Raw genomic sequence first — 57,671 nt, forward strand, 5'->3', positions numbered from 1 at the left:
AAACCGCCAGTAAGTACAAGCTGCAATAGTGCCCCCGCAGAGGCTTTAATACGCAGGTTTAAATCTACATCGTTAAACCAGTGCATAATAGCAACTGCAAGCGTTGGCGGGGTATTTGGCCCCAAAATAAGAGGCATCTCTACACTTGCACTGGCATAAGCCAATACGGCTAAAATGGGTAGGCGCAGCAATGGGTAAAGGCTTGGCAGTATCACTTTAAAAAAAGCAGTCATAGGGCAGTAGCCTAAATTAAGCGCGACTTTATGTTGCTGGCGCAGCTTTTTGCCAAGCTCAGGTTGGGCAAGCACACCTAGCGCCATTAACAGTAAAAAAGGCAACTCTTTAAGCGTTAAGCCTAAAATTATACTAATACCAAACGCGTCATGCGGAAACATGCCATTAGGCGCAAGTTCCCACCCACTAAGCCAAGGCGATACTAAGCGCGAGATCATGCCCGAAGGAGCAATTAAAAAACCAACCGCTATAGCTGCTGCTGCGTGGGGTATTACGAGTATTGGGCTGAGTAAACGCTGAATACGGTTAAGCCACGGGCTATTAAAAAATGCCGCTAAAATCATTAACGTTATGATAAAGGCAAGTAAGGTACTTATTAATCCGCTGCCAACACTTAGCATAACCATGTGTGTTAGGCCGGGTGTTTGCATGAGCATAGTAAAGCCATGTAGGCCAAGTGTTGTGTGCTCAAGTACCGGCGCATAGCCAAAAGCGGGTAATAGCACGCTAATTAAGCCCCCTATTACCGGCAAAATTAGTAATGCCAGTAAAAAGCGTGGACTTAATTTAACTAATTTACTAAACATATCGGCGCTTTTATGTGGTTTAAGCGTTGGGCTTGCTGCTAACTTATTTGAAACAACACTCATTGGCTTATTCCAAAACGTGTTTGCCAACCTTGCATAATAGCGTTTACCCAGCTTGGGTGTGGCTCACTTAGCGTGCGTTTAATACTATTCAAAGGCAGCGCGCTTGGATGCGGCTGAGTTGTTTTAAATAAGGCTTGTTGCTGTGGTGTTAGCGTTGACTGAATAAGTACACTCTTATCGCCCCATATAGGCGCTTTTTGTTTTTGAGCTTGCGCCTTTGGGCTTAATAAAAAATTAGCCACTAACTGCGCACTTTGCTGGTGGCTTGCATTATAAGGTATGGCTACAAAGTGGGTGTTACTTAAACTGCCATCTTGCATTGCATAACTGCGCATACTTTTTGGTAAATCATAACGTTTAACAGCGGCGGGCACTTCGGGTGCTGAAAACGTAAACGCTATGCTTAGCTCTGTGTCGCCGACTAAGCGGCGCATTTGTGCACCACTTTGCATAAAGTGTTTACCGCCGCGCCAAAGCGTTGGGTGCAGCTTATTTAAAAAGTCCCATAATGGGTTTAATACTTGGGCTGTGTTTTGTGCAGTAGCTGGCTGATTTAACTGCGCTTTAAGTGTATCATCACTTTGTTGATGTAGCATAACAAGCGCGTATTTTAAAAAGCTCATGCCTAAAAAATCAGGGGGCTTTGGGTAGCTAAATCGCCCTGGGTTTTGTGCGCTCCAGCTAAGTAATTGGTTAAGAGTTGTTGGTAGTGTGTTATTTGCAGTGCCGTCAATTGCTAAACTGTCGTAGTAAAAGGTGAGTGAAGCTTGGCCCCAAGGAGCTTCCATCCCGTTGGTGGGTATTCCAAAATCAAAATTAACAGCGGGGTTATTGCTAGGGTCGGTGTAGCTATAATTAGGCAGCTTATTAGCCCATTGTTTAAGTAATAACGAGTGCTCGCTCATGGTGGCAAAGTTAGCACCGTTTATCCAAATTAAATCTACGCTGCCTTTATCGTTATTGTTTGCTGCTTTTTCGGCAAGTACGCGGCTTACCGCTTCGCTGGTATCACTTAGTTTAACGTGTACTAAGTTAATGTTGTATTTGGTTTTTACTTGCTGTGCAGCCCATTGAATATACGCATTTATTTGCGCATCGCCACCCCATGCATAAAAATATACGCTTTGGTCTTTGCCTAAGCTTTCAACTTGCTGCCAACGGCTTTGTAATTGTGTACTTGCTAGGCTTTTAAAGCTAATAACAAGGCAAATGCAAAACGCGACACAGCAAAAGCTGTATCGCGATAATGTTTGCCAAAATTTATTGGCGAGCATTTAAATCCCAGTTGTAGTCTAAAAACTTAACTTTCATGTCATTATTTTTAAGCGCTTTTTGCTGAGCGAGTATCAGTTTTAGTGCTTTAGGGTATTGCATAAAAAACTGTTGCAGCGAGTTTGCGCCTTTAAAGCCTTGTTCAAAATCATCGCCGTACCACTTAAATATTGAAGACACGCTTAGCGTGTTATCTTGCGCTATATTGCGGGTCATGTCTGATAAAAAACGTACCGTTTGCGCTTGCAATTGGCTTTCTAAATCAGTGGCTGTGTAGGCTTCTTCACGTAGTGCTGGGCAGCCAATACTTGCGCAATTTACAGCAAAGTGAATACGTGGGTCGTTGTATTTACCACTGCCACGTATTAAACCATGTTCTATATCATCAAGGCTGCGAGTTTTACCAAGTAATGGCACAAACTCTTTGCTCCATGGTGAGCTAAAAAAGCTGCCTAAATCTTTAATTGACTTAAGATCTGGGTATTTTGTTAATATAAGCTCAACAGTAAAGGCGTTATATGCGTTAATTAAAAACGCCAGCTGCTTAGGTTTTTCCCATGTATCAAACTCATTTTGCGTAACAGCCGATAGCGAATCTAAATAGGTTTTAAGCTCGCTGTGCTTAGCTTTTATTGCTGCGTAATCAACCTCAGTGCTGTGGCCATGGTTTATAGCCACAACATGGTTGTTTAATAATGTATTCCAGCCCTCGTGCATATTTTGAGCTTTGCTTGCAAACGATGTTGCAAGCAAAGCAGACCCTAACAATAGCGCTTTTAAAGGTGTTTTAAACATATTAGCCTCTGCGCCATGTGTGGTATTTTTCAAGCATGTTAAGTACTTTTTCAGGTGCGTGAGCGCGTTTCCACTCGCCTGCTGCGTACTTGTTACCTTCAGCCCAAGTAGGGTAGCTGTGAATAGTACCCAGTATTTTGTTAAGGCCTAAACCGTGTTTCATTGCCAGTACAAACTCAGCTATTAAATCGCCAGCGTGCTCAGATACCACTGTGACACCGAGTATTTTGTCTTTGCCTTTTGGTGTAATTACTTTAATAAAGCCTTTGGTGGCGCTGTCGGTAATGGCGCGGTCTAGCTCTTCAAATTCAAAGCGAGTGATTTCATAGTCAATGCCTTTATCAATAGCGTCTTGCTCGTTTAAGCCAACACGTGCTACTTCTGGGTCAATAAACGTAGTCCACGGAATAACACGGTAATCGACTTTAAACTTTTTAAGATTACCAAATAAGCCATTTACTGCTGCGTACCAGCCCTGATGAGCGGCTACGTGCGTAAATTGATAAGGGCCTACAATATCGCCAGCGGCAAAAATGTTAGGGTAAAGCGTTTCAAGGTATTCGTTAGTGACTACAGTGCGGTTAGTTTCTATGCCAAGCTCTTCAAGGCCGTAACCTTTAAGGCGAGCGCTTCGGCCCACAGCACATAGTAGCTCATCGTATTCAATATCGATTTCGGTATCGTTATGTTTTACCACAATGAACTTTTTACCGTCGCGCGCTTCACAGCGTAGTGCCTGATGCGAGGTTAAAATGTTTACGCCGCTCTCAATAAGCGCTTCGTGAGCAAAGGTAGACACCTCTAGGTCTTCTTTGATCATGATGCGTTCGCTCATTTCAATTTGCGTAACGCTTGATCCTAAGCGTGCAAAACTTTGTGCAAGTTCGCACCCAATTGGACCACCACCAAGTACAACAAGCTTTTTAGGGGCTTCTTCAAGCTCTGCAAATTTAGTCCATAATGTATCGCTTGTTACATAGCCAGTTTCTTCAATACCAGGTAATGGCGGTACAAATGGGCGTGCGCCAGTGGCAATAACAATAGTACGGGCTGTTAATGTTTGTGTGCCGCCATCGTTAAGCTTAATTTCTACAGTCCACGGGTCTAATAATTTACCGTAGCCTTTAACTACATCTACACCAAGGTTTGTGTAACGTTCAACGCTGTCGTGTGGTGCTATATCGGCAATTACTTTATGTACACGTGCCATTACTTTTTTAAACGAAAACTGCGGTGTGGCGTTTTCTAAGCCGTAGTGTTCACCGTGGCGAATTTGCTCGGCAATTTTAGCGCTTTTAATAACGGCCTTACTTGGTACACAGCCGTAGTTTAAACAGTCGCCGCCCATTTCGCCGGCTTCAATTAGGGTTACTTTGGCTTTAACCGCAGCTGCAATATAGCTTGTCACTAAGCCGCCAGCACCTGCGCCAATAACAATCATGTTACGGTCGAACTTTTTAGGTTTAGTGTAATTTTTGTATACGCGACGTTTTTTAAACACGTTTAGGATTCCTTTAGCAATAAAAGGGAACACACCCAATAAAGCGAATGATAAAATAAGATCGAGCGATAAAATGCCAGATAAGCTCTCGATTTGCGCAAGTTGCGTACCCGCGTTTACAAATACAAAAGTACCTGCGAGCATACCTACCTGACTTACCCAGTAGAAGGTCCACGATTTAATTGCAGTAACACCCATTAGTAAGTTAATTAAAAAGAACGGGAATACGGGTACTAAACGAAGGGTAAATAAGTAAAACCCACCTTCTTTTTCAACGCCTGCGTCAATAGCGTCTAAGCGCTCAGGAAAACGTTGTTTAATTGTATCGCGTAGTAAGTAACGCGATACTAAAAAGGCAAGCGTAGCACCTACCGTAGAGGCAAACGAGGCAACCAATAAGCCTTCAACTAAGCCAAATAATGCACCTGCGGCCAGTGTTAATATAGCAGCACCCGGTAAAGAGAGAGCCGTTACTACCACATAAAGCAAAAAGAAGCCGCCAATAACAAGCAACGGCGACTGTGCTTTGTACTGATCAAATTGATCCATTGACCCTTTTAAGCCATCAAGTGTTAGTAACTGGTGTAAATTAAAATGAAAGAACGCGCCAATAGCAGCGGCGGCAATCACTATTAATAATAATTTTTTTATCATGTTCTCTCTCTTAATTAGGGCCTATTAACCTTTTTGGATTGCACTAGGTAAATCCTTTGGGCTGAACCTGTTTAGCATTAATTTTACTTTAACGCCTATGAGGAATAACCACACCACATAGGCTTTACCTCGCTTTATAAGAAGCAAATTTATGTATATTTAAGCTTTAAAGCTAAATATTCATAAATATTAAAACTTATGAGTCAGAGTCAGCTTGGCATTTATTGGCAATTCAGGGAATGCCAAGGTTGCGCCAAAGTAGCCGCCTTCAAAAACAGGACGCCAATTTTTTTGGTTTGTGATGTTATTTACATCTAAACGTAACTTGGTACTAGGCGTAAATGCATAGCTAGTATTTACGTTTAGCGTGTATTGATCACGAATTTTAACTGTTTGTAAAAAGTCTAATGGGTAACTCTTTGTATATAGACCTGAAAAACCAGTTTGCCATTTCGAGGTAATTGAATAATTACCATTAAAACTAAACGATTGCTCTGGAATACCTTGTACTTGACTGTTTGACGGTGCAAATGGTGTAAAGCTTGGCGCGCCAACGCCCGTACCAGCAATAATGTCTGGGCGTGAGTTATCAAACGCATCAGCGACTTGAGCTGAATCTTGGCTGCTTGCAGAGTTATCGTAGCGGGCATCTATGTAGCTGTAGCCCGCACTTAGCCAATAAGGGTAAGCATCATAAAATACTTGGCTTTCAAAACCTGTGGTACGAATACCTGTATTGCTGCCATCGCGATTACGTAAACTACGGCGCTGGCTAAATACCGCGCCATCAGCGTACCAGTCGCTGTCGGTTGGAGCGTATTTTAAACCAAATTCTACGAGTGTGTTTTCTGTTGCAAAGTTTTGTGCACTAATCACGTTGCCGCCACCCAGCACATTACCGCCAGCCATACTATTTGATGTGGCCTCGTTATAACTTGCAGCACCGTAGCCTGTGAAATCAGCATTTAGTTTGTAATTAAAGCTTACCTGACCTGACTGAAGTGTGTCGTTAATGCTATCACTTGCTGCAGTTTGGCCTTGTGGTGCAATAGGATCACGTGCTTCTACATCATAATAATCTACCCGGTAACCTACGCTTGTATGAAGTTTATCTGTCCAATCCGAGTCTTGCTGAATAGCAAAACCTGTTTGCCATGAACGAGAGTCAGTGGTGTCTGATAGGTTAAAGTCGCCGCTACCGTCGTTATCTATATCGTACTGTGCACCAGGTGATACGAACACACCCGGGCGAAGCTCAACCAAACGTGCCTTTTGTGCGTCTGTTAAAGGAATGCGGCGATTTGATAATGGGCCAGTTAAATCAATAGGTAAGTCGGCCTCTGTGGTGAACTGGCTGTAGCCAAGCACTTTGTTATAGCGTACGTCAAAAGCAAAAATAGTTTGTTGTTCGTCGTTCCAACTATACGTTAGTTCTGTTCGATTTTGCGCCGTGTCGGCACCGTCAATAATTTCAACAAAGCTATTTTGGGCAATCTCTTCACGCTGTAAATGTTGAAAGTAGGTGATGTTTTTAAGTGAGGCATTTTCACTTAGCTCACGTTTATAAATACTGTGAATTAAATAGGTTGTAGCTTCGTTTTGGTTATCAGGGTCTGTAAGTACAGTGCTGCGATCAATGTTTACTTGCCCAGTAGGCGACACAATCGAACCCGCCGCCGGTACTGTACTGCCATTTGCTTGCACGCCTTGGCCAGTAATATAAAGGCCATCATCAATTAAAGCTTGGGTAGGGCGGTTAATACCGGCGTTGTCGGTAAATTCGACTTGGTATAGCTCAAAGTTAATATCCCAAGTGCTTTTATCGTCTGGCAAAATGCGTAGTGCTGCAAATAAACTGTCGCTTTTAGTACCTGAATAATCGTAATAGCTGCCATGGTCAAGGTGTTCATAGCTTACTCTAAACCCGACTTTGTCTTTAATAATTGGCGCAGTGTAATCTATTTGCGCACTGTATTGGTCCCAACGACCGGCCGATAAACTCGCTTTGCCTTTACTTTCGTCCGTTGACGCTACTTTTGACTGTAAGTTAACAAATCCACCGTTGCGTTGGCTTGAACCAAACAAAACCGGCGGTGCGCCTTTTACTACATCTATTTGTTCGACAGAATTGAACGATAACGGCACGCCAAACCCATTGTTACCTGCTTGACGACGTGTACCATCTTGAAAAAGCTCACCCAATTGACCGCGAATAGTAGGTAAACTTGGCGCGCCAAAGCCACTTGCAGAGTATGTGTTTGGGCTTACTGCTAATACATCTTGTAAAGTAGTAATGTTAAGCTGTTCTATAAGTTCGCTTGAAATAGGCGTAACTGAGCGTGCTATGTCTTGAAGTGCTAAGTTATCACCAAAAGGACCGTCAATTGTTTCATTTTTAACAGAAAGACCTTGAGACTTTATAACTTGACCAGCCACCTCTATGTGTTCAATCGAATCTTTTACTTGCGTATTTTCAGCTGCAAAAGCAACAAGGGGAGTGTTTAATATGGTGGCTAACGTTAGTGCTAAGTATGCGTGTTTCAAGGGTTGTCTCTCTAGTGTAATTAGTTATTGGCGATAAAGACCGAAAGGAATAAAAATATCTTTCAATTAAAGTATAACTTTTTAATTTTTAGAATGGATGCGTGCAAATTATTCTTATTATAGTCTTAAGCTTTAAATGTTGTTGAATACCTACTTGGATTAAATCTAAATAGTTTGAAATTAATCATACCTTATACGGTCTTGTTCTGTTCTTGGTTTATTTATATATTTTTAAAGGAAATTTTATGACGGATTCTTTAAGTAGTGATGTTCAAAATCGTTTGCAGTGGTCACTTTTATCTTTGCGTGTAGGTGTGTTTATTGTAATGGTTATGTGGACGTTCGATAAGTTTGTTAACCCTGCACATAGCGCACGTATTTTTGAGCATTTTTATGGGATTAGTGGCTCTACAGATATGGTGGCTTACATTATTGGTGCGGTGCAGCTAGTACTTGTTTTAGCGTTTTTAGCAGGTATTAAAAAACGTATAACTTACGGTATTATTTTCATAATGCACGGCTTATCAACGCTTTCATCTTACAATCAGTACATTGATGGCTTTAATAACTTATTATTTTTTACTGCGTGGCCAATGTGGGCAGCGTGTTTTGCACTTTATTTATTACGGGATCAAGACGTAAAATATACTGTTAAATAAAACAGCCAAACAAAAAAATGGTTATAAGCCAATTAGCTTATAACCAAAAGTACACAGGGAGGTGTATGAATTCTTACTTGTACGATTAATGCATTGCGTCGTTGTATTTGTCGCCTAAGCGCTCTTTTTGCCCTTCAGACAGCGCTTTACCTGCTAGTTGAAATACTTCATGTTCTTCTTCATCTAAGTGATGATGCACTAAATGGTGTAGTTTTTTAGCTTCTACTAACCATGCTGATGAGCTCATTTCGGTGTCTTCAAGTTGTTCAATTAGTTCATCAATTTCATGATGCTCTGCAACACTGTGGCGTGCTTTTTCTTGCGTTAGATCTTCGCAAATTAATGGATTATAAAAGTAGCGCTCTTCAAATTTTGCATGTTCTTCTAGCTCTGTTTTTAGCTCATCCATTAAGCTATGACGTTTTTTTGTGTCGCCCTTGGTTTGAATAAGCGCGTCAACTAGTTTGCGTTGTTTGTCATGATCATTACGTAGTGCTTCAAAAATATTCATAAATCATCCTAATCAATTACGTTGCTTAATAACTATTAAGCAAACGCAGTGCCAGATTTCAAGTTATTGAAAATAATGAGTTTATATATTTTAGGCTATATTTTTGGATTGTTTGTGTATTTTTTACAGACGAGAGGATGAAATAATTTCTTACTTTTAATACGAGCTAATACTTCACGTGCAGCTATTTACAATTAGCTTGTTAAAAACATATTTGGGGGCATGTGCTTGTTAAAAACATATTTGGGGGCATGTGCTTGTTAAGCTTTAATACGCCTAGGGCTGCTCAACATTAACCTGATTACGGCCACTTTGTTTAGCCTTATAAAGAAGCTCATCAGCATGAATGATCAGTTTTTCAAGTGAGCGGTTAGAAGAGGAGCTAATTGCTGCACCTGCGCTAAACGTAATGGTTTCAGTATTATTTAAACCTTCTATTTCGCTACAAATATCTATCAGTGTATTGGCAATAGAATCGAACGTTGTTTTAACGCTTTGTTTATCAACAGTGTTTAAAATAAATAACCATTCCTCACCACCATAGCGGCCAAATTGGTCGTCATCAGCAAGTGTATTTTGTGCTGCACGAGCAAAAGCTTTAAGAACGGAGTCACCCACATCGTGGCCGTAAGTGTCGTTAATGTGCTTAAACAAATCTAGATCGACAATGGCAATTGTAGCATTGCTTTGCTTAAGTTTTTGAGCCGCTTTTTGCATAATACCGCGTCGATTTAAACTGCTAGTTAAGTAGTCAGTCAGCGCAATGTTATAATATTTTTTACGTTGTAGTACTTGTTTATAAATAAGTAATAACGACATAATAACTAAAATAAACGCAATTGTTGCGCTTAACCGCCAAATTATTTTTTGTTGATACTCTTCTTTGGCGAGTAATTCGTTAATGTTTTTGTCGTATTCTAGTTGGAGTATTTTTTCTTCTTTTTCTTTTACTTCAAATTTTATTTGCAGCGTTTTAATGTTTGTTTCGCTGGTGGCTTCGTAATGCTTTTTCATAAATGTAAGCATTTGCTCCATTGCGTCAAATGCATCGTCTGTTTTGTTGAGGCTTCGTTTTAAATGGTATCGCTTTTGAAGGTAATCGGCTTTATAAATGCTGCGGCTAAAATCATCGAGCATCGAAAATACTTCGTCATTCATTTTATCGGCTTTTTCAAGTAAACCTTGTTTTTTATAAATATCTAGCATCAATATCATCGATGCGAGTTTCATATCACCTATTCCGGCTAGGTGGGCAACCTCAATATTTTTTGTGGCTAAGGCGAGCGCATCTTCGTAGTTTTCTTGTTTGTATAAAATATTAGCAATTGAATACTGAGCAAAAGACAGTCCTTTTTGCATGTTAACAGATTCAAAGTAAGAGAGTGCTTTGTCTAAATAAATGAGGGATTCGTTTGGTTTGTTTATTTCAAGTAATACATTGCCCAAGCTCCAGTAAGCTTTAGCTGTATATAAACCATCTTGAGTTTGCTGATATGCGATCAGCGCTTTTTTAGCGTATGTTATTGCTTTTTCTTTGTTTTCTAAATAATTATACGCATCGGCTATCTTCCTGTAAAAATAGCCTTGCGATGCAATATCGTTGTTTTGCATCGCCAGTTCTAATCCGTCAAGTGCCACGCTCAAGGTTTTTTTCAGTTCATCTGTTTCGGTATAAAAGTATGCAAAGGCTCTTAAAATAATGATTTTTTCAGCCGGTGTGGATTGAGAAAATCGTGTTTTTAGTTGATTAACAACATCGTTTGCCTTTTGGAGTTCTTTTTGTAGGCTAAGCAGTTTTAATTGTGACTCCAAAAATAGCAGTAATACGTCAGGTTGTTTAGATAATTGCTGATTTGATAAGTAAACAGTGAGGTGTTTATCTAATTTTTCGTACTTTTCTTCCCTAAAAAGCAGTTCGGCATAAATGGCTGCAGCTTCTAAATGCAAAGCGTCATTCTGTTTTAATTTACTTTGCTCGTAAGCTTGAGTGATTTGTTTTTTGTTTTGCAGGTAATCAAGTTTATCTGTTCTTACACTTTTAATTAGCGCCCGTACGTCTTGCTGACTGAGCTCAGGGGTAGTGGAATTGTTTGAATAAGCAATACTTTGAAAGGCGGCGAGTAAAAAAAACACAACAACAAGCTGTTTAACCAACACCGATAGGTAACTTGCTTTAAATTGCATGTTATTAGTCATATTAAGCCCTTACTAACTTGATACGTGTAGCTTTTTTGAAAAACGTAGGGTTAGTTAAATTTTGGCTATACCTTAACCATATACTTTTAGTAATCAAAAACTTAAGCAGGTTGTAGCCTTGAGAGACGTTTATATCTAGCATTTTCAATCTCTATTAAGCATTGGTTAACCATTAATTATCCAATTACATTACCATAAAAGTTATTTTATAAAAATATCTACGCCTATAATCCTAGTATAAGCGTGATAGCAGCCTTATTTATGGTGGTTTTAGTATTTATCAGTTAAAAATCAGCATCAATTTTAAACTCTAAACGCTCGTGATTAATCGGGTGCGTGAATGCTAGATACTCAGCATGCAGGTGTAACCGGTCTGCTTTTTTACCATAATGTGTATCACCAATAATAGGGGTGTTTAAACCTAATACGTGTGCGCAGTGCACACGCAGTTGATGTGTGCGCCCTGTTTTAGGGTAAAGCTGCAAGCGAGTTGTGTTGTTTTTTCGCTCAAGTACTTGCCATGTTGTAAGTGCAGGCTTTCCTTTTTGGTAACACACTTTTTGACGCGGCTTATCATCAAAATCTGGTGTTAGGGGTAACTCTATAGTACCGCTTTCTTGTTCTATATTCCCATCGACTAAAGCAACGTAGCGCTTTTCTATTGTGCGCTCAATAAATTGTTTTTGAATGGCTTTATGTGCCCGTTTATTTAGGGCAATAATTAATAGTCCTGAGGTTGACATATCCAATCGGTGCACAATAAGTGGGCCTGTAGCTTCTGGAAATTGTGTTTTCATACGCAAGAATACAGAGTCGTCTATGGTAATGCCCGGGACCGATAAAAACTCTGCCGGTTTATTCACTATGACCAAATCGTCATCTTGGTAAACAACAGTAAGCTCTTTACCTTGTGCAGGGTTATTCAACAGTGGGCTAGGTTCTACGTTTAAGCCTTTTAGCATGTGGCCTAAAATAGGCTGACATTTACTAAAGCAAGATGGGTAGTAGTTTTTATGCTGCCTAACCGCAGATTTAGGCGGGGCTCCCCACCAAAATTCACCCATGGCTATAGGTGTTAAGTTATGTTTAAACGCATATTGAAGTAATTTAGGGGCTGCACAGTCACCTGCCCCCGAGGCCGGCGTATGCTCAGGTAATTTGGCAAAAATAGCATTGAGGTCTTCTATTTCGCCATCAATATTAAGAAATTGATATTGAGCAAATAGTATTTTTTGTAAGCTTTTGGAGAGCGTTTTTCGGCGTTTTTTTAAATTGTTCAAGTTCATCGTTTATTTTGCTATGCGCTTGTTCAAGTGTGACTAGCTGTGTTTGCCACTTTTGCTTTAATGCCTGAAGCTGCTTTTTTTCTTCAATGCTTTGTGTTGCTAGCTTTTTTTTGAGTTGTTGAATTTTGGTTTTACTCGATTTTTTTTCAGCGTCGCTGCGTTGTTTTTTACGCTTTTTTCTGCTTTTTTGCATTAAAGCATGCTGCGCTTGCAGCTCTTTTTCAAAGCCTTCGTTGGCGGTAGCTAATAATTGGCTAATGCTCTTTAGTTGCTCACTGTTTTCAAGTTCGTCTATTTGTGCGTTCAAGTCATTTATTATTTTACTTTTAGCTAAGTAATTTTCATCGTTTAATTGCATACTTGAAATAGGGGGCACAAAGTTAATACTGGCTTTGTTTGCGTCAACTTGCCCTGAGTAGGCAGCTAAAAAGCCCAGTTCGTTTTGCTCATTTTTAACCACTAACACGCCAAACATTTTACCCGCGTTTTCAGCTTTTAAATGTGGCAGTGTTTCGAGCTGCTGTTGCAATTGTTCGCTTGCTGCAATAGTTAACGGGTGTGGCTCGTAAAAAAAGGGGTAAGTAAACTGTTCCGGTAAAGGAATAGTGGAAACAGGTTGAGCAAATGGGGTAAAACAAGGGCTGTTAGACATAGCGGTCGAATTATGAAATTGAGGCGAAGAATTAATTTAGATTTTATCACAGCATGAGCTTGCTAGGGGATATTGGTTCTACAAATAATGAAAAAAGGCCAGCAACAATGCCGGCCTCACTATTTTAACTTACCACAAATTATTTATTGGCATCTTTTACTGCTTTAAGTTTTGCTGCGTGGTCTATTTCGTAATCAGGCATGTCTTTTTTACCCTCTATTAAATAGTTATCCATCCAACGCATTAAACGTAAGCTGTAGTCGTATTGTGCTGCCACTTTACGGTTGCCGTGGCCTTCACCTGGATAATAAACAAGGCGTACATCTTTACCTTGTACTTTCATATATCGGTAGAGTTCCATAGATTGCGCAGGGTGAACGCGTGGATCGTCTTTACCGTGCATAATAAGCAACGGTGTTTCTGACTGACCAGCCCAGTAAATTGGGCTGCGCTCTAAATACCATTGCCATTTATCCCACGGGTATGAACGGGCATGCACTAAGTGCATTTCGTTTGAAATATCAGTGGTACCAAACTTAGAAAGTTGGTTAGTGACACCCACAAACATAACACTTGCTGCAAAATGTTCAGTTAGTTTTGTTGCACCCCAAGCAGAGGCGTAACCGCCGTAAGAGCCACCTGTAATACCAACGCGTTTGCTGTCAACCAGACCCATGTCGACTAAATGGTTTTTAAAGTCCACTAGGTCGTCAAACTCTTTACCAGCGTAATCGTTTTGCCCTAGCTTTGAATAATCAACGCCTTTACCTGTAGAACCACGATAGTTTGGATAAAATACCGCGTACCCACGTGCAGCACCCATTTGACCAGGGCGAGAGTAATTGGTGATCCACCCATCTTTGTCGTGACTTTCTGGGCCGCCATGTACTGACATTATAAGTGGGTAGCGTGTGCCTTTTTTGTAATCGAGCGGGTATACAAGTACGCCGTCTAGTTCAACGCCATCACGCGCTTTAAGTTTAATCGTTTCTTGTTTAGCAAAACGTTTATCGTTCAACCAGCTGTTTGAGTCTGTTAAACGCTTTGCTTTTTTACTACGTACAATAAACACTTCGTTAGGGTGCTTAGCACTGTTACCACGAAGTGCCAATGTTTTATCTGAGTCAGAAACACTTAACTGCGTTGCAATAAATTGGCCTTCATCAACTAACTTTTTGTATTTATTAGAGCCTGCTTTGATACTGGCAACAAAGCTTTGCGTACCTACATTGGCAATAAAGTTAAGCGTGTTACGCTTATGCGACCATTCAAAATCAACGACGTGGCCCATAAAGTTAGGTAGCCACTCAGTGATTTTTGCGGTTTCAGTGTCAGCAATAAATAAGCGGCCAGTTGCTGGGTCGTGCTGATCTTCTGCGCCTAAAATAGCGACGTATTTACCATCATGCGACAGCTCTGCATCGCCCAGTTTACCCTGTGTTTTAAACGATAAGGTTACTTTTTCGTTAGCAATATCGTAAAGGTGCCACATTGATTTAGTATAGCGATCGTCAATAAGTGCTGTAGGTTGAGTTTTAACGAGTAGCTTTTCACTGTCGGCTGACCAGTTAACATCGCTTACATAGCTATCAATGTTTATGGCTGTTGGCGATAATGGTTTATCTTCTTTGGCCAAATCAACAACAAAGAGTTGTTTGTTTTTTAAACCTAGTTCGTATACTTCTGCTTTAAAACCAAGTTTTTTTAATTCTTTATCTGATTTGTCGGCAGCGGGCATCGCTAATAACGCAAGCTGTTTATTGTCTGGGCTTAGTTGATAACTTGAAATAGAAGTCCCTTTTAACGACATAACTGCTTGTGCTTGTCCGCCATCAACAGGAATTTGGTAAAGCGAAGTAAATTTATCGTCTTTAAGCTTTGCTAAAAAGTAAATTGTTTTGCTGTCGTTTGACCATTGTAGGCTTTTAATATTAACCGAGCCGGTAATAAATGGGCGTTCAACACCTTCATCGTCTACAACGTAAAGTTCGCTGTAATTGCTGCCATTTTCGTCAACGTAAAGTTTGCGTGGTAACGAGCGTGTAAATGCAACGCTTTCACCATCTGGGCTAATACTTGTTTGTATTACCGATTTTACTTTTGGAATGTCTTCAACTGTGATTGCTGATTGCGCAAATGCAAGGCTGCTTGAAAGCCCGATTGCTAGCGCTAAGCTTGTCTTAAGCATTGTTATATCCTTTATTTTTAAAATCCAGATTAGTATAACAAGCTAAGGTTAATAAACTAAAAAATGCGATTAATGCTCAAAAGAGGGCGTTAAATGAAGGTGATAAAATAAATAATGAATAGCGCGGAATGTACCGCGCTGCTTTTTATAAACTTTTTTTAGGCGGTAAGGCAACGTTTGCAAATATAAGCCCGGCTACAAGCGACATAAATATTAAAAATGTTTGCTGGCCTATATGCTCTGCATATATAAAGTCTTGGCCTTCAATAAGTGAATTTAAGCCAATGTAGGTTTTGCTACCTGGGACTAATACAATCAAGCCCTGCATTGCCACAATTGAAGCCGGCGCATTAGCAACACGGTTAAATAAATTACTAAAAATACCCACCGATAACGCGCCAACAAAAGTACCCAATGTGTAATCTAAATACATTGCTGACCCAATACTTGTGCCATAGGCTATAAAGCCTGATGCAATAGACCAACCCGCATGTTTTAGTTTGGTTCTAAATATAACTATTAGGCTGCTACACAGTAAAAATATAGCAAGCCAAGGTGTCCAGCTGGGTAAAGGCTCCGGTTGAACAAAGTCTGCTTGGCCAAAAAGTGCAAAGCCAATGCCTATACCTATAAAGCCACCAAAATAGAGTTTAAACAGCAACATAAATGAGTCCATTACTCTTGCTGTACCCGAGACCAAGTGGCGAGCTGCAAGCTCTGCCAATCCAAGTGCAAGCGCAAGGCCCGGTATAAATACAATAATGGCAGAAAGCACCACTAAGCGTATGTTTACTTCGGGTGTTATATAAACGCTTACAGCACAGGCCATAATTGCTGAAACAATAGCAACAAGTGGTTCAAGCATATGCGCTACACGTTTAGAGCGCATAGACCACAATACAAACATATACACCACAAGGGTGAGTAACGCAGACCAAATTACATCGGTCCAACTGGTGCCCATAAGCATTGCAAATGCGCCGCCCGAGGTTGCAAATGCAATACCTGTCGTTAATTTATTGTAAGGGTTAGGGGCATCAAAAATTATATCTAGCTGTTGGTCTACTTCTTGAAGAGACAATTCTTCATTAAGCATTTTATTTACAAGGTCGTCGGTATCGGCAAGTGATCCTAAATCATGATCGCCTGGGTCAACTCGTGCCACATGCGTATACTCATCTTCATGGCCGTCGGTCCAAATAACAAAAGTGACCGAGGTGGGCGACATAACAAACGACGATTTGAGGCCTAAGTATGTGGCGACTTCCATTAAGTGTGCTTCTAGGCGGTAGGCAGGCGTACCGTATTTATGAAGCATTTTACCCAACTTAACGATAAATTTGCGTTTTTCTGTAAAGGTTGCAGTTTTCAAATCTTATTTAGGCCAGTGTGTAAATAAATTAGCTAAAAGTATAGGCTAAAACGCCCATATGTAATGGGCGCGATTTTAAAGACTAATTGGTGTGTGTCTAGTCATTTTTAATCTAATTTTTTATTTTTCTCCGCTATCCATTGCGCCATGTATTGTGTGCTTCGCATTGTGTGATGTTTGAGCATTTGTCCGGTAAAGTTTTTTTCACGATGCGTGCTTAAATCGCTGCCTATTGCATCTATTTTATTAATGAGTGCCGCGCTCAATTTTACTTTGTCGTATACGGTGTTAAGTAGCGTATTGCCAGCTTGCTGGGCATGTTTAAAATCGGTTTCATTGGTATAAAGTTCAACGGCTGCATTTGCAAAGTCTTCGGTATTATTAGCCACTTTACCAGACCAAGGTAAATCGTTGTGCATGCCCTCTACACCAATACTGGTGGTAACGCTGGGTGTTTGCATTATCATGGCTTCAAGTAATTTACCTTTAATACCAGCGCCAAACCTCAGAGGAGCTAAACATACGCGCGCACTTTGCATTACATCAAAGGCGTTATCGGCCCAACCTTTTATTAAAAACCCGGTTTTTGGGTTGTTAAGCGCAGTGGCTTTAGGTGGCGGGTAAGAGCCATAAATATGTAGCTCAGCTTTGGGTAATTGCTTGCGAATAAGCGGCCATATTTTTTGTAAGTAAAGTACTGCGTCCCAGTTTGGCGCATGCCTAAAATTACCTATCGTCATAAAGTGCTGACGTTCATCAAAGCTTTTTATGGTTTCGGGCAACGAGGTTAAATCGACCATAAACGGTAAATGGTGTAATAAGCTTGGTTCGACCTTAAATACGCTATTGAGTAATTCCATTTCGTAGCTTGAAATAATTAGGCTTAGGTCGCAACGCAAAATAGCTGCTATTTCGCGTTTAGCTATGTCTGAATGTAAATCGCTGGTTGTAAATTCACGCTCGCCTTTGTGCGCTTCATGGCGTGCGTTTCGCAGGCACTGTAAATCTTCGGTATCGAGAATCTTAATGGCATTGGGGCAATGCTTATCAACGCGCCAACCAAATTGTTCTTCCATCATAAATCGGTCAAACATTACAATATCGGGGTTATAGGCTTTAACGTATTCGTCAAAGCTTTCGCAATTAAGGGCAATGCTTTGGCTTGTTATACCAAAGTCGTCAAGGTTTACCATGTGCTCTGTGCGTTGAGCGGGAGTAGCAAACTCCACTTGCCAGTTTTGTGCTGTAAATGCGTTCAATAATGACATCATGTGCGTACCCGCAGCGGATGAGTTGGGCTCTGGCCATACGTAGCCAATTACCAGCACTTTTTTCATTGGCTAGACTCTTTAATTTGTAAGTTAACATTTACCAGTGTTTTAACCGGTGGGGCTGTATTTTGTAATAGTTCTTGTAGCACTAAAAGGCAACGCTTCGCGATTTCATGCGTGCTGATTGCAACACTCGTTAATGTATCGTCAAGTAAGGCGCTATTTTTAACTTGCTGACAGCTTACTACTTTAATGCGTTGATTAGCTGCTAAGCCTAATGTGTTAATGCTTGCTAGCACGCCGTGGGCGATAATGTCATTCGCACACACAATGGCGTTAATAGCAGGGTTGCTTTTGTAAGCCTGTGCAAAAGCATTTTTGGCACTAAGAGCGGAATTTTCACCACATTCGATTGCGTTTAGTGGCGATATACTGTGTTGGGCACATGCGGTATTAAAGCCATGTTGAAGTGTTAAGCAGCTGCTTAATTGTAAATTGCTGCCTATAAACGCAATGTTTGTAACCCCTTGAGAAAGTAAATGCATGCTAACTATATGGCTAGCTTTTTTGTAGTCAGGTAACACACAAGGTGCATTACTAAATGCAAGCTCTTGCATTAACGTAACAACGCTATGCTGAGAACTTAATGTGTCTAACCATTGGGTGCATGTATTAGTCACAGGGCAAATTATAAATCCGGCGGCGTTGTATTCTTTTAGTTTATTAATTGCCTGTGTTTGCTGCTCAACGTTATTGTTACTGCTAACAATAACGGCCTGAAAACCTTCATTGTTTAATATTAGCTCAAGCTCGGTGGCCAACTGTGCCATAACAGGGTCAGTTAAATCATTTATAACCACAGCGATTAAATTAGAGCGCTTTGAGCGCATAGCTGCGGCATCGCGATTATAAACGTAGCCTAACTCATCAATTGCTTTTAATACTTTTTGTTTGCTTTTATCACTGACTTTTTTACTTTGAGTCAGCACCAAAGACACCGTTGACTTAGACACACCTGCAAGGTCGGCAACATCAAAAATTGTGACAGATTTAGCTTTGTTATGCATAGTTGTGTTTGTCGCAGTGATAAATTAAAAACGCGTTAGTGTAGCTTAAACTGGGCTGTTAAGTCATCTTTTGCCATGTGTTGAGCCACCTTAATGCTTTATGAACAAAGCAAAACGTGTTTATATACACTTAATTGTGTAAAAAATAACAAAAGGATAAAAACATGAACGCTTTTAGGCTGTTAGTTGCCTTTATTTGTTGTGTTGTATTACTACCATTTAGTCATGCAGAGCAGGGCTACCAAACTCCTTCGCCTGATTTAGCGGCAGTGGTAGATGCTAAATTGGCGCCCACAAGTTACTTATCAAGTGATGGTCAGTGGCTTGCGCTATTTGAACGCAGGCGTGTTGTATCGCTTGATGAGCTTGCAATTGAAGAGTTAAAGCTTGCGGGGATTAAACTAAACCCGGCTAATTTTTCACGCACACGGGTGCGCGCAAATTTTAGTGCTGTAGAACTTAAACATGTGCAAAGTGGTACTGTTATTAATATTAATAACTTACCAAATGGTATTATTCGCTCGCCTAAGTGGTCCTCTAATAGCAAATACTTAGCGTTTATTGTTGAACAAACAAATGAAGCAAATTTATGGCTTTATAGTGTTGAAAGTAAACAAGCAAAAATGCTATCGAGTGCTGCGTTAAATTCAGTTTTAACGGCATCGCCATACCAATGGTTACCAGACAGCACAGCCATTATTGCAAACCTAGCTGTAAATGTTGGTAAACCACGGCTAGAAAACAACAGTCAAAATGTTGTGCCAGTTATTCAGCAAAGCACTGGCGAAAAAGCCCCCGCACGCACGTATCAAAATTTATTAACGAGCCCATTTGATGAAGCTCAATTTAAGTTTTTTGGCCAAGGCCAGTTGGCTTACATTACCCTTGATGGAAAAGCCCAAGCTATTGGCAGTCCAGCACTTTTTAAATCGTTTTCGGTGTCGCCCGACTCGACTAATATTTTGGTGGCGGGAATTAACGAGCCGTTTTCGTATCAAGTGCCTTACAGCCGCTTTGCGACAACGTGGCAAATATGGGGTATGCGCGGTTTTGCATTAGCCGAGCTTGCTAAGCAACCTTTGGCCGATAATATTCCACAAGGTTACGACAGTGTGCGTACAGGAAGACGTAATTTTGAATGGCGAGCAGATCAGGGTGCTGAAGTTATTTGGGCAGAAGCGCAAGATGGCGGCGACATGAAAACTGACGTGCCGCACCATGATTACATTTATAGCTTACGTGCGCCGTTTAAACGCGAGCCAAAGTTATTTGCAAAAGTAGAACGTCGTTATGCGGGTATGGAGTGGGCTAATAACGACATTGCTATGCTGAGCGATTGGCGCTTTAGCGACCGTCAATTGCGTACGTATGTTATTCAGCCACGTAATGCCGATAGTAACCGTGTGCTGTTTTCGGAGCGCAGTTATAACGATGCTTATAAAGATCCCGGTAATGCTATTTACGAGCGTAACGATTTAGGCGCTAATGTAATTAAAGTGGTTGGTGGGCGTTATATTTACCTGCGCGGCAATGGCGCGTCAGAACAAGGTAACATCCCGTTTTTAGACAGGTACGATGTAAAAACAAATAGTAGCAAGCGTTTATGGCAATCTAAAGCGCCTTATTACGAGCGTGTAAGGGCGCTGCTTGATGACGAAGGCGAACGCTTTATTACTGTTCGTGAGTCTAAAACTGAGCAGCCTAACTTTTTTATTCGTGATTTAGATGACGATTCGTTAACCCAACTAACGCAATTTGAACACCCATACCCTGCTTTTAAAGGTGTAACAAAAGAACAAGTGCGTTACACGCGCGACGACGGTGTTGAGCTTTCTGGCACGTTATATTTACCACCAGGGTACGACAAAACACAAGGCACTTTGCCTGTGCTTATGTGGGCTTACCCGCTTGAATACAAAGACAAAGCCGTAGCGTCGCAAGTTCGCGAGTCGCCTTACGAGTTTACGTATATTGGTTACTGGGGCCCAATGCCGTACCTTGCCAAAGGTATTGCCGTGTTTGACGATCCTAAAATGCCCATTGTTGGTATTGATGGCAGCGAGCCAAACGATAACTTTAGAACACAACTTGTAGCAAGCGCGCAAGCTGCGGTAGATGTGTTAGTTAATAAAGGGATTGCTGATAAAGACAAAATAGCCATAGCAGGGCATTCATACGGTGCATTTATGGTGGCTAACTTATTGGCGCATAGTGATTTATTTAAAACAGGTATTGCTCGAAGTGGTGCGTATAACCGTACGTTAACACCGTTTGGTTTTCAGGGGGAAGAACGTGATTTTTGGCAGGCGCAAAGTGTATACGCTAATATGTCGCCGTTTTTTCACTCCGAAAAAATCAATGAGCCAATGCTCATGATACACGGTAAAGAGGATCCTAATTCAGGCACTTTTCCAATGCAAAGTGAGCGCATGTATGCCGCGCTTAAAGGCTTAGGAAAAGATGCCCGTTTAGTTATGCTGCCTTACGAAGCTCATGGCTACCGCGCACGTAAAAGCTTATTACATGTATTGTGGGAGCAAGAGCAGTGGCTAGATAAGTATTTGTTAAATGATACACCACAGCCAGTAGAGGTCGTTAGCGAGCCTGCTGTTAATACCCAGCAATAACAATACACATAGGTAAGCAACAGCGCGGCTACTTATAGCCGCGTTTTTGTTATGAATACGAGAGTAAATTAATGATTGATGTAGCAGCACTGGCAGTTTTTATTCCTACGTTCTTTTTTGTGTCGATAACGCCCGGTATGTGTATGACGCTTGCCATGACATTAGGTATGAGCATCGGTGTGCGCCGCACCTTGTGGATGATGATAGGTGAGTTATTGGGAGTTGCTAGTGTAGCTATTGCGGCGGTACTTGGGGTTGCAAGTGTCATGCTAAATTACCCTGATGCGTTCGCTATTTTAAAATGGGTCGGTGGTGCCTACTTAATTTACATAGGTATAAATATGTGGCGCGCCAAAGGTAAAATGTCGGTTAATACACATAGCCCAAGTGATGTAAGTAGGCAGTCGCTTTTTACTCAAGGATTTATTACCGCTGTTGCTAACCCAAAAGGATGGGCGTTTATGATCTCACTATTGCCGCCGTTTATTAATGTTGATCAGGCTGTTGCGCCACAGTTATTTATTTTACTTAGCGTAATTATGATAACCGAATTCGTAAGTATGTTAGCGTATGCAACAGGTGGTAAAAGCCTACGCTTGTTTTTAGCCCGAGGCGATAATATTAAATGGATGAACCGAATTGCAGGCAGTTTAATGATGCTTGTAGGTGTTTGGTTAGCCTTAGATTAATAATAAAGAGCACGTGGCTCTTTATTATTTTGCGCATAACGACTATTAATTTTTAATTAGAACCTGCGTGATTTAACTGCGCTTTTAAAAATGGTGCCGTTTTACTTTTTTGTGACTCAGCGACCCTTTCAGGTTTTCCTTGTGCAACTATTACCCCGCCTTCGTCGCCGGCTCCTGGGCCAATATCAATAACCCAATCACTGTTACTGGCTACTTGCATATCGTGCTCAACCATAATGACGGTGTTACCAGCATCAACTAAGCCATTTAACTGCGCCATTAGCATGGCTACATCTTTTGGGTGTAGGCCTGTGGTTGGCTCATCTAAAATATAAAGCGTATCGCCTCGCTGTGTACGTTGTAGTTCAGTGGCAAGTTTAATACGTTGTGCCTCGCCGCCCGAAAGTTCAGTAGCAGGTTGCCCTAAACGTAAATAGCCAAGGCCCACTTGTAAAAGCGCATTGAGCGCGCGCAAAATAGCGGGTTCATCGGTAAAAAATATATACGCAGACTCAACGGTTAAGTTGAGAACATCGGCAATGGTTTTCTCTTTATAGGTAATGTCGAGTGTTTTTTGGTTATAGCGCTTGCCATTACACACAGGGCAAGGCGAATACACGCTGGGTAAAAATAACAGCTCTACGCTTACAAAGCCTACGCCTTCACAGTTTTCGCAGCGGCCTTTTTTAACATTAAACGAAAAGCGACCGGCATCGTATTTTCGCTTTTTCGCCTCAGTGGTGTTTGCAAATAGCTTACGTACTTGATCGAATAAGCCCGTGTACGTTGCAAGGTTTGAGCGAGGCGTACGGCCAATGGCTTTTTGATCAACCGTTATTAGGCGCTTTATGTGTTCAATGCCCTGAGTTATTTGCCCGCCGGTTGCTACGTTGAGCTCTTGCTCGAGTAACTCTGCTTCGTCGGTTGGCATTTGTGGTTGCGATTTTTGCCCAAGTGCATCGTATACCAAGTCAACAAGTGCTTGGCTTACTAAGCTCGATTTACCAGAACCAGATACTCCCGTAACACTTGTAATAACCCCAAGCGGAAATTCTACATTAAGCTTTTGTAAGTTATTACGTTCAACATTTTTAAGCGCTAGCCACGCTTTAGGTTGGCGTTGCTTGTTTTGTATGGGTGCCTGCTGGGTTTGGTTATTTTTAAATAAATACTGGCTAGTGTGTGAGCTACTAATTTGCTTTAAGCCCTCAACGGGGCCGCTATAAACTATGTTACCGCCATGGGAGCCCGCATTTGGTCCAACATCGACTACCCAGCCGGCATGTCGAATAACACTTACGTCGTGCTCAACCACAAATACAGAGTTACCAGCGGCTATTAGTTCATCTAATGCGCTTAAAAGTGCTTGTGTATCGGCAGGGTGTAAACCTGCCGAAGGTTCATCTAACACATACACAACACCAAATAATTTTGAGCGAAGTTGCGTTGCTAGCCGCAAACGTTGTAACTCCCCTGGTGATAACGATGGGGTGGTGCGCTCAAGCGATAAATACCCTAGGCCAAGTTTAGTCAGTGACTCTATACGTTTAATAATATCGCTTGTAATACGCTTAGCGACGATGGCTTTTTCTGGGTTTGTAGCGTTACTTTTAGCAGGTGGATTAGCGGCAATGCTTAATTTATCTGCAAGTTCGTTCAATGTTAACTGCGAAATTTCGCCTATATCAAGGCCTGCGATTTTAACCGATAACGACTCTTTTTTAAGCTTTTTACCTTTACAGCTTGGGCATGGGGATATTTGCATAAACTGCGACACTCGTTTTTTAATACGAGGACTTTGTGTTGTAGCAAAAGATTTAAGAACAAAGCGCTTAGCACTGGTAAAAGTACCTTTATAGCGAGGTTTTTCGCCATTTTTAATGGCGTTTTTAACCTCTAAAATAGTGTAGTCTGGATAAACAGGCACAGTGGGGGTATCGTCTGAAAATAAAATCCAATCGCGTGCTTTTTGCGGCAACTCATACCATGGTATGTCGATGTCGTAACCAAGTGATACCAGTATGCGACTTAAGTTTTTACCTTGCCATGCAGGTGGCCAAGCTGCTATTGCGCCTTCGCGTATCGTTTTTGTATTGTCGGGCACAAGTAGTTGTTCGGTTACCTCAAAAGTGCGGCCAATGCCCGAACATTGTGGGCATGCACCTTCGGGGGTATTTGGAGAAAACGCATCGGCATACAAAATGCTCTGCCCTTTAGGGTATTCGCCAGCGCGTGAGTAAAGCATTCGCAGCGCGTTAGAAATAGTAGTTACGCTGCCAACCGATGAACGAACAGAAGGCGCACCGCGCTGTTGTTGCATTGCTACTGCTGGTGGCAGTCCTTCAATTGAGTCTACGTCGGGTTCGTCAACCTGATCGATTAACCTGCGTGCATAAGGCGATACCGAATCAAGGTAACGATGCTGCGATTCAGCAAATAATGTTCCAAAGGCGAGCGATGATTTACCCGAGCCCGATATACCAGTAAACACCACAAGCGAATTACGGGGCAGGTTTACATCCACATTTTTTAAGTTATGAACACGTGCGCCTCTTACTTGAATGCTGTGCTCAGTGTTTAATAAAGCCAATTGCGAATGTTCAATCGCGCCTGAACTGTTAAATGTGGTTGCCATGTAATTGTCTCCGTTTAATCGCCATGTTTATTAGGTGAAATTAAAGCTAAGGTTACACAAGCCACCCTGAATGAGCGCTTAGTGAGCATTATTGAATTTGTTGTGTATGTTTACATAATAGGTAAATGCTGAGAGTATGCTTAACTATGTAGACTATACAAACGTCAATAAGTACGCTTGAAGGAGGTTATTAATATGATTAAAGCATGGATTTTAATGTTGGTTATACTGTCGTCTTCGGTATTGGCAAATACTGAGAACGTAATAAACGTAGACAGAGCCATACCTAATAGCTTGCATTTAGCATTTCCAAACGATGCTAACATCACGCCTAAAAAAGGCGACTTCAATGTTTTAAATTACATATTAATGAGTAATAACGAGGGTGAACGCTGGGCAGTAATAACACTCACTAATTTATCGACGGGCAATCGTGAGCTTAACGAAGACCACTTAATGGCTTTGTTCGCTGATGGAACGCGACTACCTCCTCAACCTTTTAAATTAAGTTTTAAGGGTAACGAAACGCAGTCGGTAACTGTCTCGTTTGCTGAATATAAATTTCCTATTTTAAGTGTTTACTCAAGTAATGATCAGTAGCTAACTTTAAAATAAGCCTAAATATGCAGTAATTGTTTTAGCTTATCGGCACCGGCTCTGCTGGTGCTGAGCTCCGATTTTACATCGTCGTTTACAATCACCATCAATTTGCCGTTAAACCAGCGCTGTATTTCTTTTATGTGGTCAATATTAACCAAATAACTGCGATGAATACGCACAAAATTGTGCATGGCTAGGGCGTGTTCAAGCTGATCGAGCGTGTCGCTTAAATGATGAAATGTGTCGCCATTCCACGCTAAGCTATTTCCTTGCTCTGATTTAATAAATTTAATATCGCTTGGAGAAAGTAAAAATATGCGCTCGCCACTTTTACTAACTAGTTTGTTTAATGAACTATCGGTAAGTGTAAAAGCGGGTTCACCTGCGCAGCTAGTTACATGAGTATGCGCTCGTTGTTGCTCTAATTGCTGCTGCGCTTTGGCTAACGCTTTTTTTAATCGTACAATTGGAAAAGGTTTGAGTAAATAGTCAGTTGAGGCGTGCTCAAATGCTTCAATCGCAAATTGGTCGTACGCGGTGGTGTAAATAATAATGGGTTGGTAGTTAAGTAAATCAATAAGTTCAAGGCCATTAATTTCAGGCATTTGAATATCAAGCAATACCACATCAGGAGTCAGCTCATTAATTAATGCAATGGCCTCTTTGCCATTTGTGGCTATGCCTACCACGTCAACATGCTCCATTAAGCTTAATTGATGGTTTAATTTTTCGCGAGCAGGAAGCTCGTCATCGGCAAACAGTATGCGCATTTTAGTCGTTTTATTTGGCAGGTTTATATTGTTCATAACGCTAGCTCCAGCGTAACAACAGCACCATTATCATTACTGAGCAATACTTTACTTTGTCCAAGTTGATTAACGCGTAGCATAATGTTTTTCATCCCTATACCTTTTCCGTAGCCACATTTTAATACATCGTCAGTAAAGCCTTTTCCGTTGTCGCTTATCACAATTTTTACCCCGTTAGACATTTCACTCAGGGTAATATTAAGTGTAAGTGAAGTTTGTTTAGCATTGTGCTTAATTGCATTTTCAATAATAGGTTGAATAAGTAGAGGTGGTAGCGTTTTGTTTTTAAGGGTATTGGGAATGTGGTAATTAACCTTAAGCTTATCGCCAAAGCGTGCTTTTTCAATATTTAGGTACTTTTCTATTATGGTAAGCTCTTGCTGTAAAGGTATTTGCTGTTGCTCTGCGGTATCAAGCGAGTACCTTAAAATATCAGCGAGTTCATGCAGTACTTCATCGGCTAAATCGGGTTTTGTGTGTATGTAAGCGGAAATTGTATTTAAGCTATTAAACATAAAATGAGGGTTTAGCTGGTATCGCAATGTAGCAAGTTGGGCTTGTTTAAGCGCATGTTTTTCGGCTGTTACGCGTTTTTTGCTTTCAATAAAAATACTGGTAAGGTAAATACACGAGCCCCAAAGTAAGCCGTTAAATACAACAAATATCCCCATTGATTTATGCCCATCAAAAAGCAGTGTCAGTAATACATCGGTAAGCACATTACCGAGGGCCATAAATACAACAGCAATTAACCATTCAAGTGCTGTTTTATTAATGTGCTTATTGCGCAGGTAAAAAATAACGGCTGCCGCACTCCATACCGGAATCCAATAAAAAGTAACAAACCACACGGTTGCGGCGAGTGCACTGCCGCCTGTTAAGGGCGCAGAGTTAGCAATTATCAGCCCAAGGGCATAAGCAATATCAACAATAAGTAGAATAAAAAAGGTGTATTTGTAAAAAGGATGTTTGAGCATAATAGGTGCTTCTTTTTGTAAGTGATTAAACCATAACAAAAAACAGTCAAAACCCAAAGAGTTTGTGTTTTGACTGTCACTTATTTACAAGTAAGTTAGCTCTTTGATTTGTAATGTATTTTTTAACGGCTCGTTGCTTGCGCCTGGCATTTTACGCCACATTAAGTTAACCCCTGTTAATTCTGTTGCCGACCACGTAACGGGGCTACCAAACCCAAACTGTTTAAATGTAGTGAAAGGTATATCAAGCGTGGTCCACTCATCGCGTGGTTTTAAAAGTACACTAAAGTGATCCCAATCTTTTACATCACTATGATAAACAGACATAGCAAAAGGTGTAGTTGAGCCTTTATAGGTTAAGCGAATACCTTTAAATGTTGAGGCATCAGCCGGTGACGAAAACTTAATTTCAGCGCCTGCCCATGCACCAAAGCTGGTGGGCTTTGTAATGGTTGTATCAATAGTTAAGCTATTTTTATGCGTGGTAAGCGTTGCAATAGACTGCCCACCCATTACCGAATCGCTCATAGCTTGCCATGGTGTATCACCGGTAAAATCATCAATAGTATGCTGTGCTTGGCTGCTTTTAACTTCTTCATTGCAGGTAGGGCCTTGTGGTGTAATAGCCTTGTTTTGAGCAATAAGCGCTGAGCGGTCTACTTGTATACCTGATTTGTAAACCTCTGAGATAGTGTGAATGTGGTTTATATCATCAAGCGGGTTTTGCTTAAGCAGTACAAAGCTTGCCTCAAAGCCTTTAGCCAACTTGCCAATGCTCTCGGCTTTATTAATCGCTTTTGCGCCGTTAACTGTGGCTGCATTAATTATTTCACTATTAGTTAAACCTGCTTTTTTAAGCGCATCTAACTCGTTATGTAACCCCGTACCATGCAGCGTGTAAGGGTTTCCGGCATCAGAGCCTGTGCCTATAGTTATATTAGCTTTATGTAGCTTTTGTATATTTGCATAAGCTGTTTTACGCTCATCCCACGCGTGCTCTTTCCACTTTGAAGGTGCAGGCACCTTTTCAAACAAACACCCTTGAAGCTTTTCAGGAATGGTTTTTAGTAACTCGCTTTGTGAGCTAATAGTATGGTTATGCTTTTCATCGCTATAATTGTGGTACACGGCGAGGGTAGGAATGTAAGTTACGTTATGCTGTTTCATTAGCGTAATAAATTCATCGTCAATCGCTTCGCTATTAATACCGTGCGCTAAAGCCGTTGCACCGGCTTTGATAGCACGTTTACCATCATTTAATGTAGAAACATGCACAAAATACGGTAAATTAGCGGCTTTAGAGCGCTTACCTAGCTCCGCCAGTTGGCTATCAGTTAACGATTTACCTATACCGCCAAAGGTTTCAATAACCGCTTTAGTTACATGTGGCTTAGTGCTTATATGTTTTTGCCACAGCGCTGCTATGTCTTCATCTTTTGCAATTTCGTATGCTTGGCCACCAAACTGCGTGCCATGCCCGCCAGGGTTGGTAAACAAAGTACCCGCATAAAAAAGGTTAGGGGTTAGTTGGGCTGCTTTTAATTGCGCAGCTTCGTTTAGGGTTTGCTCAAACGAAAACAAATCAACAATATTAGTTACGCCTAAATACAAATTAGAATTAAAGTGCGATTTAACCGGCAAATACTGAAACTCAGTAAAGTTACTACCCGATGAACCCAAATGTACATGTAAATCAATTAAACCAGGTATTGCATATTGGTTGTTGGCATTAATTGTTTTATCGGCGTTTTGTAGTGGGTCAGTCGCTTTAGTAATGCTTACAATTTTGCCCTCATCAATATACAGCGAACTTGGCGCAGAAAAGCTTTGCGAACTACTTTGGTACAAACGAATGTTATCGACCCGCAGGTCAATGGCGTGAGCACTAAAGTGGCTTGCTAAACTCAGTGCTATAACTGTTTTTGTAATAATGTTCATGACTGTATTCCTTATCAAAAAAATAGGTGTTTGGCGTTTTGTTGATAAGAAAGTTAGCGACTTTTATAACCTGCTTCATTAATGTTTATCTGAATCGACAGTATTGGCAGTTGAACCGACACAAGAGTAAATAAGCGTTGTGGTATGAGAAATTAACTTTATTGTATTACTTTGTGTATATGCTTAATATGTATCTAAAAGTGAGGCAGGTTTAATAAGGCCTTTGCACTTACAATGGTCAAACGCTAGTGTTCATAAATTATAAAAAAGTCATGGATGATCAATGAATAGTATAAAGCTAATACTTTTTTCAATTGCCTTAGGTTTGGCTCCTTTACAGCTTTTAGCTGAGCAACAACTCCCAACTCAATTTGATAATAATCGTATAATTTTAATCCCGGAACTTATCAGTGGAAAAAAGCTAAGGTTTTTTACAGATACCGGCGGTGGGTGGAATGCGATTTCGAAAGAACTTCACCAGCAATACAATTGGCCAACAATCACAAAAGTAGCTGATGGCGAAGAGCATACCTTATCAGAAATGCCTAAGTTTAAAGCAGAAGCAGAAATACCTGCTGGTGGCATTGAAAATTTCATGGCCGGATATTTGTTTATAGCCCCTGAAGCAGAAATATCAGCAGGGCAACAGTTTGATGGCTTTTTAGGTGGTCGATGGCACGCAGAAAAAATCATTAAAATTGATTATGTAACTGAATCAATGTTTATCCTTGATTCTCTTGATGGGGTTAACTTAAACCAATTTAAAAAAGTAAAATTAGGTTTTCAAAAAAGACTCTTATCAAAAATACACCACAGCCTTTCCTAGGATGAGTATAAAAGTTCAAGGAATAGAGCATCAAATGTTATTAGATACTGGTGCAACATCAACTTTAACTAATACCGCAAAAAAACAAATACAGAGTAAATCGAATGTGGTTGGGACTTCTTTCATTGCAGCTAGTGTTTTTGATAATTGGAAAGCCAGAAACCCAGATTGGATTGTTATTAAAAAGGCTGAGCATGGCACCGAGGAAGCTATGATTAAGGTACCTCTTGTAATTATAGCCGAACAAAGTATTGGACCTGTTTGGTTTACAAGAAGAGAGGATAATAACTTTCATGAGTTTATGTCTTCAATGATGGACAAAAAAATTGATGGCGCATTGGGGGGCTCAGGCCTCAAATATTTTGAACTCATAATAGATTATATCGACGAGCATGCTTATTTTAAGGCAGAGCTATAAACTTAATCTCGCGTGAGTGGTTTTTAAAGGCGGTTATGAGCTGTGAGAACCGGTCATTGAGATTGGCTAAATATCGTCGTTAATTGATTCGTTAAACTGCTATTTGCGCATATATTCATGAAAATGAGCGCTGCGCGCATATTGATTCGCTTAACTTTACCTAAAAAATTTAGAATACTTAGTGATAGTAATACCTTAGGTTATTTGTTAAAAGTAGATAAGTGAGCGTAGCGTCAGTAGAAATATGCGCGATGAGCGCACTATTAAATTGTTAGCACCTGGTATTTAAATGGAATTTGAATTAGTAAGATTATCAAACTACCGAAATGAGTCATTATTTGACGATATTGAAGAGTATAAATTTCGCGCGTCAGACTTGTGTAACTTTGCAAGAAGCACTAGTTGGGGGGTATTTGAGGCCTTTGTTGATCGTTTTGATCAAAATCGACCGATCATCTCAGGGACGTTACCGAATGAATCATTGATTACTACTTTCTATTCAAAATATCGGCACGTTTACTTAACTAAAGAAACTGCCAATTTTTTCAAAATTGCAAGGTCATTATCGGTAGCTAGTAATTCAGACTTATTCACTCTGTATCACCGTCATCATCTAAAGAAAGCTTTTTACCAAGAGTTTTTGCTGAAATTCGCTTTTATTCAAAGTCAAACTTCATTTACGCCAGAACAAGTCATAGATATCTGGTTTAACGCTTACTTTTTTCACGGTCAACAAAAGGAGAGAGAAAAGCTGAAATTACTACAAGAGTTGGTCACAGATCAAGGAGCTAAAGTAGCCCTTTGGCACACAGTATGGCAGTCTCATTTAATTGTAGGTGAGTTAATGGAAAATCTAAAAGAAACTACGAAAGAAAATCCCTACATTAAGGTTCCCAAGTTATGCAGAATCTAGGGCTTTTGGGTGCTAACAAACACATTATATCCATTCGCTCCGCTCATTGGGACGCATACTCGCTGGCTCGGCCCATTCTTCGCAATTATAGCCAGCAAGCCTGCGCCCCATATATGAAGCGTTATGACAGAAAGGATTCCGCCAAATGGTTCAAAATTTAGTTTTAATCTTTCTTTTATTCTTTGCCAGTTATTCACTGGCTTTGGACAGTGAGGATATAAAGCAAGATAAATCTGTTAGTCTCGCAACGATTGCAGACAGCATCGCCATGCAATACCAGCAGATGGGCTGGTTTTCCGGCGCATTACTGATAACTAAAGATAATGAGGTGGAGTTTGCGTCATCTTATGGCTTTCAGAATGTCGAAGAAAAAATAAAGAACAGCATTCAAAGTCGCTTTAATCTTGGCTCAATCATGAAAGACTTTACCAAGGTCTTGATCTTGCAACAGGTTGAGGCTGGCAAATTAAAGTTAAGTGATAAACTAGTTAGCTTCGAGTTGGGGTTCAAACAACCTGATGCTGATCAAATCACGATTGAGCACCTACTAAATCATAGTGCAGGCTTTGCTGATATCTTTGTGGCTGAATATCGTCAGAATCAACTTGCATTTGATACTCTAAACAAGAAAATAAAGATATTGATAAATAACCCCCTTTTATATACACCTGGAACTGATCGAAAATATTCAAATTATGGGTATGTGGTATTAGGAGTGATTCTTGAAAAAGTAACTGGAAAGCCTTTCGAAGAACTACTCAAAAACAATATCTTCAATCGGGTTGAGATGTTTTCAACGACCTTCAGGCCGGTTAATTCTAATGAATATCAGTCAGTCCGATATACATTCCAGTACAATGGCAATTTGAGAAAGGTCGGTATTAATGAACACCCTAGTCCCGATGGCGGCATTGAATCGACCGTTGTGGATGTGCAACGATTTTATCGAGCGTTATTCTATAGTAATAAGTTATTAAAAAATTCAGACGCGATTAATCGCCATCTATTTGCAATGGACGGCTCCCATTGGGGCGCATATGGAGGTGGTCAGGGCGTCAGTGCAGCCGCGGAAATAGATTTGGACACTAGCTATGAAATAGTTGTTCTGGCAAACACTGATCACTTAGTTGCCGAACGCATTTCTGGTCGAATACACTCTTACATCAAAAATGGTGAGTATCAACCAATTAGACAATTGGAAAAAAACTTTGCCTTTAAGTACTATCAATCAAAAGGAAAACAACAATTCTATAAACACTTCAAACAGGTTTATAAAGACAATGGTTACAGTCGATTCATCGGCAGAACAATTAATGAAGTAGGAATGGAACTACTTAGTACAAAATCATGGACCGAAGCATTTGATATGTTCGAATATTTAGTTTCATTGTTTCCCAATGCACCGCAGGCCTACGACAGTTTGGCATTCGCCTATTTATCGAAAGGAGATAGCGAGGTTGCGAAAAGTACTTTTAGCAAATCTTTAACTATTGATGGTAGTTTTAAAAGTGATTACGTGAGTGATAATTACGGTCATGACAATATGCTCAAGTAAGGACAGGCTATCGCCAGCCGCTTAGTTTTGCGTTATGTGCCATGAGTAACAGAAAGTTTAGTCTCCTGTTTAGAGTCTTACTTATGCTTCTAGTCATTTTAGGAAGTAAGCGGGGTCAAATTTTGACTTCATACATTAAAGCCATCGATGTCTGCTCATGACACTTTGCAGATTAAACCTAATCTATCGAGTTAAATGAAAATTTAACGGAATATGAGTCAGGTGAGTTAAAGCAAGTACAGGCATAACTATCTGTAGTTTTATTAAATTGATGATTTACGCCAAACATTTTTGTTATTGCTTTCCCGGTGATTACTTAGCGGTTTAGTGATGTTTACGGTTACTGCATTTCCTTTTGGTTTTAAGTGTTTATTTCTGTTTTTATTTACCTAAATATTGTCTTACTTAGGTTTTGGCTGAGTTTTAGCACGCTAGTAATAGCAGTAATAAACTGTTAAATAACGGTAGTAAAAATACTTTATTATAGTGAATGTAGGTTCCTACCCTGTTGTGAATTTTATGTATAATGTTACTTAAAATATAAGGATTTAAGCAGTGGGATCAAAATGCTAATACAGCTTATTATTGGAACATTTGTTATTTGTGGCACGGTGCTAATACAAGCAATGTTTATTGGTGTTTTGTCTAAAGCGCTGGCTAATATTAACGATTGGTTACTAAATGGCTCAAAAACTCTAAAGATGATTTTAGTCGTCACCGCAATGGTAATTTGGTTGGTAGGAGGCTTAACGGCGAGTGCGTGGTTATGGGCTGCTATATTTTTAATTTTTGATGTTTTTAGCGAATTAGAGCCCGCACTTTATTTTTCGGTTGTTACCTTTACAACACTTGGTTATGGCGATGTTGTGTTGGGCACTCAATGGAGGCTGCTTGGCAGTTTAACGGCTGTTAATGGGTTAATAATTGTAGGGCTTAATACGGCTTTTTTAATGGAAGCTATTTCTCAAATAAGGAAGGTTCAATCTAAAAAGCCAAGTTAAATGCTCTCTTTTGCAATATATAAAAACTCTCTAGTGAAAGCTGGGAAGTTTATTGTGTTATGAATATATAAGCCTAAGCTTTAACTTTGGCTTATAAATTCACTTTTACTAAAGCAATGCATAATTAATGGCTATTGCAACGTAATTCCTTGCTCTAATAGGTAATTTTGAGCCTCGTCAGTATGAGGTTTAAATGCCTTCCAACGCCCAATGGCTTTGTTGTTTAGCGGTTGGCGTACTTGCACTTTACTGGCAGTAGATACCGGTGCGGTGTTTAAGTGAAAGTCTATACATTGTGCTTGCCACTCTAAATCACAAAAGCTGACTAACTCTTTTATTTGCTGCTCGGGCTGTGCGACTAATTCTTCGTATTTCACAATTTTTATATTGCTGTGCACGGTGCTGAAGTGCTGCATGAGTGAGTAAAAGCGGCTATAAAATTTAGCAGTGTCGAGTAGGTCTAGCGAATACGCGTAGTAAGGGTTGTTAATGGTAAATAGCTGGCGGTAGTTACCAATACAGGTGTCCATTGGGTCGCGCAGCATACAAATAATTTTAGCGTTTGGCAGTGCTTTAGTGATTAAGTCTATATAAAAAAAGTTAAACGGGAGTTTATCTATAAAATGTTTATGGCTACCGGTAGTAACGCGGGTGGCGTTTAAATATGTTGAGCCAAGCTGATTAAAATCAAGTTCATACGCTTTAGTTAATGTTTGTATGTCGAGCACGTTTGGTGTGGGTGTGTTGCTTAACCTTTTTACACTTAGGCCGAAGTCTTGTAGTTCACCAGCCGATTGCACGTCGCTATGGCTCGATAATATTCTCTCAACTAATGTGGTGCCAGAGCGGGGCATACCTAGTACAAAAATAGGCTCAGCAGTGGGATTACCCCCCGTTTGTGAAGCTTTGTGCTTAGCACTGAGTTGTTTTATATGTTCAAACAACGCATTTGACGATGCGTTATCAAACGGGGTAAGCGCATGCTTTGCTGCTTTACCTTGTTGTAACGCGGTAAAGGCGTCAGAAAATGCGCCAATATCTTGGTATTCTTTTGCCAGTGCATGGCCTATGTGTAATTTAGCATCAGGGTGTGAAACCTGCTCAAACACTTGCTTTAACCGTGTAATATTATTTTTTTGCTTTGTTACTTTAGTTAAATCACTGAGTGCAAAGTGGCTTTGATGATGAAGCGGGTTAAGTGCAATGGCATGTTCAAACGCGGTGTGTGCTTTGTCAAATAGGCCCAAAAACTTGGCGCTTACTGCAAAGTTGTAATAAAACAGGGGTTGAGGTTGTTGTTTGGCATTGGCTAATGTGAGTGCACATTCAAAATAATGTAAAGCGTGTTCGTGTAGGCCTGCTTGCGTAAGTGCAACGCCTAGAGTATCGGCGTCGAGTGCTTTTTTTATTTGTGTAATAGGCACCGACAGCGCTACATTTTTTGCTTTTTTTAAGTCACCGGTAAGCGCATAACATTTTGCCAGTTGAGCAGTATATTCAATGCTAGAGCCAAGTGTTAAGGCTTTTTCGATTAGCTTGATGGCTTTATAAATTTGCCCTACTTGCAAGTTAACCATTGCCAGTAAAAAATAGCCGTCGGCAAAGTCAGGTTTATGCGAAACCAGTTCAACTAAGCTTTTGTGGGCAAGTTGTACTTTGCCTTCGTTTAAATATTTAATAGCGCTTTGATGGAGTTGTTTTAAATTTGGCTGCATTTTTTATTTGTATTGTTTAGTTACGCGTTAATAAAGAAAAAAGGCCCAAATAAATTTGAGCCTTTTGATTGTACTTAAACTTAACGGTTAATTATATTTCAAACTTATAATTAAATTTAATGCCTACCGTTAATGGACGGTTGATAAAGTAACCATAGTTACGTTGTATATCAGTTCTATTTGCTGAGGTAATATCGGCATCTGAACGGCGAACAGACGTAACGGCGTATTTATTAAATACGTTGTCTACGTAAACGGTCGCTGACCACTCATCGGCGGTTAATTTAGCCGAAATGTTGCTTAAGCTATAACCTGGCAATGTTTCACCGTTATCGCGTAAACCAACACGAGAAATTACATCGCTTTGTGCGGTAATACCGTAGTTAATATCAAGCGTTTTGTCGTTAAACACATCTGTTTGATAGTTTACACCCATTGAAAACTGGTGCTCAGACGAGCCTGGTAAACGGTCGCCATCTTCTGCACCATCTGTGCCGTCTGAATTAAATAAGAATGGTGCGTCTGATGTTAGCTCTGCTTTTGTGTATGCATATGTAGAATACACAGAGAATGAGTCAGATAAAATTGCACGCGACGATATTTCAATACCTTTCGCATTGGCTGAACCGGCATTAGATAAGTACGGTAGTTGGCCTACCTCAGTTGCACCGGCAACTTGTGCGTCGTCCCAATCTATATTAAATAATGCGGCGTTAAAGTGTAAACGGCTTCTTAACCATGTGCTTTTAAAACCAAGCTCGTAGTTAGTTGTTGTATCTGCATCGTAAAGCATTTCACTTGGGTTACCACAACCCGCTTGGTTAGCTGGTAATGGATCAGGACAAGGTGCTAAACCATTTGAACCACCAATTCTGAAGCCTTCACTTATTGTTGCGTAACCCATTACTGAATTAGTAAATTGATACTTGGCGTTAAATTTAAATAAGCTGCCGTTGTCGCTTGCTTCATTTTGTTCAAAGTTAAGTGTTACGTCGTCTGGGCCTGCGCCGCCGAATAAGGTATTAAATAATGGAAAATCGACCGCTGACTCAGATTCTACATCGTATTTGTAAAAACGAGCACCAACGGTAATATCGAGTTTGTCGGTAACTTGGTAGCCAATTTCACCAAATAAAGCCGATTCTGTTATTTCAACGCGGTCAACTGAGTAGTATTCAAGTTGGTCTGGACGAGATTGATCTGCGCCAAAATTTTCTACTGCAAAGTCGCCAAAGCCTGGCGTGTATTCTTGGCTAGACGCATCGCTTTCAATTTTGTTGTAAAAGCCACCTACAATCCAGTTAATGTCACTGTCGTTTTGTGATACTAAACGAATTTCTTGTGTGAACGTGTCTTGCTCTTCAATTTCACGTGTGAACGATGAAAACGCAGGAAATTCTTCGTAGCCGTAATCAAGGCGAATAAGTAAATCGGTTTGGTCACGTTGGCCGTCTGCATCAAAATTTGAAATACCTGTTGCCGATACTAATTCAGCAAAACCTAGGTCTGCTTTTAACTCTAAGCTTAGTAGTTGGTTTTCTTTTTCACGTGGCTCTTCGTAGCGGTAACCTGACTCGTATTCACCAATTAAATCACTAAGACCGTTATCGGCGCTCAATGTATTGTAATGAACAATTGAACGACCTTCGCTGTCTTGATTTTGGTAAAAGTAGTTAAGTGTACCTTCAAATGTTTCGCTTGGTTTAAAGCGAACAGAAATACGCCCTGTAGTGGTTGATTCACCGTTGGCGTCTTCTACATTTTTAAGGTTGTTGTTAACTGCTGCGCTGTCGGTCCAATCTGGGTCAGGTAACGATACGCCCGGCTCACGCACTACGTAACCATAGTCAATAAAACCTGGGTCTTCGTAAATGTTTAAACTAGCACGAACGGCAAGTGTGTCTTCAATTAATGGTAAGTTAAATATGAATCCACCTTCACCGCCAATAGAGTCGCTTTCTTGTGTTTGCGATACATTGCCGAATACTTCAAGTGATGTGAAATCAAGCTCAGGCTCTTTAAGCATGTAACGAATAGCACCACCTAATGTACCTGCACCGTACAGCGTACCTTGTGGCCCAATAAGAACCTCTACGCGCTCTACGTCGACTAGGCGCATATCAATGGCGACTGGGATCTCGTTAATGTAAGTTGCAACGGTGCCACCGTCTGATGATGGACCTGAAGAGTTTGTGTTTAAACCACGTACAATAATAGGTGAACCAGAACGACCACCTTGATCGGTAATTGTTAAACCAGGTACCCAACGTGCTACATCGGCGAGCTCGCTGATGTTTTGGTCTTTCATTATGTCGGCATCAAGCGCTGTAATGTTAAGCGGTGCGTTTTGCACTGAGCCGCTACGTCGTGTTGCTGTTACTTCAATAACTTCAAGTGATTTGTCTTTTGCGGCTTCTTGCTCTTGGGCAAACGCAGTATTTGGAAGTAAAAAAGCGCTAGATAGGGCGCCCGACATAGCCAAGGTTAACAAGCTTGGTTTAAACATAAAAATGATCCCTAGTTCAAAGATTTAACATAAGTAAAGTACATTGAATATCATATCAGTCACAATCGAATCAGGGAATGTGTAAATTGAATTAAAATTCACTTTTTTAGAATAAAAAAGGATTGGTTAGGTGTGGTTTGTTGGGTTTGTTAAATTTATCTCCCATTTATTATTAGCTTTACCCGTGGAAGGTACAATTTGTGTACGGTTTTAATATTTGTGAACATTTGAATGACTATTCATGACTATTCATGACTATTCATGACTTTTTGCATGCTTAGATTTTGGTGGTGTTAATTTTTTGTAAGTTTATTTGGCTGGGCAGGGAGCCATTTATTTATTAGTAAGTTGTAGCGGTTTAAAAAAAGTTTTACCTCCCCATAACCTACTTTTAAATAAAGGTTTTTATATAACTAAATGGGCGAATGTGTTTACTAGTTCGTACATTCAATTTAATTTTTAATTCGTATGCATCAAGGATCTGTTATGAGCCAGCTTTTTTCGCCGTTATCTTTGGGTAAGCTCAGTTTACCTAACCGCATTATTATTGCACCTATGTGCCAATATTCAGCTATTAATGGTGAGGCAACTGATTGGCATACTATTCATTTAGGTCAACTGAGTTTAAGTGGAGCCGGTTTACTTATTATGGAAGCGACGGCTGTAAGCCCTGAGGGGCGAATAAGCTATGGTGATTTAGGTCTATGGAATGATGAAACCCAAAAAGCATTAGGTAAAACTTTAAACGCGGTTAGGCAATATAGTGACATGCCTATAGGTATTCAGCTTGCGCATGCAGGGCGTAAAGCGTCAACCGGTAAACCGTGGGACGACGTAGGTGCTATTTCACCTAACGATAAAAATGGTTGGCAAACTATTGCGCCATCGGCACAGGCTTACGATGAGCATTCGTTTGAACCTGTTGCAATGAGTAAGGCAGATATTGGCCAATTAATTGCGGACTTTGCAAGCGCTGCTAAACGCGCCGACGAGCTAGGCCTTGATCTGATCGAATTACATGGTGCTCATGGGTATTTGTTGCATCAGTTTTTATCACCTTTGAGTAATAAGCGCGATGATGAATATGGAGGCAGTTTCCAAAACCGTATGCGCATTGTAATGGAGGTTTTTAAAGCGGTGCGCGCTGAGTTTAATGTTAATAAACCCGTGGGTATTCGAATCTCAGCGACTGACTGGGTTGAGGGTGGTTGGGATTTAGAGCAATCAATAGCGCTTGCTAAAGCGCTTGATAAGCTTGGTTGTGATTTTATTCATGTAAGTACAGCGGGTTTAAGCCCTTTACAGCAAATACCTGTTGAGCCTTGCTTTCAGGTGCCTTTTGCTACTGCAATAAAACAGGCCGTTAATATGCCGATTATTGCGGTGGGTTTAATTACCGAAGCGCAACAAGCAGAAAATATTTTAAGCGAGCACAAAGCGGATGCAGTGGCTTTAGCTAGAGGTATTTTATATAACCCACATTGGCCATGGCATGCAGCAGCTGAATTGGGTGCAACAGTTAACGCACCTAAGCAATATTTACGTTCAAGCCCGCACGGAAAGCCTTCGCCCATAAAGTGACCTAATAAAAAACCTCAGTCTCTTGAGGTTTTATTTAATTAATTTTGAGAATGCCATGTCTAATTTAAGCGCAGACCCTGTGCAGATCAGCCGTACTCTTGTAAGCGTTATTGCACTATGTTGCGGCTTAATTGTTGCCAACATTTACTATGCACAACCTATTATAGAATTGTTAGCCCCGGATGTGGGTTTAAGTGCACACAGTGCCAGCTTTATTGTGTCTTTAACTCAAATTGGCTATGCCATTGGGTTATTTTTTTTAGTGCCGTTAGCCGACTTAGTTGAAAATAAACGGTTAATGTTAATTACTCTGTGTATTACATTTTTTAGCTTAATTGGACTGGGGGTTGTTCAAACTCCAAATACAATGCTGTTTTTGTGTTTGCTAGTGGGGGCAAGCTCGGTATCGGTGCAGGTACTTATTCCGTTGGCGGCGCATTTATCGTCAGACGAAAAGCGGGGGCAAGTTTTAGGTAATATTATGGCGGGGCTGTTGTTGGGTATTTTGTTAGCAAGACCTGTAGCCAGCATAATTGCCGATCATTTTGGCTGGCGTGCCGTGTTCTTTTTTGCCGCGGGATGCATGGTATTTATTGCTTTAGTTATTCACTTTGCTATACCCAAAAGGTTGCCAACGCATAACACACGTTACTTTGCTTTATTACGATCGTTAAAGTCGCTGGTAATAAGTCAACCTGTGCTTCGTCAACGTGCTTTTTACCAGGGGCTAATGTTTGCGTCATTTAGCTTGTTTTGGACGACAGTGCCTGTTGTGCTTGCCAGAGAATATGGTTTTTCGCAAACTCAAATAGCATTGTTTGCTTTAGTAGGCGCAGCCGGTGCTGTTGCAGCGCCTATTGTTGGGCGTTTAGCTGACAAAGGCTATACCTACGAAATGTCGTTATTAGCCAAAGTGATTGCATTATTGTGTTTTTTACCCAGCTTATTTGATTTACCAAACGGCATTATCATATTGGCGCTAACCGGTGTTTTAATTGATTTTGCAGTGCAAGCCAATATGGTACTTGGCCAACGGGTAATCTATTCGCTAGAGCCACAAAGTCGTGCTCGGCTTAACGCCATTTACATGACCAGTATATTTTTGGGCGGTGCTGTTGGGTCATTAATTGCTAGCTCATTATATGAGTTTGGCGGGTGGGAAAGTATAGCTTTAGTTGCGGCTGCAATGCCGCTTATTGCGTTAATAGGATTTGTTTATTCTGCTAAAAAAGAAAAACAAAAAGCACATACAGCTTAACAAAAAAGCCATCGTGGTTGATGGCTTTTGGTTTAGGCTACTTTTTTGATTCACCAGAAAAAGAGCTTCCTGCCGAGGCTATTATTACTAATAAAATGGCTAACCACTGCCAGAGTGTGAGTAGCTCGCCTAAAATAACAAAGGCAGCAAGTGATGCAATGGCAGGTTCAAGGCTCATCATTATGCTAAAGCCTTGAGAAGGCATATTACGCAGTGCCACCATCTCTAACGTGTAGGGTAACGCACTTGATAAAACTGCAATACCAATCCCCAGAGGAATAACTTCCCATGTGAATGCGCTCGCTTGCATAATGCCTCCGTAGGGCACAAGCACAATGGCCGCAACGGTCATACCTAGGGCAACCGTTGCACCACCTGAGCTTTGCATTCCGGTTTTTTTACCAAACAATATATAGCCAGCCCAACATGCACCTGCTGCTAAAGCTAAAATAACACCAACAGGATCTAAGCTCTCTTCACCGCTCATATCGGGCAATAAAAGTAATATACCGGCAATGGCGCAGGCAACCCAAAATAAATCGCGTTTACGGCGAGAGCTAAATAAAGCAACGGCAAGGGGGCCAGTAAACTCCAGTGCGACACCAATACCCAAGGGTATGCGCTCAATAGCGTAGTAAAACAGAATGTTCATTCCACCTAAGCTTAAACCATAAACCACAATAGCTAAGCGGTTTCCTCTGGCAGGTATATGTTTCCATGGTTTAAATACTAAACATAACAAAAGCGCAGAAAAACCAAGCCTAAGCGCGGTCGTCCCTTCGGGGCCAACAATGGGGAATAGTTGCTTTGCAAACGACGCACCCGATTGAATGGTCATCATGGCAATTAATAAGCAAACAGTTGCTAATATGAAATCTTTGGTACTTGATTGCATTGTTGTCCCTAATTTAAAGCACTGTTAATAGGGGTTAATAAATTTCCACTATTTAAGATGCAATGGCTATATTTTGTGGCGGGATAATATCTGCTTTTAGTACGATTGGTAAGTGTTTGCGATTAAAAAATAGGTGTGGCTGTTTAGAGGAAGATCTAATGAAGGGCAACATACTAGCAAACAGGTGTTTGCTAGTATGTTTAAACTTAGTGAGCGCTTTTATTAACGAGACCGTCCAAAGAGTAAAGACCGCGTTTTTCGTCATTTTTACGTTTTATTTCTTCAAGAGCACGCGCTTCTACAGCGTCAAACAATGCATTTATTAATCGGTTGAAGTGTTTATGCATGGCCGTACGGGCTGCACTAGCGTCATGTGCTTTTAGTGCCGTGTAAATGGCGGTGTGCTCATCCATCACACATTCGTTGTTATTAGTACATACACTACTGTAATCAGCAACAATTTGTGGGTTTTTTAATCGTAAATCCCACAAGTTAGAAACAGCAAATTCAAGCGCTTTATTGCGTGTTGCTCTGGCAATTATTTCATGGAATTCTCGGTCTGCTTGCTCTACATAAAGCCCTTTTTCCATTACTATTAGCGTTTGATTTAGCTGCTCAAGTTCTTGTTCTGTAATGCTTTGAGCGGCAAGTGCTGCAATTTCGCCTTCGATGAGTGCGCGGGCCTGAGTTAATTCAAATGCGCTGATCTCTTTTGATTTTATAGAGGCATTTTTTTGTTCAACAACATAAACACCCGAACCGGTTTTAACTTCAACCCGTCCACGTACTTCTAATGCAATAATTGCTTCTCGAATTGTTGGGCGACTTACGTCAAACATTTCTGCAAGTTCACGCTCAGGAGGTAAACGACTCCCAGCAGTAAACTCACCTTGATTTATTAAAGACTCTATTTTATCAACAATGCGCCAAAATAAGCGACGATTACCCATATTGTACCTTCATACCCTAAGGAATATTGACCATTTAGGTCTAAAAATTTATATCATCTATTAATCGACAAGGTTACCCCAAACCCCACTAATATGTCAAAATTCTAGCGCTATGATTTGGTTATAAAACAATATTGTTAGTTGCTTTGATTTGTGTAATACCAATTTAGTTTATAATTAAACAATTGGCCAGCTTGATTGGTTATGTTTTTGTGTGTTAGTTTGGATTTACACCGTTAAAATGAGTAATGGCTGTTTTCTGATTAAGATTGAGTAATAGCTCTATTGTCAGTCAGTAATTGGTAAATACTTTAGGTCATTATATCAAATTGATTGCCCACGGATGGGGATCGTTGTTGTAATGTGCGTAAGTAAAAGTGTGTAGTTAGTATAGTGATTTGCATTTCCCCATGGGCGTTAACTGTCGTTGGTTAACGCCCATATACAACTTACCCCAGTCAAGGGCTAAATTAATGTGTTTTATCGTTTGGATAAATCACACCTAATTGTTTACGAGCTTCGTCAAGTACATTCATAACATCTAATGACAACGCGAAGGTGTTTACATCAGATTCCCACTGTTTTTTTTCTATGAGTTGCATAAAGTGAGCAACTTCAAACTTCATAAAATGCTTATCAAATTGTTCAGATATAATTTCTGATTCGCCATTGTTAGCAATAAACTCTACTTTTTTGAGTTGCGATACGGCTTCAATACGCATTCTGCCTAGTTCACCTTGTATTTCTGTTATGTTGTCGCCTTGCGATATTTTTGAGTAGCTAATCACAGCTTGCTTATTTGAATAATTAAGCAGTACATCGCCTGCGCCATCAACACCGGTATCTAGTAATACGCCACTTGCATTTACACTTTGCGGCGCGCCCCAAAGTGCAATTAACAAGTAAAGAGGGTATATACCTAAATCGACCAAAGCACCGTTGGCAAATTCAGGTAAAAAGGTGTTAGGGCGCTCCCCATTTTTGTACTTATCATAACGAGATGAATATTGACTGTATTGACCTATGTACTTTCGAGGAGTGCCTATTCTGCTAAGTGCTTGCTTTAACAATGTGAAGTTAGGTAAATGGGTGGTCATCATTGCTTCCATGTATAAGCACTGGTTTTGCTTAGCGGTGGCAATGATTTCTTTTAGTTCTTGGCTATTGGCTGCAGACGGCTTTTCACCGAGTACATGTTTACCTGCATTTAAACACCTAACCGCATACTGTTTGTGCAAGCTGTTGGGCGCGGCTATATAAACTGCGTCAACGCATTCGTCTTGGCAAACTTGTTCAATACTGGTAAACGTTTTTGCATGTGTATTTTGCGGGTGCTTTGCTAAAAATGCTTCGCCGCTTGAAAGCGCGCGAGAGCAAACCCCGTATAAATTAAAATCAGCGAGGGTATTAGCAGCGTCAAGTAATGTGTCGCTGATAAAGTTAGTACCTACAATTACAAAGTTCATACTCATTCCTTAGAATTATGTTTATTTAAGTTTATCATTTTTTTAGCTCTGTATGCTCGCGGAGAATAACCAAACCAACGTTTTACACTGGCGCTAAGAGTTGCTTGTTCTTGATAACCTAATAGCTCTGAGATGGTTGAAATACTGTAATGGTTTTGCGCCAAATAGTGCGCAGCTAATGAGCGCCGGGTTGAGTCTTTTAGTTTTACAAAGCTTGTGTTGTGTTTATTTAACTCTCTGTGCAATGTTCTTGGGTGCATACCCAGCGCTGCTGCTATGGTTTCGTTTGTGCATTGATATATTGGCAACATGGGCCTAATTAACGCGCTTACTTGAGTTGGCAGGGATTGATTTTGCTGTTCGCTTTGAGCTAAAAACTGCAGCGCGGCAGGTACTTTATCGTACTGGGGTTGTGCAATTGATAATGCTAAATCTGTTTTTAAAATAACAATACCGGCACTATTTCTATTGTGCGTGACTTTGCAGCCAAAGTAAGTGTTGTATGCGCGGGTATTAGTAAGTTGCTTTTGAGGTAAAAATACCGCTTGTGGTTTACAGGTGTTATTACTTATTTTTTTTATTACTCCCATGGCGAGGCCGATAGTTAGTTCTAAAACCTGGGTTGTTTTAGGTAATGGGTTTAAGTTTATTTGAAATGATAAAAAGAGTGTTTTATCAGCCTCTAACGGATGAATAGTTAAACTTAGAGCGGGAGTGTGTAGGTGCAAATATTTAATAACCCAGTTGAGGGCGTCACCTAAATTAGTGCTACTTTTTGCTGCTATAGCAATAGGGCCAAGTATATCAAAGCTCTGCTTATTGGCTAGTTGCAGCCCAAAGCTTGGGCAGTTGAGCGTATGTGCACAATGCTCAAGGAGTTCGGCGTAAGTACTATAGGGCAAGTATTGTTGCTCTAAGTTATTAAAGCAAATGTTAAGGCCAAGCTGTGTCATTATTTGTGATATGTCAGCGCCTAAGCTCTTAACAAGCGAGTCTATCCCTTGTAGTGATGTGGCCTTAATAAAATTTTTCATGCATTACTCCAGCAACGTGGTGTCTAAAAATATCAAGTTTTGATGTGTTTTTCTATGCAGTATTAATAAGGTATTAATTTTTCATAAGGGCTCACATGCAAAGCACAACGTTTGATTACATTGTTATAGGGGCAGGTAGTGCTGGGTGTGTTATTGCTTCGCGTTTATCTGAAGATAAAAATGTGAGTGTATGTTTAATTGAAGCCGGCGGGGGAGATAAAAGCGCTCTTGTTCAAATGCCAGCTGCAGTTGCTGCCAGCGTGCCTTATGGTATTAACAGTTGGCACTATAATACAGTACCCCAAAAAGCACTTAACAATCGGTGCGGTTTTATGCCAAGGGGTAAAGTGCTCGGTGGTTCAAGCTCAATCAATGCAATGGTTTATATTCGAGGTAATAAACACGATTATGATGAGTGGGAAAAGCAGGGGAACATGGGCTGGGATTATAAAAGCATGTTGCCCTATTTTATAAAAGCTGAAAACAACAGTGCATTTATAAATAACCCATTGCATGGAGTTGAAGGACCGCTTTATGTACAAGAGCTCAATGCGCCAAGTTTTGTTAATCAGTATTTTTTAAATGCTTGCGCTGAACAAGGGGTACCACTAAATAGTGATATTAACGGTAAAGAACAAAGTGGTGCACGTTTGTCGCAGGTTACGCAGCATAAAGGAGAACGTTGTAGTGCAGCGAAAGCGTATTTAACACCTAATTTAAATAGGGATAACCTAACCGTATTCACACGTTGCCACGTTAAAAAAATAAATATAAAAAATAAAACTGCGCAAGGAGTGCAAATAACACGTAACAAACAGCAAATAGAGTTAACGGCTAATAAAGAGGTGATTTTGAGTGCGGGGGCTATTAATTCGCCGCAAATTTTAATGCTATCGGGGATTGGACCAAAAGAGCAATTAAAATTACATAATATTGATGTGAGGGTTGTGTTAGAAGGCGTTGGTGAAAATTTACAAGACCATCTAACAGTGGTTCCACTTTTTAAAGCCAATAATAGTGCCGGTACGTTTGGTATAAGCCCAAAAGGTGCGCTTCAAGTTACCAAAGGGGTTGCAGATTGGTTTAGTAAACGAAACGGATGTTTAACAAGTAACTTTGCGGAGTCTCATGCGTTTATTAAATTGTTTAAAGATTCGCCGGCACCTGATGTTCAACTCGAATTTGTAATTGGGCTTGTAGACGATCATAGTCGCAAGTTGCATTATGGGCATGGGTACAGTATTCATAGCAGTATTATGCGACCTAAAAGTAGAGGGACTATCAAGCTTGCAAACAATGACCCCCATACAGCACCGCTGATTGATCCTAATTATTTAAGCCACCCAGATGACTTAAACATAATGTTGTTGGGTTTGAAAAAAACACTCGCAATAATGAATAGCCCAGCCTTTGATGAAATACGTGCAGATATGGTTTATCCACTCGATATAAATAATGATCAGCAGTTAATAGAGTTTATTCGTGAAACAGCTGACACTGAATATCATCCCGTTGGGACATGTAAAATGGGTAAGGACGAGATGTCGGTTGTTGACAGCAAGTTAAAAGTGCATGGCGTTAATAATTTACGTGTTGTTGACGCGTCGATAATGCCCACAATTGTCACAGGTAACACTAATGCCCCTGTTATAGCGATTGCAGAAAAAGCGGCTGACTTAATTAAGGCAGCCAATAGTTAGCTGTAAAAGGTGTTTAGCCAGTGTTGCCAATCAGATTCTAGGCGTAACATTTGTAAGTGCTTTTTAGCTTTAAGATGTTTTGCTTGGTCTTCTTCTGCGATGAACGGTCCAACTCGGCAAAGCGCGCAATGGTTTGATGTTAAGTAGCTGGGTTTGGTTAATTGTTTGGCTAGTTGGGGTTCTAAGGTGCTACTTTTTGGGCTAAATACATACGTGATCCCGCTTGTGTCTTTGACGTGTTTGTCACGGTCAACATTACGAATTTTATAGCCCGAAAAACGTGTTATATCAAATGGCATTTGGCCACAATATTTGCTGCTTAAACGTTCGTTTAAACTGCCTTCTATGTTCCATTCACGATAAGGTTTTACATCTTTAGAGGTTATAAAGCAAAGCATTGGGCCATTTGGGTTTAACGCAAACTCAGTGGCATATTTAATAAATTGATGTAATAGGGCTCTGTTTAAAACGTTCATACTTGATTGACGAGTGCTAGCTTCAAACGCCTCTTTACCTACAAATGCAGGAATAAGTGGGAACTGAAAAATGACTACATCAAAGTATTGGTTGTTACTTTTTAATGTTTGCCAACACGCTTTGCTCGTCACATCAAAATTATTAAGAACGTCAACACTGCATTCACGCAATTTTTTTAAAGCGTTATCAGGGTATTTTTGTTCTATGGTTTGTGCGCTATCGTAAGTTGAGGCGACTAATTTATTTGGTTTTACGTGCTCAAAAATCGCATGAGAAAACGATAGGTCGCCATCGCCAACAGTAAGTATTCGCCAATTAGGATTTAAGTACATACTTTGCTATGTGTTTTGCTTATTAACGTTTTGAAGTTGCTTATTCGCCGTATTTAAACGCTCAAAAGCAAGCCTTGTTTTTAGGCCTTCGATGGCTATTTGCTTAATAATTAAGTTAAAAGTGATTACAATTGCAAATGCAAAATGCAGTGGGCCATCTGTAAACCCACCGTCCGCTTTGTATAACGTTACGCCAAATAATATGAGCAAAACAACTAAAAATAATCTCAATAAGTTGATTTGAATAAAAGTTGAGGCGGTTTTCATTTTTGTGATCTTTTTTAATACTAATAGCGCAAAAAAATGGAATGACCTTGATTTTGAAAGCGGCGTTTTTTTCTACATAGTTTTCGCCAAGCTCGTCAAGCTGCTGGCGTAATTGGTCAATCATGGTGAGTCCTCAAATAGCTGTGCGCGGATGGTACATTATTACCGCGCAATATTTAAGGTAATAGCTACTATTTTGGGTAAATACTCATACCAATAATAAATATGTGGCATACAAACACGACCGACGTCAGCACAAAGCGCATTTTTTGATAGTCTTTGTCGTAGGTTTGCCACTGTGGTGTTGATTTTTCAAAAAGTAGAACAAGCCAAAAACTCAGCGATAACCACCCTAAAACCCATTCAACAGGTAAAAATGCTAAAAATGGTACCGGAATAACAGGTAGTACCGCTTTTATTGCATCAGCATAGCTTTGCTGGCCGGCATGCCAAAGATTACCTGCCATAAAAGCAAGAATAGCAATGCTATAAAACGTAAAAAACTCTAAGTTAACACTGTTACTACCGAGCATCAGCGGCCACGCTAAACAGGCTAGAAATGGTATTAGGCCAAGATAGCCTAATTGGATGTGATTGATAAACTTGTTCATAACAGTGTGCCCTGAGTATTTTTAATAGTAAGCGAGGCAATTGTATCAGCCTTACGCGTGCAAACCGATATGTTGCAATAAATTAAGTACGAATCTAGTTATTATTTAGTTTCATCCTAAAAATCGATTGTTTTAATCTAAACAATCAATTTTATTTAATTTATCGATGGGCTTATTGTATTAATCAAGCCAGCAAGGTTAGCCAACAAATCTCGCTTTGCTTGGTAACTTAAATTAATAAATTAAATATAAATGAGGAATACTATGAGCACTTCATTAATCAACACAAAAATTCAACCTTTCAACGCAACTGCATACCACAATGGTGATTTTGTAGAAGTATCTGAAAAAGATGTACTTGGTAAGTGGTCAATCTTCTTCTTTTACCCAGCAGATTTCACATTTGTATGTCCTACTGAACTTGGCGATGTTGCTGATTACTACGAGCAACTACAAGAAATGGGTGTAGAAGTTTACTCAGTATCAACTGATACTCATTTTACTCATAAAGCATGGCACGATACGTCAGACACAATCGGTAAAATTAAATTCCCGATGATTGGCGACCCAACAGGCCGTATTACTCGCAGCTTTGGCGTTATGATTGAAGATGATGGCCTAGCACTTCGTGGTACGTTTGTAATGAACCCTGAAGGTGAAATTAAAGTAATTGAAACTCACGATTTAGGCATTGGCCGTAGCGCTAAAGAGCTAGTGCGTAAAGTACAAGCTGCACAATACATTGCAACTCACGACGGTGAAGTTTGTCCAGCATCTTGGCAGCCAGGTGAGGACACACTTGCTCCTTCACTAGACCTAGTTGGTAAAATCTAAGTATAGATTACCTCAACTGTAAGGGCAGGTAACTGCCCTTAAACCAATAAATATTCGTTTATTGGTGCCTCCTATCTCAATATGGTAATTAAGCACATGCATTTATTGGCATGGGAGGCTTGCTGTTTAAATTTTCCTAAAAAGGGTTAAGCCATGTTAGATAACAACATTAAAAATCAATTAAAAAGCCATTTCGAATCGCTTACTCAACCTGTTGAGCTGCTTATTGCCTTGGATGACAGCAAAAAATCAACAGAAGTAGAAAGCTTAGCAAATGATTTAGCATCATTAAGCGATAAGTTTACGGTAGTTAACAACCCAGATACCAGCGCACGCCGCCCGTCTATGGTTGTACATTCACCAGTTAAAAATACCCATATTACGTTTGCAGGCGTACCGATGGGACACGAATTTACAAGTTTAGTGTTGGCGCTTTTACATACTGGCGGGCATGCAAGTAAAGCAAAAAGCGAAGACATTGAACAGATACAATCACTTGCTCAAGAACTTAATTTTGAAATTTACATTAGCTTGAGCTGCCAAACGTGCCCTCAAGTAGTACAGGCGCTAAATACAATGGCCGCGACTAATAGCAAAATTAAAGCAACAATGATTGATGGCGCACTATTTCAAGAGGAAGTAGAAGAGCGCAACATTTTAGCCGTACCGGCTGTTTATTTAAATGGCGAACCATTTAGCCAAGGTGCATTAAGCCTAACTGACATTTTAAACAAGGTAGATAGTAAAGGTGCAGCACGCCAAGCAGCGGCACTGAGTGAAAAAGATGAATTTGACGTACTAGTAGTTGGTGGTGGGCCTGCGGGTGCCTCAGCTGCTATTTACTCTGCACGTAAAGGCTTAAATACAGGTGTTGTAGCTGAACGTTTTGGTGGGCAAGTTGCTGACACATTAGCTATTGAAAACTTTATATCTGTTAAAGCCACTGAAGGGCCAAAACTTGTTGCACAGCTTGAAGAGCATGTTAAAGAGTACGATGTTGATGTAATGCATAACCAACGTGCTGCAGGACTTGAACGCGTTAATAACAAATACGAAATTACGCTTGAGAACGGGGCTACTTTAAAAGCTAAATCACTTGTTTTAGCAACCGGTGCACGCTGGCGTGAAATGAACGTACCCGGTGAGCAAGAGTACCGCGGACATGGTGTAGCATACTGCCCGCATTGTGATGGCCCTTTGTTTAAAGGTAAGCCTGTAGCAGTGATTGGTGGTGGTAACTCAGGTATTGAAGCGGCAATCGATTTAGCAAACATTGTTGAGCACGTAACAGTGCTTGAATTTGCAGATACACTTCGCGCCGATGAAGTACTTATTCGCAAAGCGAAAAGCTTAAATAATATTACTATTATTAAAAACGCCCAAACTACAGAAGTACTTGGCGATGGTAAAAAGGTAACAGGACTCACGTACACAGACCGAGTATCAGGTGATAGCAAGGCACTTACTCTAGCGGGTATTTTTGTACAAATAGGCTTAATTCCTAACACTGAGTGGTTAAAAATTAGTGACTTAGCGCTAAGTAAATTTGGTGAAATATTAATTGATGCAAAAGGTGCTACTTCATTACCGGGTGTTTATGGCGCAGGTGATGCAACAAATACCCCATTTAAGCAAATTATTATTGCCATGGGCAGCGGTGCAACAGCAAGTTTAGGTGCTTTTGATTACTTAATTCGCAACAGCGAAGAAAGCGAGCAAGACAAAACAGCTGCTTAACGTGCAAAACTTCTCTTGATATAACAGCAAGGTACACCCATCGCTGTTTGTTAACCCAAGCCGCCCTCTCCAAAGGCGGCTTTTTTATGGCGTAATTAATCATATATAAATAGGTTAATCGCCACCGCCACCGCCACCACAGCCAGAATCTGAACCGCTGCAATTATTATCAGAGTAACTTGTACTAGTATTGTATGTGGTTGCACCTTGTTTTGAGTTTGCAGTGACAAAGGTAAGTAGTAGCAAAAAGCCACTAACAATTAAAATTACCATGATTGACTGCCAATCCTGTGACGAATAACCGGTATAAAGTGACAAAGCTAAAATAGTAATCAAAATGGTCCGAGCTATTAATTTCATTGTTATTTCCTTTTACTTACTGTCAGGTATATTTAATGTAATTTTGGCTTAACGGTTTTTATTGCTGATGCGATAGCGAGCTCAAGTGAGTACATTTTAAAAGGTTTGGATATAAACATATCCATGCCAGCTTGTTTACAGGCAAGTTTATCTTGCGACGACGTATTAGCCGTTAACGCAACAATATACGTTTTATCTGCGGGGCAAATTTTTTGCTCTCTTAACTGCTTAGTTGCTTCAAAACCGTCCAAAATAGGCATAATACAGTCCATAAAAATAAGGTCATACGGCTTTTGCTTACATTTTAAAACAGCGTCTTGACCATCAACCGCAAAGTCGGGGTGTATATTAAGCTTATTTAGGGATGCGTTAAGCACTAATCTATTGATGTCGTTGTCATCAACAACAAGCACAGATAACTCGCTTGTGTTTAAATCAATGTTAGCGAGCGGTTTATTTTCAAGTGCTTGCTCTTCACCTCGGGTTATAGGGATATAAACTGAAAATGTAGAGCCTTTATTAATTTCGCTACTGACTTCAATTTTACCGCCCATGTACTGAACAAGTTCTTTTACAATTGCTAAGCCTAGACCTGTACCGCCTTTTGTATTTTTAGCATCGACTTCTTGCGTAAATGGTGAAAATAGCGATTTAAGAAATTCAGGAGTCATCCCTCTGCCTGAGTCAGTCACGGTAATAGTGAGTGACAAAGCGTCGTCAATATTGGTCAAAAACGTGTCCAGCTTTACACTACCTTTTTCTGTAAACTTTAATGCATTACTGAGTAAATTGGAGGTAATTTGGCTTAGGCGTGTGTTGTCGAAAAAGGCCCAGCAATCGTCATTAATTTCATTTTTCACTTCAAGTGCGACACGCTTTTCAGTAAATAAAGGGGTATAAAGTGAAACAAGGTCAGTGAAAACAGTTTTTAATAAAACATTGTTTGGTTCAAGCTTAAGCTCGCCATGATTAATTTTTGAGAAATCAAGAACCTCATTAATAATATTCAATAATATGTCTGAGCTGCGTAGCGCAACTTTAATTTTTTCTGTTCTTTTTTGTTCATCATGCTCATCTATCAAGGTGGTGAGCATGCCTGTAATACCATTGAGTGGCGTTCTAAGTTCATGGCTAATTTTTGCAAAAAGCATGCTTCTATCAAAAAGTAAGCGTTCAGCCTCTGCTTTTTTGCTTTTAAGTTCTTCACGAAGTGTCATCGACTCTGTTACATCTTGAAACGTGCCAAATAACCTTACACAGGTGTCGCCTTCAAATTCAGCTTCTCCAAAGGTCGATACCCAAATGTTGTTATTTTTTGCAGTAACAATTTCAAGGTCTAAATTCCACTTTTCGCCTTTGCTAACGGCTAACTCTACTGCTTTGGTAATATTTTCTCGGCTTGATCCCTCTTTATAGAAGTTAATTGCGGTTTCCATCATAGGTTGATAGTTTTCATCAACTTCATGAATTAGTTTGGTTTGCTTGCTCCAATAAATTTTATTGTGGGCAATATCAACTTCCCAAGTTCCTATATTCGCAACACTTTCAAGCTTAACAAGGCTATTACTATTTTTTATTAGGCGATCTTTTGTTTGGTTTCTGGCAAATTCCGCACCTAACCATTGTGCAAATAATTCTATATAATCATAGGCTTGGTCTGTAAAAACAGGCGATGAATCAGCAGAAGAAAAGTTAACGGTTCCAAACACTTCATTACCTATTTTAATAGGAGCACCAATGTAGGATTCCAGTTGGAAATTAGCAAAGCAAGGGTGGTCTGCAATTTCGCTCTGAGATACATTGTGAAATGCGAGGGCTGAGCCTGCTTTGAGGGTGTGTGTGCAGTAAGTACCTTCTAGGTCAAATTGTGTACCTATAGCAAGATCGTTGTTGGGGGTAACCGCATATAAAACAGTGTAACACTGGTCTTCAACCTTACTGATAATAGCTAAATTAAGATGAAAAACGTTAAGCCCAAACGTTAAAAGCTTTTGCGTTTTGTTGTCAAATGTTAAACTTTGATCAGAGACTATGTCGTGAAATTGCCTAAGAAAATTCAATAGAAAAACCCTATAGTATTAATTTTTTTAAACTTTATTTAGCAAGCTTAGAATAACGTTAAAAAGTGATAAAAAGCTATTACTATCTCGGCAACTAAATACATAAAAAACGATTTTATTAAAACATAGATTTAGCGTATTTGTGTGCACGTTATCTAATTTGTAATTTAGTATGTTGAGTTAGGTGTGTACTCTGGGTTGATATCTCCATCAACTTCTTCTGGATCAACATCGTTTATCATAAGTGTTTCTCTTACGGCTTCTATATGATCAAGGACCGTTTGATAGTGCTCACCATATTCATATTTAGTCACTTCAATAGCTTTTGGCATATATGTAAACGCTATTTTAAGAGCATGAAGTGCATCGTCATTTATTTTTTCACTCATATTTTTTCCTGACTAAATTATAATTAATATCGGCGGTTAAAGTATTTTCTTTAATTGTTTATTTTAGGGTGCTTGCAAGTGAGCACGCGCTTCAGTTATGCCCATTTGGTATCCTTTATTTAAAATATTAAACGATTTAGTGGTTCTGCCCACTTTAAAGTGCTTTGGTGGTGCAATAATATTAACTATACAATCGCTGGGTGGGTTTTCTATAAAATCGATACTTTTATTATAAACGTCAGCTCTATTTAATGCTGCATTTATGAGTGCAGGATAGCCCTTATAAATTTGTTTAGTGAGCCAAGACGTTTTTGTCGCTTTTTTTTTGTACCCTCGTGAACGTGACAAGATAACCGTTATTTCGCGCGCCCCCATTTCATACGCCTTGATAACAGGAATAGAGTCTGCAACTCCACCATCCGTCATAGGTGTGTTATTTATAATCGGGTAATCACGATATGCAATAGGAATTGCGCAGGATGCTTTTAATTGCTCAACCATATTGTCGTTTGTTGCTTCTAAATAATAGGCTTTACCTGAATCTATAGCGGTAGTAACAATATAAAACGGTTGTGGGTTTTGCTCAAATATTTCGGTTTGTAGACGAATTTCACGAATAGTTTCTTCCCATAACCAATCAAGGTCAAATAAGTGACCACCTTTTAAAAACCGAGCCAGATTAATAAACTCCGGCCTACATGAATAATCGGTGATCACTTTGTAGTTTCGCATGGGTTGCTTACATAGGAATGCGGCTACATTTGTTGCTCCTGCAGATACGCCAAAATAACAATCAAAGGGCTGATGATTTTGCGATAAAAATTCATCAAGGACACCTGCAGCAAATATACCGCGCATTGCGCCACCTTCGACTACAAGTGCATGTTTTATATTTTTAGCCATAATTGTAACTCCTTTTAATCTGACTTTATGTTACCAACTAAGGCGAGTGAGGGCGAGCTATAAAACACATATTATCAATAGGTTGCATTCCTATTAAAGGTTAATTCAATAATAAGTAAACAATAAATAAGACATTTAATTTAATAAATATGTCGGTAGTTAATATATTAATTAATTGGCATGATATTTTTAGTAATTTTATGGCTGTAATTCCATCGCACTGAGTTATATTTTTTGTTAATGTTAGGCTTCAAGCTTATGTTAATAATAAACCTTTAAAAGGGTCACTGATTTTGCAACATTAAGATGGATAATATGCGTCAATATTTTTGCATAAATTGACATTGTTATAGTTATTATATCGCGAACGTAAGTCAGCATAATTTAGCCGTTGTTGCTTTCGAGCCCGATAATTTAAGAGCCTTGTACTGCGAATAATTGTACCAAGGTCATAGTTTGCTCCTAAAAGGTAAATAAACTCTATAATGAGCGATTTTAAAATCACCTTATTTAATAATACGCAAAATCAGCTTGGCGAAAGTCCGCTATGGCACCCAATGTTGGCAACACTCTTCTGGGTTGATATCAATAAAAAACTGTTATTTTGTTGCTCACTCGGTAAACCAGCAAATGCTTACTCGGTTGAAATGCCTTTTATAGTGACAGCTATAGCTTGGCAAGATAAAGAGCATTTAATTTTAGGAACTGAATCTGGGATTTATCGTTACAATATAAAGCGTAAAATACCTCAGTTAATTACGGAACTTGAAAGTGGCGAGACGAATAGGCGCTCAAACGATGGGCGTGCCGATCCCTGGGGTGGTTTTTGGTTAAGTACAATGGATATTACTGCCGAAAAAGGGCAGGGCAAGATATACCGCTATTACAATAAAAAGCTAGATTGCATTGTGACTGATTTAACCATTCCTAATGGTTTGTGTTTTGATAAAGCTCGCTCTCGTGGTTACTATTGTGACTCTTTTACAAGCTGTATTTATGTTCTTGACCTTGATGTTAATACAGGTGAAGTTGCTGGCACGGCGAAGGTATTCTATCAATTTAATAACACCGATGTAGATCCCGATGGTTGCGTAATCGACAGTATTGGTAACTTGTGGTTAGCGGTATGGGGAATGGGCTGTATTATGTGTTTATCGCCTGATGCAGAAGTAATTCATACAATAAAAGTAAATAACCTCAATCCTACATGTACAGCATTTGGCGGCAAACAAGGTGAGCTGCTATTTGTGACTTCAGCAGTGTGCGAGTCTAATAAGGACTTACAAAATATACAAGGGACGACAATTCAAATTAGCGGGATAAAAAACGGGCAACTAGAGCCACCCGTTATTTTATAATTTGTTTACAGGTTACAGGTTACAGGTTACAGGTTACAGGTTACAGGTTACAGGTTACAGGTTACAGGTTACAGGTTACAGGTTACAGGTTACAGGTTACAGGTTACAGGTTACTGGGAGACTGGTTTGACCCACATAACGCCAACATCTTTTTTCATAACGTATACGCGAGTGCCTGCAGTAATTGTTTGCTCACTTTTTAATTTCCAGCTAATACCTGAATAATTATACGTAGTTAACCCTTGATCGGTAACGTCGTCATCTAGGGTAAAAGTAAGCTCTGCAAAATCGTTTGTTACGGGCTTTGTATCCACACGGTTTTGCATTTTTTTTAGAGGTTTCCACAGGCCAATGGCTAAAATAGCCGTTACCACTGTGTTACTCCATAGTGCAGTTGTTAATGAGTCAGGCAATATTCCTAAGCTCATTGAAAAACCAGTTATCAGTAGTGATAAGCCAAAAAATAATAGAATAATAGTAGAGAGACCCAGCACGGCTACTTCTATTATTAAGGCAATTATACCAAGCACCATAAGTGCTTGTGGTAAATTTTGTATAATAAAATCCATACAAACCTCTTTAGGTGTTAACCTTTATTTTGCTTGTTTAAACTATTAATGATTGCCATGCCTTGCGCAACCATTGAGCTTGCATCTGTTGCGTTGTCAGGGAGAAGAACAACAGATGATTCACGTGCAATGGCTTCTTTAGCCGAAATGGCTTTAGTTGCTAAATCAAGTTGAATCGCTTTTTGCCCTTGCTCTGTATCAGCGGCTTCACCGACTTTTAATAGTGCATTGGCTTGTGCTTCAGCGACGGTTGTAATTGCGGTAGCTTCACCTTCTGCACGTAAAATTTGCTCAGCTTTATCTGCTTCTGCAGCAAGCACTTGTGCTTGCTTTTTACCTTCAGCGACATTTATATTTGCTTGACGGTCACCTTCAGACTCTAAAATTTGAGCACGTTTTACACGCTCAGCCTTCATTTGTGCTTCCATAGCTTCCATAATCGAGTTCGGTGGCACAATATCTTTAATTTCGTAACGCAGTACTTGAATACCCCATGGCTCAGATGCCTGGTTTATTGCAGCTACTATATTTGTGTTTAGTAGGTCACGCTCTTCAAAAGTTTTATCTAGCTCCATTTTACCAAGCTCTGAGCGCATTGTTGTTTGCGAAAGCTGAACAACTGCAAATGTATAATCGTCAACACCATAGGTAGCTTTGTACGGGTCTAATACTCGAAAGTACAATACGCCATCTACAATTAACGAGATGTTGTCTTTTGTTATAGCTGATTGAGATGGAACATCTTGGGCCTGTTCTTTTAAGCTGCGGTCGGCAGATATTCTATCGATAAACGGAATAATAAAATTAAGGCCGGCTTCTTTGGTTGATT

General features: G+C 40.1%; 44 protein-coding genes and 2 pseudogenes (1 of these 46 running past the window's edge). 15 read left to right on the top strand and 31 right to left on the bottom strand.

Translation table 11 applies throughout. The features are described from left to right. From P20480_RS18090 to P20480_RS09145, 5 genes are all read right to left on the bottom strand, one after another. The coding region (locus tag P20480_RS18090; RefSeq protein WP_033025448.1) for an ABC transporter permease family protein at positions 1–884 on the bottom strand (884 nt) is incomplete at its 3' end. Then, a complete protein-coding gene (locus tag P20480_RS09160; RefSeq protein ID WP_008129659.1) occupies positions 881–2,158 on the bottom strand; it encodes an ABC transporter substrate-binding protein in 1,278 nt (425 codons plus the stop codon). The genes P20480_RS09160 and P20480_RS18090, both read right to left, overlap by 4 nt. Next, the gene (locus P20480_RS09155; RefSeq protein ID WP_008129661.1) at positions 2,145–2,951 is read right to left on the bottom strand and encodes a DUF547 domain-containing protein; all 807 of its coding nucleotides are present in this window, start codon (positions 2,949–2,951) and stop codon (positions 2,145–2,147) included. Before P20480_RS09155 ends, P20480_RS09160 begins: the two co-directional genes overlap by 14 nt. Before the next feature lies 1 nt (position 2,952). Continuing rightward, the gene (locus P20480_RS09150) at positions 2,953–5,106 is read right to left on the bottom strand and encodes an FAD-dependent oxidoreductase (protein WP_008129664.1); all 2,154 of its coding nucleotides are present in this window, start codon (positions 5,104–5,106) and stop codon (positions 2,953–2,955) included. 189 nt (positions 5,107–5,295) lie between these two features. Then, a complete protein-coding gene (locus P20480_RS09145; protein WP_008129666.1) occupies positions 5,296–7,650 on the bottom strand; it encodes a TonB-dependent receptor in 2,355 nt (784 codons plus the stop codon). A 245-nt stretch (positions 7,651–7,895) separates the two neighbouring features. On the opposite strand from P20480_RS09145, the gene P20480_RS09140 reads away from it, so the two are divergent. Continuing rightward, positions 7,896–8,309 (top strand): hypothetical protein, encoded by a 414-nt coding sequence (locus P20480_RS09140; RefSeq protein WP_008129668.1) that lies wholly within the window; start codon positions 7,896–7,898, stop codon positions 8,307–8,309. 85 nt (positions 8,310–8,394) lie between these two features. Here P20480_RS09140 and P20480_RS09135 read toward each other — a convergent pair whose 3' ends face one another. The 7 genes and pseudogenes from P20480_RS09135 to P20480_RS09110 form a co-directional block, all read right to left on the bottom strand. Beyond that, complete coding sequence (locus P20480_RS09135; RefSeq protein ID WP_006792655.1) at positions 8,395–8,820, bottom strand: hemerythrin domain-containing protein; 426 nt, start codon at positions 8,818–8,820, stop codon at positions 8,395–8,397. A 276-nt stretch (positions 8,821–9,096) separates the two neighbouring features. Next, complete coding sequence (locus P20480_RS09130) at positions 9,097–11,016, bottom strand: tetratricopeptide repeat-containing diguanylate cyclase (protein ID WP_008129670.1); 1,920 nt, start codon at positions 11,014–11,016, stop codon at positions 9,097–9,099. 284 nt (positions 11,017–11,300) lie between these two features. Further along, positions 11,301–12,954: pseudogene (locus P20480_RS18095) on the bottom strand (RluA family pseudouridine synthase). 139 nt (positions 12,955–13,093) lie between these two features. Further along, on the bottom strand, positions 13,094–15,142 hold the full coding sequence (locus P20480_RS09125; RefSeq protein WP_008129677.1) for a S9 family peptidase: 2,049 nt from the start codon (positions 15,140–15,142) through the stop codon (positions 13,094–13,096). Between the two features lie 145 nt (positions 15,143–15,287). Beyond that, the gene (locus tag P20480_RS09120; protein WP_008129681.1) at positions 15,288–16,514 is read right to left on the bottom strand and encodes a threonine/serine exporter family protein; all 1,227 of its coding nucleotides are present in this window, start codon (positions 16,512–16,514) and stop codon (positions 15,288–15,290) included. 107 nt (positions 16,515–16,621) lie between these two features. Then, positions 16,622–17,851: a glycosyltransferase gene (locus P20480_RS09115; protein ID WP_008129684.1), complete on the bottom strand. Its 1,230-nt coding sequence runs from the start codon at positions 17,849–17,851 to the stop codon at positions 16,622–16,624. Continuing rightward, complete coding sequence (locus P20480_RS09110) at positions 17,848–18,852, bottom strand: LacI family DNA-binding transcriptional regulator (RefSeq protein ID WP_006792661.1); 1,005 nt, start codon at positions 18,850–18,852, stop codon at positions 17,848–17,850. Before P20480_RS09110 ends, P20480_RS09115 begins: the two co-directional genes overlap by 4 nt. Positions 18,853–19,016: 164 nt before the next feature. Here P20480_RS09110 and P20480_RS09105 point away from each other — a divergent pair, with 164 nt between their 5' ends. Together P20480_RS09105 and P20480_RS09100 are read left to right on the top strand one after the other, a co-directional pair. Beyond that, a complete protein-coding gene (locus tag P20480_RS09105; RefSeq protein WP_008129685.1) occupies positions 19,017–21,479 on the top strand; it encodes an alpha/beta hydrolase family protein in 2,463 nt (820 codons plus the stop codon). Between the two features lie 71 nt (positions 21,480–21,550). Then, positions 21,551–22,168, top strand: a complete 618-nt coding sequence (locus P20480_RS09100; protein WP_008129686.1) for a LysE family translocator — start codon at positions 21,551–21,553, stop codon at positions 22,166–22,168. 52 nt (positions 22,169–22,220) lie between these two features. Here P20480_RS09100 and uvrA read toward each other — a convergent pair whose 3' ends face one another. Then, positions 22,221–24,803, bottom strand: a complete 2,583-nt coding sequence (gene uvrA, locus P20480_RS09095) for an excinuclease ABC subunit UvrA (RefSeq protein WP_008129687.1) — start codon at positions 24,801–24,803, stop codon at positions 22,221–22,223. 195 nt (positions 24,804–24,998) lie between these two features. On the opposite strand from uvrA, the gene P20480_RS09090 reads away from it, so the two are divergent. Further along, positions 24,999–25,403, top strand: a complete 405-nt coding sequence (locus P20480_RS09090; RefSeq protein ID WP_008129688.1) for a hypothetical protein — start codon at positions 24,999–25,001, stop codon at positions 25,401–25,403. A gap of 17 nt (positions 25,404–25,420) precedes the next feature. Here P20480_RS09090 and P20480_RS09085 read toward each other — a convergent pair whose 3' ends face one another. From P20480_RS09085 to P20480_RS09075, 3 genes are read right to left on the bottom strand one after another with little or no spacing between them, the layout of a single operon-like run. Then, positions 25,421–26,209 carry a LytR/AlgR family response regulator transcription factor gene (locus P20480_RS09085; RefSeq protein ID WP_008129689.1) on the bottom strand — a complete coding sequence of 263 codons (789 nt, stop codon included), beginning with the start codon at positions 26,207–26,209 and terminating at the stop codon, positions 25,421–25,423. Then, on the bottom strand, positions 26,206–27,246 hold the full coding sequence (locus P20480_RS09080; RefSeq protein ID WP_033025451.1) for a sensor histidine kinase: 1,041 nt from the start codon (positions 27,244–27,246) through the stop codon (positions 26,206–26,208). Before P20480_RS09080 ends, P20480_RS09085 begins: the two co-directional genes overlap by 4 nt. 27 nt (positions 27,247–27,273) lie before the next feature. Further along, positions 27,274–29,127 (bottom strand): CIA30 family protein, encoded by a 1,854-nt coding sequence (locus tag P20480_RS09075; RefSeq protein WP_008129691.1) that lies wholly within the window; start codon positions 29,125–29,127, stop codon positions 27,274–27,276. Positions 29,128–29,410: 283 nt separating this feature from the next. On the opposite strand from P20480_RS09075, the gene P20480_RS09070 reads away from it, so the two are divergent. From P20480_RS09070 to P20480_RS09055, 5 genes are all read left to right on the top strand, one after another. Beyond that, entirely contained in the window at positions 29,411–29,953 is a 543-nt protein-coding gene (locus P20480_RS09070; protein ID WP_008129692.1) for a hypothetical protein, read from the top strand. Positions 29,954–29,987: 34 nt separating this feature from the next. Beyond that, the gene (locus tag P20480_RS18100; protein ID WP_008129693.1) at positions 29,988–30,371 is read left to right on the top strand and encodes a hypothetical protein; all 384 of its coding nucleotides are present in this window, start codon (positions 29,988–29,990) and stop codon (positions 30,369–30,371) included. 289 nt (positions 30,372–30,660) lie between these two features. After that, complete coding sequence (locus tag P20480_RS09065) at positions 30,661–31,284, top strand: hypothetical protein (RefSeq protein WP_008129695.1); 624 nt, start codon at positions 30,661–30,663, stop codon at positions 31,282–31,284. A 145-nt stretch (positions 31,285–31,429) separates the two neighbouring features. Then, the gene (locus tag P20480_RS09060) at positions 31,430–32,839 is read left to right on the top strand and encodes a serine hydrolase domain-containing protein (RefSeq protein WP_008129696.1); all 1,410 of its coding nucleotides are present in this window, start codon (positions 31,430–31,432) and stop codon (positions 32,837–32,839) included. 566 nt (positions 32,840–33,405) lie between these two features. Next, the gene (locus P20480_RS09055) at positions 33,406–33,840 is read left to right on the top strand and encodes a potassium channel family protein (RefSeq protein WP_008129698.1); all 435 of its coding nucleotides are present in this window, start codon (positions 33,406–33,408) and stop codon (positions 33,838–33,840) included. A gap of 131 nt (positions 33,841–33,971) precedes the next feature. Here P20480_RS09055 and P20480_RS09050 read toward each other — a convergent pair whose 3' ends face one another. Together P20480_RS09050 and P20480_RS09045 are read right to left on the bottom strand one after the other, a co-directional pair. Beyond that, positions 33,972–35,555 carry a tetratricopeptide repeat-containing sulfotransferase family protein gene (locus P20480_RS09050; protein WP_008129699.1) on the bottom strand — a complete coding sequence of 528 codons (1,584 nt, stop codon included), beginning with the start codon at positions 35,553–35,555 and terminating at the stop codon, positions 33,972–33,974. Positions 35,556–35,646: 91 nt separating this feature from the next. Continuing rightward, positions 35,647–38,061 carry a TonB-dependent receptor gene (locus tag P20480_RS09045; RefSeq protein ID WP_008129701.1) on the bottom strand — a complete coding sequence of 805 codons (2,415 nt, stop codon included), beginning with the start codon at positions 38,059–38,061 and terminating at the stop codon, positions 35,647–35,649. A 486-nt stretch (positions 38,062–38,547) separates the two neighbouring features. Between P20480_RS09045 and P20480_RS09040 the strand changes: the two genes are divergently transcribed. After that, complete coding sequence (locus tag P20480_RS09040) at positions 38,548–39,642, top strand: NADH:flavin oxidoreductase/NADH oxidase (protein ID WP_008129703.1); 1,095 nt, start codon at positions 38,548–38,550, stop codon at positions 39,640–39,642. Between the two features lie 55 nt (positions 39,643–39,697). After that, positions 39,698–40,900, top strand: a complete 1,203-nt coding sequence (locus tag P20480_RS09035) for an MFS transporter (protein WP_008129705.1) — start codon at positions 39,698–39,700, stop codon at positions 40,898–40,900. A 37-nt stretch (positions 40,901–40,937) separates the two neighbouring features. Here P20480_RS09035 and P20480_RS09030 read toward each other — a convergent pair whose 3' ends face one another. The 4 genes from P20480_RS09030 to P20480_RS09015 all read right to left on the bottom strand — a co-directional run bounded on the left by P20480_RS09030 (position 40,938) and on the right by P20480_RS09015 (position 45,245). Further along, positions 40,938–41,795: an EamA family transporter gene (locus P20480_RS09030; RefSeq protein ID WP_006791607.1), complete on the bottom strand. Its 858-nt coding sequence runs from the start codon at positions 41,793–41,795 to the stop codon at positions 40,938–40,940. A 206-nt stretch (positions 41,796–42,001) separates the two neighbouring features. Beyond that, positions 42,002–42,745: a FadR/GntR family transcriptional regulator gene (locus P20480_RS09025; protein WP_008129707.1), complete on the bottom strand. Its 744-nt coding sequence runs from the start codon at positions 42,743–42,745 to the stop codon at positions 42,002–42,004. 470 nt (positions 42,746–43,215) lie between these two features. Continuing rightward, a complete protein-coding gene (locus P20480_RS09020) occupies positions 43,216–44,211 on the bottom strand; it encodes a Gfo/Idh/MocA family protein (protein WP_008129709.1) in 996 nt (331 codons plus the stop codon). 2 nt (positions 44,212–44,213) lie between these two features. Then, positions 44,214–45,245 (bottom strand): AraC family transcriptional regulator, encoded by a 1,032-nt coding sequence (locus P20480_RS09015; protein WP_008129710.1) that lies wholly within the window; start codon positions 45,243–45,245, stop codon positions 44,214–44,216. 95 nt (positions 45,246–45,340) lie between these two features. Here P20480_RS09015 and P20480_RS09010 point away from each other — a divergent pair, with 95 nt between their 5' ends. Next, on the top strand, positions 45,341–46,945 hold the full coding sequence (locus P20480_RS09010) for a GMC family oxidoreductase (protein ID WP_008129712.1): 1,605 nt from the start codon (positions 45,341–45,343) through the stop codon (positions 46,943–46,945). On the opposite strand, the gene P20480_RS09005 is transcribed toward P20480_RS09010, so the two are convergent. The 3 genes and pseudogenes from P20480_RS09005 to P20480_RS09000 form a co-directional block, all read right to left on the bottom strand. After that, complete coding sequence (locus P20480_RS09005) at positions 46,942–47,754, bottom strand: class I SAM-dependent methyltransferase (protein WP_008129714.1); 813 nt, start codon at positions 47,752–47,754, stop codon at positions 46,942–46,944. The two genes, P20480_RS09010 and P20480_RS09005, sit on opposite strands and share 4 nt — an antisense overlap. A gap of 6 nt (positions 47,755–47,760) precedes the next feature. Continuing rightward, positions 47,761–48,145: pseudogene (locus P20480_RS18105) on the bottom strand (hypothetical protein). A 67-nt stretch (positions 48,146–48,212) separates the two neighbouring features. Beyond that, positions 48,213–48,632 (bottom strand): DUF3429 domain-containing protein, encoded by a 420-nt coding sequence (locus P20480_RS09000; RefSeq protein ID WP_033025453.1) that lies wholly within the window; start codon positions 48,630–48,632, stop codon positions 48,213–48,215. A gap of 264 nt (positions 48,633–48,896) precedes the next feature. Between P20480_RS09000 and ahpC the strand changes: the two genes are divergently transcribed. Next, entirely contained in the window at positions 48,897–49,466 is a 570-nt protein-coding gene (gene ahpC / locus P20480_RS08995; RefSeq protein WP_004587118.1) for an alkyl hydroperoxide reductase subunit C, read from the top strand. Between the two features lie 153 nt (positions 49,467–49,619). Beyond that, complete coding sequence (gene ahpF / locus P20480_RS08990) at positions 49,620–51,203, top strand: alkyl hydroperoxide reductase subunit F (protein WP_008129721.1); 1,584 nt, start codon at positions 49,620–49,622, stop codon at positions 51,201–51,203. A 114-nt stretch (positions 51,204–51,317) separates the two neighbouring features. Here ahpF and P20480_RS08985 read toward each other — a convergent pair whose 3' ends face one another. From P20480_RS08985 to P20480_RS08970, 4 genes are all read right to left on the bottom strand, one after another. Continuing rightward, positions 51,318–51,563 carry a hypothetical protein gene (locus P20480_RS08985; RefSeq protein ID WP_008129723.1) on the bottom strand — a complete coding sequence of 82 codons (246 nt, stop codon included), beginning with the start codon at positions 51,561–51,563 and terminating at the stop codon, positions 51,318–51,320. A gap of 32 nt (positions 51,564–51,595) precedes the next feature. Beyond that, the gene (locus P20480_RS08980) at positions 51,596–53,623 is read right to left on the bottom strand and encodes a hybrid sensor histidine kinase/response regulator (protein WP_008129725.1); all 2,028 of its coding nucleotides are present in this window, start codon (positions 53,621–53,623) and stop codon (positions 51,596–51,598) included. 167 nt (positions 53,624–53,790) lie between these two features. Beyond that, positions 53,791–54,012, bottom strand: a complete 222-nt coding sequence (locus P20480_RS08975; RefSeq protein WP_008129726.1) for a hypothetical protein — start codon at positions 54,010–54,012, stop codon at positions 53,791–53,793. Between the two features lie 63 nt (positions 54,013–54,075). Then, positions 54,076–54,915: a patatin-like phospholipase family protein gene (locus P20480_RS08970; RefSeq protein WP_008129729.1), complete on the bottom strand. Its 840-nt coding sequence runs from the start codon at positions 54,913–54,915 to the stop codon at positions 54,076–54,078. A 485-nt stretch (positions 54,916–55,400) separates the two neighbouring features. Between P20480_RS08970 and P20480_RS08965 the strand changes: the two genes are divergently transcribed. Continuing rightward, positions 55,401–56,273 (top strand): SMP-30/gluconolactonase/LRE family protein, encoded by an 873-nt coding sequence (locus tag P20480_RS08965; RefSeq protein ID WP_008129730.1) that lies wholly within the window; start codon positions 55,401–55,403, stop codon positions 56,271–56,273. 110 nt (positions 56,274–56,383) lie between these two features. Here P20480_RS08965 and P20480_RS08960 read toward each other — a convergent pair whose 3' ends face one another. Continuing rightward, the gene (locus P20480_RS08960) at positions 56,384–56,842 is read right to left on the bottom strand and encodes an NfeD family protein (RefSeq protein WP_008129732.1); all 459 of its coding nucleotides are present in this window, start codon (positions 56,840–56,842) and stop codon (positions 56,384–56,386) included. Positions 56,843–56,859: 17 nt separating this feature from the next. After that, on the bottom strand, positions 56,860–57,671 hold the 3' portion of the coding sequence (locus P20480_RS08955) for an SPFH domain-containing protein (protein ID WP_006791622.1). It continues 142 nt past the right edge of the window; 812 of the gene's 954 nt are visible here — the last part of the coding sequence; its start codon lies off the right edge, out of view — the gene reads right to left on this strand; its stop codon occupies positions 56,860–56,862.

Source organism: Pseudoalteromonas sp. BSi20480, assembly GCF_000241365.1.
Lineage (GTDB): Bacteria > Pseudomonadota > Gammaproteobacteria > Enterobacterales > Alteromonadaceae > Pseudoalteromonas > Pseudoalteromonas marina.

Excerpts from the sequence above, each read along its gene's own strand:
- P20480_RS08960 (WP_008129732.1), bottom strand. The coding sequence starts at position 56,842 with ATGGATTTTATTATACAAAATTTACCACAAGCACTTATGGTGCTTGGT.
- P20480_RS09050 (WP_008129699.1), bottom strand. The coding sequence starts at position 35,555 with ATGCAGCCAAATTTAAAACAACTCCATCAAAGCGCTATTAAATATTTA.
- P20480_RS09150 (WP_008129664.1), bottom strand. The coding sequence starts at position 5,106 with ATGATAAAAAAATTATTATTAATAGTGATTGCCGCCGCTGCTATTGGC.
- P20480_RS08965 (WP_008129730.1), top strand. The coding sequence starts at position 55,401 with ATGAGCGATTTTAAAATCACCTTATTTAATAATACGCAAAATCAGCTT.
- ahpC (WP_004587118.1), top strand. The coding sequence starts at position 48,897 with ATGAGCACTTCATTAATCAACACAAAAATTCAACCTTTCAACGCAACT.
- P20480_RS09030 (WP_006791607.1), bottom strand. The coding sequence starts at position 41,795 with ATGCAATCAAGTACCAAAGATTTCATATTAGCAACTGTTTGCTTATTA.
- uvrA (WP_008129687.1), bottom strand. The coding sequence starts at position 24,803 with ATGGCAACCACATTTAACAGTTCAGGCGCGATTGAACATTCGCAATTG.
- P20480_RS09130 (WP_008129670.1), bottom strand. The coding sequence starts at position 11,016 with ATGACTAATAACATGCAATTTAAAGCAAGTTACCTATCGGTGTTGGTT.
- P20480_RS09115 (WP_008129684.1), bottom strand. The coding sequence starts at position 17,851 with ATGAAAAAAGTGCTGGTAATTGGCTACGTATGGCCAGAGCCCAACTCA.
- P20480_RS09000 (WP_033025453.1), bottom strand. The coding sequence starts at position 48,632 with ATGAACAAGTTTATCAATCACATCCAATTAGGCTATCTTGGCCTAATA.
- P20480_RS09110 (WP_006792661.1), bottom strand. The coding sequence starts at position 18,852 with ATGCATAACAAAGCTAAATCTGTCACAATTTTTGATGTTGCCGACCTT.
- P20480_RS09040 (WP_008129703.1), top strand. The coding sequence starts at position 38,548 with ATGAGCCAGCTTTTTTCGCCGTTATCTTTGGGTAAGCTCAGTTTACCT.
- P20480_RS09105 (WP_008129685.1), top strand. The coding sequence starts at position 19,017 with ATGAACGCTTTTAGGCTGTTAGTTGCCTTTATTTGTTGTGTTGTATTA.
- P20480_RS09075 (WP_008129691.1), bottom strand. The coding sequence starts at position 29,127 with ATGAACATTATTACAAAAACAGTTATAGCACTGAGTTTAGCAAGCCAC.
- P20480_RS09135 (WP_006792655.1), bottom strand. The coding sequence starts at position 8,820 with ATGAATATTTTTGAAGCACTACGTAATGATCATGACAAACAACGCAAA.
- P20480_RS08985 (WP_008129723.1), bottom strand. The coding sequence starts at position 51,563 with ATGAAATTAATAGCTCGGACCATTTTGATTACTATTTTAGCTTTGTCA.
- P20480_RS09100 (WP_008129686.1), top strand. The coding sequence starts at position 21,551 with ATGATTGATGTAGCAGCACTGGCAGTTTTTATTCCTACGTTCTTTTTT.
- P20480_RS09045 (WP_008129701.1), bottom strand. The coding sequence starts at position 38,061 with ATGTTTAAACCAAGCTTGTTAACCTTGGCTATGTCGGGCGCCCTATCT.
- P20480_RS09065 (WP_008129695.1), top strand. The coding sequence starts at position 30,661 with ATGGAATTTGAATTAGTAAGATTATCAAACTACCGAAATGAGTCATTA.
- P20480_RS09160 (WP_008129659.1), bottom strand. The coding sequence starts at position 2,158 with ATGCTCGCCAATAAATTTTGGCAAACATTATCGCGATACAGCTTTTGC.
- P20480_RS09015 (WP_008129710.1), bottom strand. The coding sequence starts at position 45,245 with ATGAAAAATTTTATTAAGGCCACATCACTACAAGGGATAGACTCGCTT.
- P20480_RS09020 (WP_008129709.1), bottom strand. The coding sequence starts at position 44,211 with ATGAACTTTGTAATTGTAGGTACTAACTTTATCAGCGACACATTACTT.
- P20480_RS09025 (WP_008129707.1), bottom strand. The coding sequence starts at position 42,745 with ATGGGTAATCGTCGCTTATTTTGGCGCATTGTTGATAAAATAGAGTCT.
- P20480_RS09055 (WP_008129698.1), top strand. The coding sequence starts at position 33,406 with ATGCTAATACAGCTTATTATTGGAACATTTGTTATTTGTGGCACGGTG.
- ahpF (WP_008129721.1), top strand. The coding sequence starts at position 49,620 with ATGTTAGATAACAACATTAAAAATCAATTAAAAAGCCATTTCGAATCG.
- P20480_RS09125 (WP_008129677.1), bottom strand. The coding sequence starts at position 15,142 with ATGCTTAAGACAAGCTTAGCGCTAGCAATCGGGCTTTCAAGCAGCCTT.
- P20480_RS08975 (WP_008129726.1), bottom strand. The coding sequence starts at position 54,012 with ATGAGTGAAAAAATAAATGACGATGCACTTCATGCTCTTAAAATAGCG.
- P20480_RS09090 (WP_008129688.1), top strand. The coding sequence starts at position 24,999 with ATGATTAAAGCATGGATTTTAATGTTGGTTATACTGTCGTCTTCGGTA.
- P20480_RS09070 (WP_008129692.1), top strand. The coding sequence starts at position 29,411 with ATGAATAGTATAAAGCTAATACTTTTTTCAATTGCCTTAGGTTTGGCT.
- P20480_RS09035 (WP_008129705.1), top strand. The coding sequence starts at position 39,698 with ATGTCTAATTTAAGCGCAGACCCTGTGCAGATCAGCCGTACTCTTGTA.
- P20480_RS09085 (WP_008129689.1), bottom strand. The coding sequence starts at position 26,209 with ATGAACAATATAAACCTGCCAAATAAAACGACTAAAATGCGCATACTG.
- P20480_RS09155 (WP_008129661.1), bottom strand. The coding sequence starts at position 2,951 with ATGTTTAAAACACCTTTAAAAGCGCTATTGTTAGGGTCTGCTTTGCTT.
- P20480_RS09005 (WP_008129714.1), bottom strand. The coding sequence starts at position 47,754 with ATGTACTTAAATCCTAATTGGCGAATACTTACTGTTGGCGATGGCGAC.
- P20480_RS09010 (WP_008129712.1), top strand. The coding sequence starts at position 45,341 with ATGCAAAGCACAACGTTTGATTACATTGTTATAGGGGCAGGTAGTGCT.
- P20480_RS09060 (WP_008129696.1), top strand. The coding sequence starts at position 31,430 with ATGGTTCAAAATTTAGTTTTAATCTTTCTTTTATTCTTTGCCAGTTAT.
- P20480_RS08970 (WP_008129729.1), bottom strand. The coding sequence starts at position 54,915 with ATGGCTAAAAATATAAAACATGCACTTGTAGTCGAAGGTGGCGCAATG.
- P20480_RS18100 (WP_008129693.1), top strand. The coding sequence starts at position 29,988 with ATGTTATTAGATACTGGTGCAACATCAACTTTAACTAATACCGCAAAA.
- P20480_RS09140 (WP_008129668.1), top strand. The coding sequence starts at position 7,896 with ATGACGGATTCTTTAAGTAGTGATGTTCAAAATCGTTTGCAGTGGTCA.